The organism is Arthrobacter pascens (assembly GCF_017052465.1).
Classification (GTDB): Bacteria; Actinomycetota; Actinomycetes; order Actinomycetales; family Micrococcaceae; genus Arthrobacter; species Arthrobacter pascens.
Genome location: NZ_JAFHKT010000136.1, coordinates 57,672 through 113,298, shown reverse-complemented (window position 1 = coordinate 113,298; position 55,627 = coordinate 57,672). Strand labels below are relative to the sequence as shown.

At 65.8% G+C, this 55,627-nt stretch carries 52 protein-coding genes, 7 tRNA genes and 1 riboswitch (1 of these 60 running past the window's edge); of the genes, 26 read left to right on the top strand and 33 right to left on the bottom strand.

Going from position 1 to position 55,627, the window contains the following annotated elements:
- Nucleotides 1-394: 394 nt before the first annotated feature.
- Nucleotides 395-476 (bottom strand) — tRNA-Leu (locus tag JYA52_RS11145).
- A 207-nt stretch (nucleotides 477-683) separates the two neighbouring features.
- Here JYA52_RS11145 and JYA52_RS11140 point away from each other — a divergent pair.
- On the top strand, nucleotides 684-1,289 hold the full coding sequence (locus JYA52_RS11140; protein WP_205653241.1) for an ANTAR domain-containing response regulator: 606 nt from the start codon (nucleotides 684-686) through the stop codon (nucleotides 1,287-1,289).
- Nucleotides 1,290-1,444: 155 nt separating this feature from the next.
- Here the strand turns inward: JYA52_RS11140 and pyk are convergent, their stop codons facing one another.
- The 11 genes from pyk to hisI all read right to left on the bottom strand — a co-directional run bounded on the left by pyk (nucleotide 1,445) and on the right by hisI (nucleotide 16,821).
- Nucleotides 1,445-2,932 (bottom strand): pyruvate kinase, encoded by a 1,488-nt coding sequence (gene pyk, locus JYA52_RS11135; protein WP_205653240.1) that lies wholly within the window; start codon nucleotides 2,930-2,932, stop codon nucleotides 1,445-1,447.
- A gap of 70 nt (nucleotides 2,933-3,002) precedes the next feature.
- On the bottom strand, nucleotides 3,003-4,460 hold the full coding sequence (locus tag JYA52_RS11130; RefSeq protein ID WP_205653239.1) for a glutamate synthase subunit beta: 1,458 nt from the start codon (nucleotides 4,458-4,460) through the stop codon (nucleotides 3,003-3,005).
- On the bottom strand, nucleotides 4,453-9,069 hold the full coding sequence (gene gltB / locus JYA52_RS11125) for a glutamate synthase large subunit (protein WP_205653238.1): 4,617 nt from the start codon (nucleotides 9,067-9,069) through the stop codon (nucleotides 4,453-4,455). Before gltB ends, JYA52_RS11130 begins: the two co-directional genes overlap by 8 nt.
- A 265-nt stretch (nucleotides 9,070-9,334) precedes the next feature.
- Nucleotides 9,335-10,594 (bottom strand): prolipoprotein diacylglyceryl transferase, encoded by a 1,260-nt coding sequence (gene lgt / locus JYA52_RS11120; RefSeq protein WP_205653237.1) that lies wholly within the window; start codon nucleotides 10,592-10,594, stop codon nucleotides 9,335-9,337.
- A 6-nt stretch (nucleotides 10,595-10,600) separates the two neighbouring features.
- Nucleotides 10,601-11,389, bottom strand: a complete 789-nt coding sequence (gene trpA, locus JYA52_RS11115; protein WP_205653273.1) for a tryptophan synthase subunit alpha — start codon at nucleotides 11,387-11,389, stop codon at nucleotides 10,601-10,603.
- A gap of 11 nt (nucleotides 11,390-11,400) precedes the next feature.
- A complete protein-coding gene (trpB, locus tag JYA52_RS11110) occupies nucleotides 11,401-12,726 on the bottom strand; it encodes a tryptophan synthase subunit beta (protein WP_205653272.1) in 1,326 nt (441 codons plus the stop codon).
- Between the two features lie 111 nt (nucleotides 12,727-12,837).
- Entirely contained in the window at nucleotides 12,838-13,656 is an 819-nt protein-coding gene (trpC, locus tag JYA52_RS11105) for an indole-3-glycerol phosphate synthase TrpC (RefSeq protein WP_205653236.1), read from the bottom strand.
- Nucleotides 13,657-13,658: 2 nt separating this feature from the next.
- A complete protein-coding gene (locus JYA52_RS11100; protein ID WP_205653235.1) occupies nucleotides 13,659-13,952 on the bottom strand; it encodes an HGxxPAAW family protein in 294 nt (97 codons plus the stop codon).
- A gap of 97 nt (nucleotides 13,953-14,049) precedes the next feature.
- The gene (locus JYA52_RS11095) at nucleotides 14,050-14,685 is read right to left on the bottom strand and encodes a Trp biosynthesis-associated membrane protein (protein ID WP_205653234.1); all 636 of its coding nucleotides are present in this window, start codon (nucleotides 14,683-14,685) and stop codon (nucleotides 14,050-14,052) included.
- On the bottom strand, nucleotides 14,685-16,322 hold the full coding sequence (locus tag JYA52_RS11090) for an anthranilate synthase component I (protein WP_240460206.1): 1,638 nt from the start codon (nucleotides 16,320-16,322) through the stop codon (nucleotides 14,685-14,687). Before JYA52_RS11090 ends, JYA52_RS11095 begins: the two co-directional genes overlap by 1 nt.
- A 67-nt stretch (nucleotides 16,323-16,389) precedes the next feature.
- Entirely contained in the window at nucleotides 16,390-16,821 is a 432-nt protein-coding gene (gene hisI / locus JYA52_RS11085; RefSeq protein ID WP_205653233.1) for a phosphoribosyl-AMP cyclohydrolase, read from the bottom strand.
- Between the two features lie 111 nt (nucleotides 16,822-16,932).
- Between hisI and JYA52_RS11080 the strand changes: the two genes are divergently transcribed.
- Nucleotides 16,933-17,577, top strand: a complete 645-nt coding sequence (locus JYA52_RS11080; RefSeq protein ID WP_205653232.1) for a TIGR03085 family metal-binding protein — start codon at nucleotides 16,933-16,935, stop codon at nucleotides 17,575-17,577.
- 76 nt (nucleotides 17,578-17,653) lie between these two features.
- Here JYA52_RS11080 and hisF read toward each other — a convergent pair whose 3' ends face one another.
- The 14 genes from hisF to JYA52_RS11010 all read right to left on the bottom strand — a co-directional run bounded on the left by hisF (nucleotide 17,654) and on the right by JYA52_RS11010 (nucleotide 28,815).
- The gene (hisF, locus tag JYA52_RS11075) at nucleotides 17,654-18,430 is read right to left on the bottom strand and encodes an imidazole glycerol phosphate synthase subunit HisF (RefSeq protein WP_205653231.1); all 777 of its coding nucleotides are present in this window, start codon (nucleotides 18,428-18,430) and stop codon (nucleotides 17,654-17,656) included.
- Nucleotides 18,431-18,504: 74 nt separating this feature from the next.
- Nucleotides 18,505-19,365, bottom strand: a complete 861-nt coding sequence (hisG, locus tag JYA52_RS11070; protein ID WP_205653230.1) for an ATP phosphoribosyltransferase — start codon at nucleotides 19,363-19,365, stop codon at nucleotides 18,505-18,507.
- A gap of 59 nt (nucleotides 19,366-19,424) precedes the next feature.
- Nucleotides 19,425-19,688, bottom strand: coding sequence for a phosphoribosyl-ATP diphosphatase (locus JYA52_RS11065; RefSeq protein WP_003801526.1), 264 nt, complete (start codon nucleotides 19,686-19,688; stop codon nucleotides 19,425-19,427).
- 132 nt (nucleotides 19,689-19,820) lie between these two features.
- Nucleotides 19,821-20,303 (bottom strand): 6,7-dimethyl-8-ribityllumazine synthase, encoded by a 483-nt coding sequence (ribH, locus tag JYA52_RS11060; protein WP_205653229.1) that lies wholly within the window; start codon nucleotides 20,301-20,303, stop codon nucleotides 19,821-19,823.
- 19 nt (nucleotides 20,304-20,322) lie between these two features.
- Nucleotides 20,323-21,024: a GTP cyclohydrolase II gene (gene ribA / locus JYA52_RS11055; protein WP_205653228.1), complete on the bottom strand. Its 702-nt coding sequence runs from the start codon at nucleotides 21,022-21,024 to the stop codon at nucleotides 20,323-20,325.
- Nucleotides 21,025-21,026: 2 nt separating this feature from the next.
- Entirely contained in the window at nucleotides 21,027-21,734 is a 708-nt protein-coding gene (gene ribB / locus JYA52_RS11050) for a 3,4-dihydroxy-2-butanone-4-phosphate synthase (protein WP_205653227.1), read from the bottom strand.
- Nucleotides 21,731-22,369, bottom strand: coding sequence for a riboflavin synthase (locus tag JYA52_RS11045; protein WP_205653226.1), 639 nt, complete (start codon nucleotides 22,367-22,369; stop codon nucleotides 21,731-21,733). Before JYA52_RS11045 ends, ribB begins: the two co-directional genes overlap by 4 nt.
- Nucleotides 22,369-23,529, bottom strand: a complete 1,161-nt coding sequence (gene ribD, locus JYA52_RS11040; protein WP_205653225.1) for a bifunctional diaminohydroxyphosphoribosylaminopyrimidine deaminase/5-amino-6-(5-phosphoribosylamino)uracil reductase RibD — start codon at nucleotides 23,527-23,529, stop codon at nucleotides 22,369-22,371. The genes JYA52_RS11045 and ribD overlap by 1 nt, the downstream gene beginning before the upstream one ends.
- Nucleotides 23,530-23,665: 136 nt before the next feature.
- A riboswitch (FMN riboswitch) is annotated at nucleotides 23,666-23,813 on the bottom strand.
- Nucleotides 23,814-23,920: 107 nt separating this feature from the next.
- Entirely contained in the window at nucleotides 23,921-24,577 is a 657-nt protein-coding gene (rpe, locus tag JYA52_RS11035) for a ribulose-phosphate 3-epimerase (protein WP_205653224.1), read from the bottom strand.
- Nucleotides 24,578-24,617: 40 nt separating this feature from the next.
- Nucleotides 24,618-26,210 carry an RsmB/NOP family class I SAM-dependent RNA methyltransferase gene (locus JYA52_RS11030; RefSeq protein WP_205653223.1) on the bottom strand — a complete coding sequence of 531 codons (1,593 nt, stop codon included), beginning with the start codon at nucleotides 26,208-26,210 and terminating at the stop codon, nucleotides 24,618-24,620.
- Nucleotides 26,207-27,127, bottom strand: a complete 921-nt coding sequence (fmt, locus tag JYA52_RS11025) for a methionyl-tRNA formyltransferase (protein WP_205653222.1) — start codon at nucleotides 27,125-27,127, stop codon at nucleotides 26,207-26,209. The genes JYA52_RS11030 and fmt overlap by 4 nt, the downstream gene beginning before the upstream one ends.
- Entirely contained in the window at nucleotides 27,124-27,726 is a 603-nt protein-coding gene (def, locus tag JYA52_RS11020) for a peptide deformylase (RefSeq protein ID WP_205653221.1), read from the bottom strand. Before def ends, fmt begins: the two co-directional genes overlap by 4 nt.
- 72 nt (nucleotides 27,727-27,798) lie before the next feature.
- Nucleotides 27,799-28,644, bottom strand: coding sequence for a cytochrome (locus tag JYA52_RS11015; protein WP_205653220.1), 846 nt, complete (start codon nucleotides 28,642-28,644; stop codon nucleotides 27,799-27,801).
- Nucleotides 28,645-28,743: 99 nt separating this feature from the next.
- Nucleotides 28,744-28,815 (bottom strand) — tRNA-Val (locus tag JYA52_RS11010).
- Nucleotides 28,816-29,111: 296 nt separating this feature from the next.
- On the opposite strand from JYA52_RS11010, the gene JYA52_RS11005 reads away from it, so the two are divergent.
- From JYA52_RS11005 to JYA52_RS10980, 6 genes are all read left to right on the top strand, one after another.
- Nucleotides 29,112-29,184 (top strand) — tRNA-Gly (locus JYA52_RS11005).
- A 46-nt stretch (nucleotides 29,185-29,230) separates the two neighbouring features.
- Nucleotides 29,231-29,301: transfer RNA gene (locus tag JYA52_RS11000), tRNA-Cys, on the top strand.
- A 38-nt stretch (nucleotides 29,302-29,339) separates the two neighbouring features.
- Nucleotides 29,340-29,414: transfer RNA gene (locus JYA52_RS10995), tRNA-Val, on the top strand.
- A 57-nt stretch (nucleotides 29,415-29,471) separates the two neighbouring features.
- Nucleotides 29,472-29,544: transfer RNA gene (locus JYA52_RS10990), tRNA-Gly, on the top strand.
- 51 nt (nucleotides 29,545-29,595) lie between these two features.
- A tRNA-Val gene (locus JYA52_RS10985) sits at nucleotides 29,596-29,667 on the top strand.
- Nucleotides 29,668-29,814: 147 nt separating this feature from the next.
- Nucleotides 29,815-30,057 (top strand): antitoxin, encoded by a 243-nt coding sequence (locus tag JYA52_RS10980; protein ID WP_205653219.1) that lies wholly within the window; start codon nucleotides 29,815-29,817, stop codon nucleotides 30,055-30,057.
- Nucleotides 30,058-30,148: 91 nt separating this feature from the next.
- On the opposite strand, the gene zapE is transcribed toward JYA52_RS10980, so the two are convergent.
- A complete protein-coding gene (gene zapE / locus JYA52_RS10975) occupies nucleotides 30,149-31,189 on the bottom strand; it encodes a cell division protein ZapE (RefSeq protein ID WP_205653218.1) in 1,041 nt (346 codons plus the stop codon).
- Nucleotides 31,190-31,409: 220 nt separating this feature from the next.
- Between zapE and JYA52_RS10970 the strand changes: the two genes are divergently transcribed.
- The 3 genes from JYA52_RS10970 to ybaK are packed head-to-tail and all read left to right on the top strand — an operon-like array spanning nucleotide 31,410 to nucleotide 33,393.
- Nucleotides 31,410-32,339 carry a sulfurtransferase gene (locus JYA52_RS10970; RefSeq protein ID WP_205653217.1) on the top strand — a complete coding sequence of 310 codons (930 nt, stop codon included), beginning with the start codon at nucleotides 31,410-31,412 and terminating at the stop codon, nucleotides 32,337-32,339.
- Nucleotides 32,340-32,380: 41 nt separating this feature from the next.
- Nucleotides 32,381-32,839: a SufE family protein gene (locus tag JYA52_RS10965; protein WP_205653216.1), complete on the top strand. Its 459-nt coding sequence runs from the start codon at nucleotides 32,381-32,383 to the stop codon at nucleotides 32,837-32,839.
- A 35-nt stretch (nucleotides 32,840-32,874) separates the two neighbouring features.
- Nucleotides 32,875-33,393, top strand: coding sequence for a Cys-tRNA(Pro) deacylase (gene ybaK, locus JYA52_RS10960; RefSeq protein ID WP_205653215.1), 519 nt, complete (start codon nucleotides 32,875-32,877; stop codon nucleotides 33,391-33,393).
- Here ybaK and JYA52_RS10955 read toward each other — a convergent pair.
- A complete protein-coding gene (locus JYA52_RS10955) occupies nucleotides 33,390-34,649 on the bottom strand; it encodes an alpha/beta hydrolase family protein (RefSeq protein ID WP_205653271.1) in 1,260 nt (419 codons plus the stop codon). The genes ybaK and JYA52_RS10955 overlap by 4 nt on opposite strands.
- Before the next feature lie 197 nt (nucleotides 34,650-34,846).
- Here JYA52_RS10955 and JYA52_RS10950 point away from each other — a divergent pair, with 197 nt between their 5' ends.
- From JYA52_RS10950 to JYA52_RS10910, 9 genes are all read left to right on the top strand, one after another.
- Nucleotides 34,847-35,338 carry a hypothetical protein gene (locus JYA52_RS10950; protein WP_205653214.1) on the top strand — a complete coding sequence of 164 codons (492 nt, stop codon included), beginning with the start codon at nucleotides 34,847-34,849 and terminating at the stop codon, nucleotides 35,336-35,338.
- Nucleotides 35,339-35,352: 14 nt separating this feature from the next.
- Nucleotides 35,353-35,814: a peptide-methionine (R)-S-oxide reductase MsrB gene (msrB, locus tag JYA52_RS10945; RefSeq protein ID WP_205653213.1), complete on the top strand. Its 462-nt coding sequence runs from the start codon at nucleotides 35,353-35,355 to the stop codon at nucleotides 35,812-35,814.
- A gap of 145 nt (nucleotides 35,815-35,959) precedes the next feature.
- Entirely contained in the window at nucleotides 35,960-37,363 is a 1,404-nt protein-coding gene (locus JYA52_RS10940) for a DUF6421 family protein (protein WP_205653212.1), read from the top strand.
- Entirely contained in the window at nucleotides 37,363-38,139 is a 777-nt protein-coding gene (locus JYA52_RS10935) for an SDR family NAD(P)-dependent oxidoreductase (protein WP_205653211.1), read from the top strand. Before JYA52_RS10940 ends, JYA52_RS10935 begins: the two co-directional genes overlap by 1 nt.
- 51 nt (nucleotides 38,140-38,190) lie before the next feature.
- On the top strand, nucleotides 38,191-39,303 hold the full coding sequence (locus tag JYA52_RS10930; RefSeq protein ID WP_205653270.1) for a threonine aldolase family protein: 1,113 nt from the start codon (nucleotides 38,191-38,193) through the stop codon (nucleotides 39,301-39,303).
- Between the two features lie 96 nt (nucleotides 39,304-39,399).
- Nucleotides 39,400-40,062 (top strand): DUF3000 domain-containing protein, encoded by a 663-nt coding sequence (locus tag JYA52_RS10925; protein ID WP_205653269.1) that lies wholly within the window; start codon nucleotides 39,400-39,402, stop codon nucleotides 40,060-40,062.
- A 58-nt stretch (nucleotides 40,063-40,120) separates the two neighbouring features.
- On the top strand, nucleotides 40,121-41,443 hold the full coding sequence (locus JYA52_RS10920; RefSeq protein WP_205653210.1) for an HRDC domain-containing protein: 1,323 nt from the start codon (nucleotides 40,121-40,123) through the stop codon (nucleotides 41,441-41,443).
- A gap of 113 nt (nucleotides 41,444-41,556) precedes the next feature.
- Entirely contained in the window at nucleotides 41,557-42,816 is a 1,260-nt protein-coding gene (locus tag JYA52_RS10915) for a thiolase family protein (RefSeq protein WP_205653209.1), read from the top strand.
- On the top strand, nucleotides 42,813-44,969 hold the full coding sequence (locus JYA52_RS10910; protein WP_205653208.1) for a 3-hydroxyacyl-CoA dehydrogenase NAD-binding domain-containing protein: 2,157 nt from the start codon (nucleotides 42,813-42,815) through the stop codon (nucleotides 44,967-44,969). The genes JYA52_RS10915 and JYA52_RS10910 overlap by 4 nt, the downstream gene beginning before the upstream one ends.
- Nucleotides 44,970-45,100: 131 nt before the next feature.
- Here the strand turns inward: JYA52_RS10910 and JYA52_RS10905 are convergent, their stop codons facing one another.
- Nucleotides 45,101-45,742 (bottom strand): hypothetical protein, encoded by a 642-nt coding sequence (locus JYA52_RS10905; protein WP_205653207.1) that lies wholly within the window; start codon nucleotides 45,740-45,742, stop codon nucleotides 45,101-45,103.
- A gap of 413 nt (nucleotides 45,743-46,155) precedes the next feature.
- On the opposite strand from JYA52_RS10905, the gene JYA52_RS10900 reads away from it, so the two are divergent.
- The 5 genes from JYA52_RS10900 to JYA52_RS10880 all read left to right on the top strand — a co-directional run bounded on the left by JYA52_RS10900 (nucleotide 46,156) and on the right by JYA52_RS10880 (nucleotide 50,359).
- Nucleotides 46,156-46,422, top strand: a complete 267-nt coding sequence (locus JYA52_RS10900) for a GNAT family protein (RefSeq protein WP_205653206.1) — start codon at nucleotides 46,156-46,158, stop codon at nucleotides 46,420-46,422.
- Nucleotides 46,423-46,480: 58 nt separating this feature from the next.
- Entirely contained in the window at nucleotides 46,481-46,711 is a 231-nt protein-coding gene (locus tag JYA52_RS10895) for a cold-shock protein (RefSeq protein WP_205653205.1), read from the top strand.
- Nucleotides 46,712-47,127: 416 nt separating this feature from the next.
- Nucleotides 47,128-47,439 (top strand): lactococcin 972 family bacteriocin, encoded by a 312-nt coding sequence (locus tag JYA52_RS10890; RefSeq protein ID WP_205653204.1) that lies wholly within the window; start codon nucleotides 47,128-47,130, stop codon nucleotides 47,437-47,439.
- A gap of 150 nt (nucleotides 47,440-47,589) precedes the next feature.
- Entirely contained in the window at nucleotides 47,590-49,599 is a 2,010-nt protein-coding gene (locus JYA52_RS10885) for a DUF1430 domain-containing protein (RefSeq protein WP_205653203.1), read from the top strand.
- 52 nt (nucleotides 49,600-49,651) lie between these two features.
- Nucleotides 49,652-50,359 carry an ATP-binding cassette domain-containing protein gene (locus JYA52_RS10880; RefSeq protein ID WP_205653202.1) on the top strand — a complete coding sequence of 236 codons (708 nt, stop codon included), beginning with the start codon at nucleotides 49,652-49,654 and terminating at the stop codon, nucleotides 50,357-50,359.
- 42 nt (nucleotides 50,360-50,401) lie between these two features.
- Here JYA52_RS10880 and JYA52_RS10875 read toward each other — a convergent pair whose 3' ends face one another.
- Together JYA52_RS10875 and JYA52_RS10870 are read right to left on the bottom strand one after the other, a co-directional pair.
- Nucleotides 50,402-51,193 (bottom strand): TIM barrel protein, encoded by a 792-nt coding sequence (locus tag JYA52_RS10875; RefSeq protein WP_205653201.1) that lies wholly within the window; start codon nucleotides 51,191-51,193, stop codon nucleotides 50,402-50,404.
- Complete coding sequence (locus JYA52_RS10870; protein ID WP_205653200.1) at nucleotides 51,190-52,311, bottom strand: Gfo/Idh/MocA family oxidoreductase; 1,122 nt, start codon at nucleotides 52,309-52,311, stop codon at nucleotides 51,190-51,192. Before JYA52_RS10870 ends, JYA52_RS10875 begins: the two co-directional genes overlap by 4 nt.
- A 129-nt stretch (nucleotides 52,312-52,440) precedes the next feature.
- Between JYA52_RS10870 and JYA52_RS10865 the strand changes: the two genes are divergently transcribed.
- Nucleotides 52,441-53,436: a LacI family DNA-binding transcriptional regulator gene (locus JYA52_RS10865; RefSeq protein ID WP_205653199.1), complete on the top strand. Its 996-nt coding sequence runs from the start codon at nucleotides 52,441-52,443 to the stop codon at nucleotides 53,434-53,436.
- On the opposite strand, the gene JYA52_RS10860 is transcribed toward JYA52_RS10865, so the two are convergent.
- Entirely contained in the window at nucleotides 53,433-55,025 is a 1,593-nt protein-coding gene (locus JYA52_RS10860; RefSeq protein ID WP_240460205.1) for an ABC transporter ATP-binding protein, read from the bottom strand. The two genes, JYA52_RS10865 and JYA52_RS10860, sit on opposite strands and share 4 nt — an antisense overlap.
- Nucleotides 55,022-55,627 carry the 3' portion of an energy-coupling factor transporter transmembrane component T family protein gene (locus JYA52_RS10855; protein WP_205653198.1) on the bottom strand. The gene runs 153 nt beyond the window's last position, so only the last 606 of its 759 coding nucleotides appear in the window; the start codon falls outside the window, past its right edge; the stop codon is at nucleotides 55,022-55,024. The genes JYA52_RS10860 and JYA52_RS10855 overlap by 4 nt, the downstream gene beginning before the upstream one ends.

The following is a 55,627-nucleotide window of genomic DNA, read 5'->3' as shown; positions in this document are numbered from 1 at the left end:
GTCGGGCAACGCTGCCTCGCCGTCGGCAGCATCGGACAGCCTGCGGGCGTCCGGCGACACCGATTCCCTACCGGTTAGGCGCAAGTTATGTCACCCTCCCCCGCACCCACCATGAACAAGCAGAACAGCCACCAATAGCCGGTGAGGAGGAACCTGGTGAACAGCCGACGACGATGCAGCAAAGAAAGCCGCACCGAATTATTCCCCGGGTCATGTTGGCCGATCCATGAACGCCCATGAACTGGTATCGAACGACAAACCGTCGATCCAACTAGGCAAGGAGGCAACCGGCCACACCACCGGCCACCAATGAAAAAGGCCCCCGAAGGGGCCCATAAGTGAACAATTTGTGCACACTCAGAGGCTAAAAAGCCGCTGAGCAGGGAAAACACTGTGCCCGAGGTGGGACTCGAACCCACACACCTTTCGATACCGCATTTTGAGTGCGGCGCGTCTGCCAATTCCGCCACTCGGGCGCGGAGTACACGGAGTAACAATCGTAGGCCCACAGTGTGATTGTGAGCAACGCAGCCACTTCCAGTGCGCGGAATTACTCTACATGCAGATAGGCTGAAACCCAGAATCGCGCCAGTGCCGCCGCAACAAGCCATGCAGATCCAAGTACACCCGTGGGGCGCAACTAAGATAGTCCTGTTCCCGCCGTACCTTTTCAAGGAGATCCCGTGTCAGAACCGACGGAGTCAAACACCACGTCCCAGCCGGCGCGCCGCGTAATTGTCGCTGAAGACGAAACCCTCATCCGCCTGGACATCATCGAAATCCTGCGTGGCGAGGGCTACGACGTTGTCGGCGAAGCGGACAACGGCGAAAAGGCCGTGCAGCTGGCCGAGGAGCTCAAGCCGGACCTCGTCCTCATGGACGTCAAGATGCCCGTCATGGACGGCATCTCCGCAGCCGAGAAGATCGTCAAGGCACGCATCGCCCCCGTGGTGCTCCTGACCGCCTTCAGCCAGAAGGAACTCGTGGAGCGCGCCCGCGACGCCGGCGCCATGGCCTACGTGGTGAAGCCCTTCACCCCGGCAGACCTCATCCCGGCCCTGGAGATCGCGCTCTCCCGCCACGAGGAGATCAAGGCCCTCGAAAGCGAGGTCACCGACCTGCAGGAGCAGTTCGCCACCCGCAAGCTCGTGGAACGCGCCAAGAGCCTCCTGACCACCAAGATGGGCCTCACGGAGCCGGAAGCCTTCCGCTGGATCCAGAAGACATCCATGGACCGCCGCCTGAGCATGCGCGAAGTGGCTGAGACCATCATCAACCAGGTCAACTAGCTAAAGAAGAAAAGGAGGATCCCCGCCAACCGGCAGGGATCCTCCTTTTTGGTTCACACGAATTTGTTCACACAGGAAGCGGCAAAAAGAGAGGGTCCCCGCCAAACGACGGGGACCCTCCCTTTGCGGCTCAGCTACTCAGCAGCGGCTGAAGCCTAGTTCTTCTTCTTCTTTTCCGGCCACGGGCCAAGCTTCTCCCTGGTCGTACCCTCGCCCAGGAGCGGGGTGTCGGCGAGGTCGCCTACCTTGTGGACCTTCAGCGAGTTGGTCGAACCGGCTTTTCCGGGAGGGGAACCGGCAGCGATGACCACCAGGTCACCGTCTTCCACGAGCCCCATGTCCAGCAGGCTGCGGTCCACCTGGGCCGTCATTTCGTCCGTGTGGCCCACCATGGCAACGAGCTGCGGCTGGATACCCCAGGTCAGTGCCAGCTGGTTCCAGACCTGCTCCACCGGAGTGAACGCGAAGACCGGCTTGATCGGGCGGAGGCGGGACAGACGGCGGGCAGAGTCGCCGGACTGCGTGAACGTACAGATGTACTTGGCGTCCAGCTGGTCGGCGATTTCGACGGCGGCACGGGTGATGGCGCCACCGCGGGTCTTGGGCTTGGTGCCCAGCGGGGGGACGCGCTCCAGGCCGTGCTCTTCGGTGGACTCGATGATCCGGGCCATGACCTTAACCGTCTCGATCGGGTACTTGCCCACGCTGGTCTCGCCGGAGAGCATGACTGCATCGGCGCCGTCGAGCACTGCGTTGGCGCAGTCGGAAGCCTCCGCGCGGGTGGGGCGCGGGTTGTCGATCATCGACTCGAGGACCTGCGTGGCCACGATGACCGGCTTTGCCCAGCGGCGGGCCAGCTCAATGGCGCGCTTCTGAACGATCGGCACTTCCTCCAGCGGAAGCTCCACACCGAGGTCGCCACGGGCCACCATGATGGCATCGAATGCATCGATGATCTCGTGGAGCTGCTCCACGGCCTGCGGCTTTTCGATCTTGGCGATCACCGGAACGCGGCGGCCTTCTTCGTCCATGATCTCGTGGACGCGCTTGATGTCGGTGGCGTCGCGGACGAAGGAGAGCGCGACGAGGTCAACGCCGCGGCGGATCGCCCAGCGAAGGTCGTCCTCATCCTTCTCGCTCAGGGCGGGGACGTTCACGGCAACACCCGGCAGGTTGATGCCCTTGTTGTTGGACACCATGCCGCCGACAGTCACTTCGGCGACGACCTTGACGTCGTCCACCTCGATGGCGCGCAGTGCAACCTTGCCGTCGTCGATCAGTAGGGCGTCGCCCACGTTGACGTCCTCGGTGAGGCTCTTCAGCGTGGTGGAGCAGATCTCCTTGGTGCCGGGCACGTCTTCGGTGGTGATGGTGAAGATGTCACCGACGGCGAGCTCGTGCGGGCCGTCCACAAAACGGCCAAGACGGATCTTGGGGCCCTGGAGGTCGGCCATGATCGCCACGGCCTTGCCGAGGTCCGTCGCTGCCTTGCGGACGTTCTCATAGGTGTTGTCGTGCACGGAGTAGTCGCCGTGGCTCATGTTCATTCGGGCTACATCAACGCCGGCTTCCAGCACCGCGAGGGTGTTTTCATAGCTGGCAATGGCCGGTCCGAAGGTGGCCACAATTTTTGCGCGTCTCATATACCTACCCTATTGGTCTCTTGCATTGGTTAAGTTGTCGTGGAGGTGAATTTTCACCTCCGAGGCATAACTAGAGGACGGCGATGGCGCGGTCCGTCGGTGCAACGGGAGCGGGCAGAATCGTGCTCCCCATCAGGTACTTGTCCACGGCCGCGGCTGCGGCACGGCCTTCGGCGATGGCCCACACAATGAGGGACTGCCCGCGTCCGGCGTCACCGGCGACGAAAACGCCCTCGGTGTTGGTCATGTAGTAGCCGTCGCGGGACACGTTGCCGCGTCCGTCGAATTCGGCGTGGACCTGTTCGGTGATGCCGGCAGGCTCTGCACCGGTGAAGCCCAGGGACAGGAACACCAGGTCGGCGGGGATGATCCGCTCGGTGCCGGCCTTGGGGAGCCGCTTGCCGTCAACGAACTCGGTTTCGGCAACCTTGACGCCGGTGAGCTTGCCGTTTTCGCCGACGAACTCCACCGTGGAGGCGAGGTAGGTGCGCTCACCGCCTTCTTCGTGGGCGCTGGCCATCTCGAAGAGGGTGGGGAAGGTGGGCCACGGCTGGTGGCCGGCGCGCTCCGCCGGAGGCTGCTTGCCGATGGCCAGGGTGGTCACCGAGGCGGCGCCGTGGCGGTGTGCCGTGCCGAGGCAGTCAGCACCGGTGTCGCCGCCGCCGAGGATCACGACGTGCTTGCCCTTGGCGTGGATCTGGTTTTCGACCTGCTCGCCCGCCACTACACGGTTGGCCGGAACGAGGTAGTCCATCGCGAAGTGGACGCCTTCGAACTCGCGGCCGGGAATCTTCAGGTCGCGCGGAACGGTCGCGCCGGTGGCGATGACCACCGCGTCGTACCGGCGGCGCAGCTGCTCCCAGGTCACGTCCGTACCGACGGCGACGCCTGTGCGGAAGCGGGTGCCTTCGGCCTTCATCTGCTCGAGCCGGCGGTCCACCTGCTCTTTTTCCATCTTGAAATCGGGGATGCCGTAGCGCAGCAGGCCGCCGATCTTGTCATCGCGTTCATACACGGCCACGGTGTGGCCCACGCGGGTCAGCTGCTGGGCGACGGCAAGGCCGGCAGGCCCGGAACCCACGACGGCGACCGTCTTGCCGGTCAGGCGGTGCGGAGGCAGCGGGTTCACCCAGCCGTTGTCGAAGGCTTCGTCGATGATGGAGACCTCGACCTGCTTGATGGTGACGGCCGGCTGGTTGATGCCCAGCACACAGGACGCCTCGCAGGGCGCCGGGCACAGGCGCCCGGTCCACTCGGGGAAGTTGTTGGTGGCGTGCAGCCGCTCAATCGCTTCCTCGCCCTTGTCCCGCCACACGAGGTCGTTCCACTCGGGAATCAGGTTCCCCAGCGGGCAGCCCTGGTGGCAGAACGGCACGCCGCAGTCCATGCAGCGGCCGGCCTGGCTTTTGAGGACACCCTTTTCCTGGGCCTCATAGACTTCCTTCCAGTCCATGATGCGGACGGGAACGGGGCGGCGTGGCTGGGTTTCACGCTGGCGTACTTTCAGAAATCCGCGTGGGTCAGCCACCGGTCACCTCCAGGATTCGAGACCAAACTTCTTCGCCGTCGGGGTCCAGGCCCTCTTCAATGGCGTCAAGACGGGTTTGCAGCACGGCCGCGTAGTCGCGCGGCAGCACCTTGGTAATGCGGGCAGCGGTGTCGTCAAAGTTCTCGAGCAGGCGGGCGGCCAGCTGGGATTCGGTTTCCTCGACATGCTTGACGAGCAGTCCGTGCACGATGTCGCGGTCCTCTGCGTCCAGTTCACGGAGCTGCAGTTCGCCGGATTCCAGCGCCTGCTTGTTGACGCGTGCGCTGTCCAGGTCCAGGACGTAGGCCGTGCCGCCGGACATGCCGGCGCCGAAGTTGCGTCCGGTCCGGCCGATGATGAGCGTCTGTCCGCCGGTCATGTACTCGCAGCCGTGGTCGCCGATGCCTTCGACAACCGCCGTGGCACCGGAGTTGCGGACCAGGAAGCGTTCGCCCACCTGGCCGCGCAGGAACAGCTCGCCGCTGGTGGCACCGTAGCCGATCACGTTTCCGGCGATCACGTTGCTCTCTGCCTTGAACACGTTGGTGCGGTCCGGGCGGACGATGATCCGTCCGCCGGACAGGCCCTTGCCCACGTAGTCGTTGGAATCGCCGAACATGCGCAGCGTGATGCCGGCAGGCAGGAAGGCGCCCAGCGACTGGCCGGCGGTTCCGGTCAGCGTGATGTCGATCGTGTCCGTGGCGAGGATGTCCGTGCCGAACGTCTTCGTGACCACGTGGCCCAGCATGGTGCCCACCGAGCGGTCGGTGTTGATGACGTCCACGGAGATCTTCACCGGGGCGCGGTCGGTCAGCGCCTCGGCGGCCATGGTGATGAGCCGCTGGTCAAAGTGCTTGTCCAGCTCGTGGTTCTGGCCGGTCAGGTTGCGCAGCGGCGCGTCGTCGTCGAACTCCAGCCCGTGCAGGATGGGGTCGAGGTCCAGGCCTTCGGCCTTCCAGTGGTCGATCGCCTCGCGGGTGTCCAGCATTTCCGCGTGTCCGATCGCTTCCTCGATGCTCCGGAAGCCGAGTTCCGCAAGGATTTCGCGGACCTCCTCCGCCAGGAACTCGAAGAAGTTGACCACGAACTCGGGCTTGCCGCTGAAGCGGGCCCGCAGCTCGGGGTTCTGCGTGGCAACACCGACGGGGCAGGTATCCAGGTGGCAGACGCGCATCATGATGCAGCCTTCCACCACGAGCGGTGCCGTGGCGAACCCGAATTCCTCGCCGCCGAGCAGCGCGGCGATGACGACGTCGCGGCCAGTCTTGAGCTGGCCGTCCACCTGCACCACCACGCGGTCACGCAGGCCGTTGAGCATCAGCGTCTGCTGGGTCTCTGCGAGCCCCAGTTCCCACGGGACACCGGCATGCTTGAGCGAGTTCAGCGGCGAGGCGCCGGTTCCGCCGTCGTGACCGGAAACGAGCACGACGTCGGCCTTCGCCTTTGTCACACCGGCGGCAACTGTGCCGATGCCCACCTCGGAGACGAGCTTGACGTGCACCCGGGCTGAGGGATTGGCACGCTTGGCATCGTAGATGAGCTGCGCGAGGTCCTCGATCGAGTAGATGTCGTGGTGCGGCGGCGGGGAAATGAGTCCCACGCCGGGGGTCGAGTGGCGCGTGCGGGCAACCCAGGGGTACACCTTCTGGGCCATCAGCTGGCCGCCTTCGCCGGGCTTTGCACCCTGGGCCATCTTGATCTGGATGTCGTCCGCGTTGCTCAGGTACAGGCTGGTCACACCGAAGCGGCCGGACGCAATCTGCTTGACGGCAGAGCGGCGCTCGGGATCCAGCAGACGGTCAATGTCCTCGCCGCCTTCACCGGTATTGGACTTGCCGCCGAGCCGGTTCATCGCGATGGCGAGTGTCTCGTGGGCTTCCTTGGAGATGGAGCCGTAGCTCATGGCACCCGTGGAGAACCGCTTGACGATGCTGGAGACCGGCTCCACCTCCTCGAGCGGCACGGCGGGGCGCTGGCCGTCCTTGAACTTGAGGAGCCCGCGCAGGGTCATCAGGTTCTCGGACTGGTCGTCCACGCCCTTGGTGTAGGCCTTGAAAATGTCGTAGCGGCGCTCACGCGTGGCGTGCTGCAGCCGGAAGACGGTCTCCGGGTTGAAGAGGTGGGGCTCGCCGTCGCGGCGCCACTGGTACTCGCCGCCGCCCAGCAGGGGACGGTGGGGCTGCTCGATGCCGCTCTCGGGGTAGGCCATCTCGTGCCGGGCCGAGACCTCGGCCGCGATGACGTCCAGGCCAACGCCGCCCAGCTGGGAGTGCGTGCCGGCGAAGAATTCGTCGACGAGCTCCTGGCCGAGGCCCAGCGCTTCGAACGTCTGGGCGCCGGTGTAGGAGGCCACGGTGGAGATGCCCATCTTGGACATGATCTTCAGGACGCCCTTGCCCAGGCCCTTGATGAGGTTGTAGACGCCGTCCTGCGGGGTGACCCCCACGACGTCGCCGGCGGCGATGAGCTGCTCCACGGATTCCATGGCCAGGTACGGGTTGACGGCGGAGGCGCCGTAGCCCACCAGCACTGCCACGTGGTGCGTCTCGCGGACGTCGCCCGCTTCCACCACGAGTGCGGTCTTGGTGCGGTTGGCGCTGCGCAGCAGGTGGTGGTGCACGGCGCTGACCAGCAGCAGGGAAGGAATCGGTGCCCACTGGGCGTTGGAGTCACGGTCGGACAGCACCACATACTGCACGCCGCGGTTGATGGCGCCGGAAACCTGCTCGCAGATCTCGGTCAGGCGTGCCCGCAGCGCGTTCTCGCCGCCCTCGGGACGGTACAGTCCGCGGACCTTCATGGCCACGCGGTTGCCGTCGGCGTCCTCGATGTTGGCGATCTTCGCCAGCTGGTCGTTGTTGATGACCGGGAACGGAAGGGAGACCTGCGGCTGGCGGACCTGCTTGGTGTCGAGCAGGTTGCCGTTCGGACCGATGGCGCAGGTCAGCGACGTGACCAGCTCTTCACGGATGGCGTCCAGCGGCGGGTTGGTGACCTGCGCGAAAGACTGCACGAAGTAGTCGAACAGCAGGCGGGGGCGCTTGGACAGCACCGCAACAGGCGTATCGGAGCCCATGGCGCCCAGCGGCTCGGCGCCTGTGCGGGCCATGGGGCCCAGCAGGATCTTGAGCTCTTCGGTGGTGTAGCCGAACGTCCGCTGGCGGATGTTCACGGACGCCGCCGTGTGCACGACGTGCTCCCGCTCCGGGAGCTCGTTGAGGTCGATCAGGTTGTCCTTGACCCATTCGGCCCAGGGGTTCGCCGCGGCGACCTCGGCCTTGACCTCTTCGTCGTCGATGATCCGGCCGGCTTCGGTGTCCACGAGGAACATCTTGCCGGGGGAAACACGGCCCTTCTTGACCACCTTGGAGGCTTCGACGTCGATGACGCCGACCTCGGAGGCGAAGACCACGAGGCCCTCCTCGGTGATCCAGTACCGGCCCGGACGCAGGCCGTTGCGGTCCAGCGTGGCGCCGACCAGGTTGCCGTCCGTGAAGGAAACGGCGGCCGGCCCGTCCCACGGCTCCATCAGCAGGGAGTGGTACTCGTAGAACGCGCGGCGTGCCGGATCCATGGTGGCGTGGTTCTCCCACGCCTCCGGGATCATCATCATGATCGAGTGCGTGATGGGGCGGCCGGACAGCCAGAGCAACTCAGCCACTTCATCGAAGGACGCGGAATCCGATGCACCGGGGGTGCAGATCGGGAAGAGCTCTTCCGGTGAATCGCCCAGCAGCGGGTTGGCCAGCTGCGACTGGCGGGCGCGCATCCAGTTCCGGTTGCCCTTGACGGTGTTGATTTCACCGTTGTGGGCGATGGTGCGGAACGGCTGGGCCAGCGGCCAGGACGGGAAGGTGTTGGTGGAGAAGCGCGAGTGGACGATCGCCAGCTTGGTCTTGAAGCGCTTGTCGGAGAGGTCCGGGTAGAACGGCTCCAGCTGGGCCGTGGTCAGCATGCCCTTGTAGACGATGGTCCGCGAGGACAGCGACGGGAAGTACACGCCGAACTTGTTCTGGGCACGCTTGCGGATGCGCCAGGCCCGGGAGTCAAGCTCGTTGCGGTCCAGCTGCTCGCCGGTGGAGGATGCGAAGAACGGCTGGGAGAAATACGGCATGCAGGCGCGGGCCATGGCACCGACGAGGTCGGCCACTACGGGCACTTCACGCCAGCCGAGGACGGTAAGGCCCTCGTCGGCCGCGAGGCCTTCGATGCCGGCCTTGGCGGCGTTGGCTTCGCGCTGCTCCGCAGGGAGGAAGGCGGTGCCCACGACGTACTGCCCGGGGGCGGGGAGTTCGAATTCGGTGACGGCCCGGAAAAACTCGTCCGGCACCTGCATCAGCAGGCCGGCGCCGTCACCCGTTCCCTCATCAGCGCCCACGGCACCGCGGTGCTCAAGGTTGCGCAGGGCCGTCAGCGCGGCATCAACGATGTCGTAGCCGGGCTCCCCCCGGAGCGTGGCGATGATCGCAAGACCGCAGGCGTCCTTCTCCTGCTCCGGGTTGTAGAGCCCTGCTGCCTCCGGCAGCGCCGCAAACCGCTTGAACGGTGACATGGCGGCGCCAGCCTGGGTCGGTTCGGACCAACTGGGGCTGGAAAGAGTTTGGGTCATGGGAGACGTCCTTCCTCCTGATCGTGCGTATGGAAGGGACAACGTTGGCCCCACTCAGAGCGCCGGTGTGATGGGCACAACAAAGTGTTAGTTACTGGAAATTGTAGGGCAGGGACCCTTGCGGAACTAAGAGTTACGCAGGCTTCCCGCCCGGGCTTGACCGGCCAGCAGCTCTATGCTGCCCGGGGTTGGGCCCTTATGCCACGACGCTGTGGTGTTGGGCGCTGCGAGCGGTGGCTCTGGCTGCCCTGTTGCCGGTGCTGAACTAGCGGGTGCTGTCAGGTTCCGACGCGGATCCGGTGGCTGAGGCACCGGATTTTCCGGTGTCCGGCGATCCCTTGGTGGACGTGGTGCCGCCAGTGGAAGCCGGCACTGCTTCCGTTGGGGCAGAAGAGTGGCCTGGACCGTTTTGGTTATCAGGGAGATTATCACGCGATTCACTATCTGAGACAATGGCGTCCGGATCACGGACCGGATCCGCGGCGGCCCGACGTCCGCTTGCCTGCTCCCCCGCATGCTCCTCTGACTGCTCCCGCGCATGCTCTGGCGAGCTGCCGCCGTCGTCCATTTTGTCGGTTACGGCAGGCTCGCTGGCCGTTTCAACGGCAGGTTCGCGGCCCGGGAGGAAGACGTTCTCCGCATCGGCGTTCTTCCGCCGCCCCAGCACGATGAACACCGCCAGCGCCGCGGCGAAGACGAAAATGCTGGTCCAGACATTGAGCCGGGTGGTGATGCCGAAGAGGCTGATCTGTTCTGCGTCGTCGATCCGCATGGCTTCGATCCATACCCGGCCCAGCGTGTAGTACATCGCGTACAGCCAGAAGAGCCGGCCGCGGCGGAAGTGGAACCGCCGGTCCAGGGCCAGGAGAATCAGGACGCCGGCGATGTTCCACAGCGACTCATACAGGAACGTGGGGTGGAAAAGGGTGTCCGCCGGGTAGCCAGACGGGAAGTTCGCGTTGTCCGCGTCAACCTGGAGGCCCCACGGCAGCGTGGTGGGGCCGCCGAAAAGCTCCTGGTTGAAGTAGTTGCCCCAGCGGCCCACCGCCTGCGCGAGCAGCAGTCCCGGCGCGGCAGCGTCCAGGAAGGCGGTCAGCTTCACGCCGGCCCGCCGGCAGCCGATCCAGGCACCGAAAGCGCCCAGCACAACGGCACCCCAGATCCCCAGGCCGCCGCGCTGGATCTGCGGGATCAGGGACAGGTCACCCGTGCCGTCAAAGCCCGGACCGAAGTAGGCATCCGGGGACGAAAACACGTGGTACAGCCGGCCGCCGATGATTCCGAACGGGATGGCCCAAATGACGATGTCCCACACGCTGCCCTCGGGAGCCCCGCGCTTCGCCCAGCGCACGGACGTCAGCCAGAGACCGACAATGATGCCCGCGAGGATGCACAGGGCGTAGGCGTGGATCCGCAGCGAGCCCCACGGCAGCGGAATGTCGAAGCCGGACCAGTCCGGGCTCGGAATGCTCGCCGGGACCATACTCGCCGGAACCAAGGCTGCCGCTGAGTGGAACATCTGCATGGAGGGCTACTTCCTGGTCAGTCCGGCGCTGAGGTCCCGGGTGAGGCTGGCCACGGCATCTGCGCCGCCGTCGCGGATGGCGGCGACAAGCGCCGTCCCCACGATCACGCCGTCGGCGTAGGCGGCGATTTCCGCCACGTGCTCGGCGTTCGATACCCCGAGGCCCACGCACACCCGCTCCGCGCCGGCGGCCTTGGCGGCGGCCACCACTCCCTCGGCCGCGGCGCTGACCGAAGACCGGGCGCCGGTGACGCCCATGATGGAGACAGCGTAGACGAACCCACGGCTGGCCTCCACCGTGCGCCGCATGCGCTCTGTCGAGGACGACGGCGCCACGAGGAACACGCGGTCCAGCCCGTACTTGTCGGAGGCTGCCATCCATTCGGCGGCTTCATCCGGAATAAGGTCGGGCGTGATGAGGCCCGCTCCCCCGGCTTCGGCCAGGCGACGGGAGAATTCGTCCACGCCCATCCGGACCACGGGGTTCCAGTAGGTCATGACCAGGACGGCCGCATCCGTTTCGGCGGTGATGCCCGCGACCACGTCAAAGACCTGGCGGACGGCAAAGCCCTTGGCCAGCGCCTCGGTGGTGGCGGCCTGGATCACCGGGCCGTCCATCACGGGGTCAGAGTAGGGAATGCCGATCTCGATGAGGTCCGCGCCGTTGCGCGCCAGGGCGATGCCCGCCGCGATGGTCTCTTCGACGGTGGGAAAGCCGGCAGGCAGGTAGCCGATGAGGGCCGCCCGTCCTTCTGCGCGGGCCTTGTCAATGGCGATTGCCGATTTGCTGGTCATCTGCGCCGTGCTCACAGCTGTTCCCCTTCCTTGCCGATGGTTGCCTCTGCGGAATCCTTGTCCAGGAGATCGAACCATTCGGCTGCTGTTGCCACGTCCTTGTCACCGCGGCCGGACAGGTTCACGATCACGATCTTGTCTGACGCTTCACCTGCAGCGCCCTCCGCCGCAAGCCGCTGGCCAACCTTGATGGCGCCGGCGAGGGCGTGCGAGGACTCGATGGCGGGAATGATGCCCTCGGTGCGGCACAGCAGCCGGAAGGCGTCCATGGCTTCGCTGTCGGTGATGGGCTCGTAGCTGACCCGTCCGATGTCGGCGAGGTAGGAGTGCTCCGGGCCGACGCCGGGGTAGTCCAGCCCCGCGGAGATGGAGTGGGATTCGATGGTCTGCCCGTCGTCGTCCTGCATGAGGTACGACCGGGCGCCATGAAGTACGCCCGGCTTGCCGAGCGTGATGGTGGCAGCGTGCCGGCCGGTGTCCACGCCGTCGCCGCCTGCCTCGAAGCCGTAGATCTTGACGGAGGGGTCATCGAGGAAGCCGTGGAAGATGCCGATGGCGTTGGAGCCGCCGCCGATGCATGCGCACACGGCATCCGGCAGTCGGCCGGTCTGCTCGAGGATCTGGGCGCGGGCCTCCTCGCCGATGACCTCGTGGAAGTAGCGGACCATGGCCGGGAAGGGGTGCGCACCGGCAGCCGTGCCCAGCAGGTAGTGGGTGTGTCCGACGTTCGCCACCCAGTCGCGGAGGGCCTCGTTGATGGCGTCCTTGAGGGTCTGCGAGCCGTTGGTCACCGGGATGACGGTGGCGCCCAGGAGCTCCATCCGGGCCACGTTCAGGGCCTGGCGGCGGCAGTCCTCGGCGCCCATGTAGACGACGCATTCGAGGCCGAGCAGGGCGGCGGCGGTGGCACTGGCCACGCCGTGCTGGCCGGCGCCGGTCTCGGCGATGACGCGGGACTTGCCCATGCGCTTGGCCAGGAGCGCCTGGCCCAGCACGTTGTTGATCTTGTGCGAGCCGGTGTGGTTCAGGTCTTCGCGCTTCAGGAAGATCCGGACTCCCCCGGCGTGCTCGGCGAACCGCTTGGCCTCGGTCAGCAGCGAGGGCCGGCCGGAGTAGTTCTTGTTCAGGTCGGCGATCTGCGCCGTGAATTCGGGGTCGGCCTTGGCCTTCTCGAAGGTGTCTTCAAGCTCGTCCAGGGCCGCGATCAGTGATTCGGGCATCCATCGGCCGCCGTAAGAGCCGAAGTAGGGTCCCGGGGCGTGACGCAGCGACGTGCCTCCCTGCAGGAACGCATCCACCGAGCCTTCGTCAGAGCCGGCTGTCGGCGCTTCGGCCATCAGTCTCACCATCCTGTTCACTTTTCACTGATTGATGTCAGGCGGCATCCCGTCCGGGGGCTGCCTGTGGCAGCTGGTCCGGACGGGATGGCGCCGCGGTTTGGGCGGGGTTCAGACGCGGGCAGCGATCGCCGCTGCCCCGGCTGCCGTGAACTCCGCAATTCGTTCACGCGGTGTGGCGTCGCTGACCAGCGCCTCTCCGACGAGGATGGCGTTGGCGCCGTGCGCCGCGAAGTGCGTGACGTCGTCGGCGTTCCGGACACCCGACTCCGCCACCACGACCGCCCCGGCCGGAATGCTGCCGGCCAGTGTGGCGAAAAGGGACCGGTCGACGTCGAGCGTCTTGAGGTTGCGGACGTTGACGCCGATGATGCGGGCGTCCGCCGCAACGGCCCGTTCGACTTCCTCCGGTGTGTGCGTCTCCACCAGGACGTTCATGCCGAGTTCACTGCTGAGGGCGCTGAACTCGCGCAGCTGCTGGTCGGACAGGGCCGCCACGATCAGCAGGATGAGGTCGGCGCCGTGGGCACGGGCCTCCCAGATCTGGTACTCGTCCAGCGTGAAGTCTTTGCGGAGCAGCGGGACGTCCACCCGGGCGCGGACGGCGTCCAGGTCCGCCAACGAGCCGTTGAAGCGGCGCTGTTCGGTGAGCACGCTGATCACGGCGGCGCCGCCGTCGGCATACTGTTCCGCCAGCGAGGCCGGGTCCGCGATGTTCGCGAGGTCGCCTTTGGAGGGGCTGCGGCGTTTGATTTCCGCGATGACCTTGAGCTGGCCACGGGTTGCGGACGGACCGCCGAGGGCTGCCCAGGCGTCACGCGCCGGGGCGGCCGCCAGGGCGCGGTCCTTCAGTTCCGCGAGGGACACAAGGCGCTTGCGGGCCTCCATGTCCTCCCTGACACCGGCATTGATGTCATCGAGAACCGTCACGGTCAGTGGCCGGTGTTCTTAATCTTGCTGCCGCCCACACCGTAGCCGGCCTTGCGCATGATGTAGCCGGCCAGCAGGCCGACGAACATGACGCCGATGCCCGCCCAGAAGATCGGGGAGTTGGCGATGACGAACGCGATGGAGGCGATGAGGGCGCCGACCAGCATGACGATGACGCAGGTCCACGCGGCCGGGCTGTTGCCGTGGCCCAGGTCAATGCTGTGATCGATGCCGTGGTGGGTCTTTGCGGTCTTTCCGGGCGCTGGCTGGGTGCCGGAAACAGTGGCTTTGCTCATGTGAATCTCCTCAGGATCAATACTGCTTACATTCTGCCATTTTTTGGCGCGGCCTTAGGCATCGGCAGCTCCGCCGCGTGCCTCCGGGCCTAACCGCTCAGGTGGGATCGTCGCCGCGGGAGAGCCGGTCCCAGCTGTCGATCTCATCCACCGGGCCTGCCTGCGCGGCCGGAGTTCCGGGCGCCGTGGTGTCGTATTTGGTGCGGGCCTTCCAGTGCTTTCCCGCGGGGATGACCAGTAGTCCGCCCAGTGCGAGGAGGGAACCGGCGACGACGGCGAGGACCGGGAACGCCGTGACGCTCACGTCCGCTGTGCTCCCGGAGACGCCGGTAGCGGCGGCAATGGATCCCTGGGCGGCCGCCAGCGGGTCGGCGAGCACTGTCGCGGCCGCCGCGACGATGCCCACTGCCGCCAGCACGATGATGGCGGTGATCACCCAGCGGGCGATCCTGCCGGCGATGGACGCGGCAAGCCCTCCGGCCAGCGCGACGAGTGCAAGCGCCGTCACCGTCGTGGCCGCCTTGCTTCCCTGGACTTCGAGTCCATCCTGGACGGCGGCGGCCTGTCCCAGCTGCTGCGGGTCCACGTGGACCGTCAGCCAGGTCTGCGTGGTGGCGCCGAACACCGCCAGTGCCAGCACGGCGATGAGCAGGACCACCGTGGATTTCCTGGCCCACGCCGGAGCGCTGCCACGGGCTTTGGCCGGGGTGGCCGAACCTGCCGGAACCGCCATCAGGATTCTGGTCCGGTTTCTGTTCCGGCATTCGGTCCGGCTTCAGCCGCGGCCTTGGGAACAGCGGCGTTGGGCGCGGCGGCCTCTGCGGTGGGGACCGATTCGGGCGTGATGTTGTGGAGCGACCCCGCCGTATGGACCGCACGGAGCGGGGCAGCCGCTTTGTTCACCGTTTCCAGCGCTTCGGTGGGATTGACCGAGTCCGCCACGATGCCCCCGCCGGCCTGCACGTAGGCGCGGCCCTCGCGCAGCAATGCCGAGCGGATGGCGATGGCCATGTCCATGTCCCCGGCGAAGTCCAGATAGCCCACCACGCCGCCGTAAATTCCGCGGCGGTGGGGCTCCAGCTCGTCGAGGAGGCGCAGGGCACGCGGTTTCGGGGCGCCCGAGAGCGTTCCTGCCGGGAAGGTGGCCTTCAGGACATCGTAGGCTTTGGCCGTGGGCGCAAGCTGTCCGACGACGGTGGAGACCAGGTGCATGATGTGGCTGAACCGCTCCACTTCCATGAACTGCGTGACGTCCACCGATCCCGCGACGCAGACCTTGGACAGGTCGTTGCGGGACAGATCCACCAGCATCAGGTGCTCGGCGCGTTCCTTCTGGTCCGCGAGGAGTTCCTCGGCGAGGGCCTTATCCGCCTCCACGGTCTTGCCGCGCGGGCGGGAACCCGCGATGGGGTGGGTGATGACGTCGTCTCCGGTGACGGTGACCAGCGCCTCGGGTGAGGACCCGACAATCGAGTACTCCCGGCCGTCCGCATCCTCGAGGCTGAAGATGTACATGTAGGGGCTGGGGTTGGTGTTGCGGAGCACCCGGTAGACGTCCAGCGGGGACGCCCCGCACTCCATTTCGAAGCGGCGGGAAATCACCACCTGGAAGACTTCGCCGTCCACGATCGCCTCCTTGCCGCGGTCAAGCGCGGCAAGGTACTCGGGCTCGTCCCAGCGTTCCTGGACACTGGATGCGAAGTCCAGCGCTGCCGGTTCCAGCACCGACACCGGCTGGGTCACCGGTGTGCTGATGCGGGCCAGGAGTCCCTTCACGCGGTCCACGGCGTCCTGCCAGGCCTCGTCCACCCGGTCCGGGCTGTTGTCGAAGTTGATGGCGTTGGCGATGAGCAGCACCGTGCCGTCCATGTTGTCGTGGACGGCCATGTCCGTGACGAGGTTCAGGGCCATTTCGGGAAGCTGGAGATCGTCCTCGGGCGGGCTGGTAAGCCTCTCCCAGTGGCGGACGGTCTCCCAGCCGAGGAACCCAACGAGTCCCGACGTGAACGGAGGCAGCCCGTCGAATCGGTCGGTGCGCAGGGCGGCGACGGTGTCCCGGATGGCATCCACGGGGTTGCCGTCCACGGGAACGCCAGCCGGCGGCTGGCCAAGCCAGTGCGCCTGGCCGTCCTTGGTGGTCAGGGTGGCACGGGACCGTGCGCCGATGAACGAATAGCGGGACCAGGCGCCGCCGACGGCCGCCGACTCCATCAGGAAGGTGCCGGGGTGGCCCTGCGCGAGTTTCCGGTAGAGGCCGATGGGGGTTTCGGCGTCTGCCAGCACCTTGAGCCGGACGGGGATGACCCGGCTGTGGCCGGCGAGTTCCCGGAATTCTTCGAGGCTCGGGCTGATGATTCCGAGGTCCTGCATGGCTATTGGTTCTCCGTCTGTTCTGGGGTGGTGCCTAATTCGATAGACCTGTTCAGCGGAACGCTGGCTATCCGGCGGTTCCGGTCACGACCTCGAGGGTGCGGCCGTCGAAACACGTGCGCGTTCCGGTGTGGCAGGCGGCGCCAACCTGGTCGACGCGCACCAGAAGGGCGTCGCCGTCGCAGTCCATGGCCACCGACTTGACCCACTGCACGTGGCCCGAGGTGTCCCCCTTGCGCCAGTACTCCTGGCGGGACCGGGAGTAAAAGGTCACCCGGCCGGTGGTCATGGTGCGTTGGAGGGCTTCGTCGTCCATCCAGCCGAGCATGAGCACCTCGTTGGTGTCGTGCTGCTGCACGATTGCGGCCACCAGGCCGGCGCTGTCCCGTTTTAGGGCGGAGGCGATTTCGGCAGGAAGAGGACTTCCGGAAACGGCATCGGCACCGGCAGTGCCGGGGGTTGGACCGGGAGTGGGGCTGGGGGCGGGCTGCTCAGACATCAGGTCAAGTCTAGTGCCTCGCCACAGCCCCCTGATCAGTGTGAAGAACGGCACGAAATCCGGGGCGATACACTGCGCAACTGCACCGGCGACGTGCTAGTTTCACAAGTGATGCATTTCGTCGATCCGTCCCGAGAAGTCCTGGCCGAAACCCTGCTGGCGGCCGGTCCTGATTCCCCCACGCTCTGCCGCGGCTGGAAGACCAGAGACCTGGCAGCGCACTTGTACCTGCGCGAAAGGAAGGCCGCCGTCGGCCTCGGGCTGATCATCAAACGCCTGTCGAAGGCCTCGGACAACGCAACAGCCAAGCTCGCATCAAAGCTCAAAACGGCCGACGACTACACCGAACTCGTGAAGGCTTTCCGCGCCGGCCCTCCGGCGCTGTCTCCCATGAAGATCAAGGCGCTGGACGAAAGCTCCAACCTGATCGAATACTTCGTCCACACGGAGGACATCCGGCGGGCCGTTGACCGTTGGGCGCCCCGTGCGCTCGACGAGGAATACTCCGAAGCGCTGTGGGACGAACTGATCAAACGCGCTGCCATCCTGTACCGCGGGGTTGACCTCGGCATCGTGCTGGTCCGGCCTTCCGGCCCGAGGCACGTCGCAAGGCGCGCACCCGTATCCGTCGCCATCGTCGGCGAGCCGGGCGAGCTGCTGATGCACGCCCACGGCCGCACGCGCCACGCCCTGGTGACTTTCGAAGGCCAGGCCGACGCCGTAGCGCTCCTGCAGTCCGCCGAGGTCGGCCTCTAACCCGGTGATTGAGCCTATCGACAGAAACCGGTGATTGAGCCTGTCGAAATCAGGTTTCGACAAGCTCATCCAGCGGTCAGCGGACCTCGAAACCGGCTTCGCGGATGGCGGTCTTGACCTGGGACATCATGTCGTCCGGGCCCCAGTGGAAGATCGAGGCGGCCAGCACTGCGTCCGCTCCGGCCTCGACGGCGGGCGGGAAGTGGGCGGGTTCGCCGGCGCCGCCGGACGCGATGATGGGAACCTTGACGGCCGCGCGGACCAGCCTGATCAGCTCAAGGTCGAAACCGTCCTTGGTGCCGTCGGCGTCGATCGAGTTGAGCAGGATTTCCCCGACTCCCCTCTCGGCGGCCTCTTTCGCCCAGGCAACGGCGTCGATTCCTGTGCCCTGCCGGCCGCCGTGTGTGGTGACCTCAAAGCCGGACGCCGTGGGCTCGGATCCGGGGCGGGTACGGCGCGCGTCGACCGACAGCACGAGCACCTGGGAACCGAAGTGCCGGGTGATTTCGTCGATGACGTCGGGCCGCGCCACCGCGGCCGTGTTGATGGACGCCTTGTCAGCGCCGTAGCGGAGCAGCTTGTCCACTTCGGCAACGCCCCGGACGCCGCCGCCGACGGTGAGCGGGATGAAGACTTCCTCGGCGGTGCGGCGGACGACGTCGAACGTCGTCTCGCGGTTGCCCGACGACGCCGTCACATCCAGAAACGTGAGTTCGTCCGCGCCCGCGTTGTCGTAGCGGTGCGCCAGCTCGACCGGATCCCCGGCGTCGCGGAGCCCTTCGAAGTTGATGCCCTTGACCACACGGCCGGCATCGACGTCCAGGCACGGAATGACGCGTACGGCTACAGCCATGATTCTCCTGTTGTCCTGCAGAATGGTGCTAGATGAAGGGGCCCGCGTGTGAGGAGGGCGTTGGAAGTCGCGGCTCAGATGCGGCAGGCGTGAATGCTGCTGACCAGGATGGCGCGGGCGCCGAGGTCGTACAGCTCATCCATGATCCGGTTGGTTTCCTTCTTCGGCACCATGGAGCGGACGGCAACCCATTCGGAGTCGCGCAGTGGTGAGACGGTGGGCGATTCGAGGCCCGGCGTGAGGGCCGCGGCCTGTTCGACGAGTTCCTTGCGGATGTCGTAGTCCATGAGCACGTACTGGCGCGCCACGAGGACGCCCTGCAGCCGGCGGATGAGAACTTCGATTTCCTTGGCGGTGCCGTTCGCGGCGCCGCCCTGCCCGGTCCGACGGATCAGAACGGCTTCGGACTTGAGAATGGGGTCGCCGAAGATTTCCATGCCGGCGGCTTTGAGGGTGCTGCCGGTTTCGACGACGTCCGCGATGGCGTCAGCCACGCCCAGCCGCACCGACGATTCCACGGCGCCGTCGAGGCGGACCACTTTCGCCTGGATGCCGCGCTCGGCGAGGTAACCGCGGAGCAGGCCGTCGTAGCTGGTGGCGAGGCGCTTGCCCTCGAGTTCTTCGACCTTGCTGAAATCCCCCACGGGACCGGCAAAGCGGAAGGTGGAGGCTGCAAAGCCGAGCGGCAGCAGTTCCTCTGCCTCTACCTCGGCGTCCAGCAGGAGGTCGCGGCCGGTGATGCCGACGTCGAGCGTTCCCTGCCCCACGTAAACGGCGATGTCGCGGGGGCGGAGGAAGAAGAACTCGATCTCGTTGTCCGGGTCCACCATGACCAGTTCGCGGGTGTCGCGGCGCTGGCGGTAGCCGGCCTCGGCGAGCATCGCGGAGGCGGCTTCGGACAGGGATCCCTTATTGGGTACAGCTACTCGCAGCATTGGTGGTCTTTCTGGGTGTGGAAGTCTTCAGTTTAGGCAAGCGGGCCGCGCGGACGCGGCTAGAGATGCTTGTAAACGTCTTCCAGGCTGAGTCCCTTGGCAAGCATCAGGACCTGCAGGTGGTACAGGAGCTGGGAGATTTCTTCGGCCGCCGCTTCGTCGGATTCGTACTCTGCCGCCATCCAGACTTCGGCGGCTTCCTCAACGACTTTTTTCCCGATGCCGTGGATTCCGGACTCCAATTCGGCGACCGTGCGGGAGCCCTCCGGACGGGTGGCCGCCTTCTCACTCAGTTCTGCGAACAGCGTCTCGAAATTCTTCACGCCCTACAGCCTACTTGCTCCGGCCCGAACCCCGCCTGTCGCGCCGTTCCGTGACGGCGGGGATGTGAGCGAACGCACAGAATCTGTGCGTCCGCCCATCCCCGCCCTCACCGGGATCAGCAGTTGCCGGGATCAGTACCGCGAGAGCAGCACCGCTGTTGCCAGCGCGGCCGTAACAGCCTCGTGGCCCTTGTCCTCGGAGGAACCCGGCAGGCCCGCCCGGTCCAGGCCCTGCTGCTCGGTGTCGCAGGTCAGCACGCCAAAACCGACCGGCACGCCGGTGTTGACACTGACGTCCGTGAGGCCGGAGGTTGCAGCCTGGCAGACGTAGTCAAAGTGCGGCGTGCCGCCGCGGATGACGACGCCGAGCGCCACGACGGCGTCAAAGTGCGGCGCCAGCCGCGCGGCCGCAACCGGAAGCTCAAAGCTGCCGGGCACGCGCAGCACCGTGGGTTCGCTGATGCCGGCGTCCTTCGCGGCGCGCAACGCACCGTCCAGGAGTCCGTCCATGATCTGGGTATGCCAGCTCGCCGCCACGATGGCCAGCCGCAGCTTTGAGGTCTCTGCGGGGTTGAGTGTGGTGAGGTCGATCTGGGGTGCGCCGTGTCCGCTCATTAATTAGTTCCTGGTCCGTTCAGTCTTGTTCGTGGTCAAAGGTGTCTGCGCCGCTTCCCGGTACGCCTGCGCCCTGGGCATCCAGGGTAAGCAGGTGGTCCATGCGGTCTTTCTTGGTCTGCAGGTAGCGGATGTTCTGTTCCCGGGAGGGCACCTCGGTGGGAACCATCTCCACGACCTTGACGCCGGCCCTGGCCAGGCGGTTCTGCTTGTCCGGGTTGTTGCTCAGCAGCCGGATCTCGTGCAGTCCCATTTCAGCAAGGATCTGGGCGGCCGCGTTGTAGCACCGGGCGTCCACGGGCAGGCCGAGCTGCTCGTTGGCCTCCACGGTGTCGAATCCGGCTTCCTGCAGGGCGTAGGCCTTGATCTTGTTGGCCAGGCCAATGCCCCGGCCTTCCTGGCCGCGGAGGTACAGCAGCGTTCCCCCGTTTGCTTCGATCATTTCCAGGGCGTAGGCCAGCTGCTCGCCGCAGTCGCAGCGGTAGGATCCGAAGACGTCGCCGGTAAGGCACTCGGAGTGGAGCCGGACGAGCGGCGCCTGGCCGTCCCGTGGAGGGTTGGGCGAGCTGACAGCGAGGTGCTCGGCACCCGTGATCAGATCGGTCCACGCCTGCGTCACGAGGTTCCCGAACGCGCCGGGCAGCTGGACCACGGGGCCGCCGCTTACCGGGTGCGGCACCCGGCCGTTGCTGCTTGTCTCGGCAGCTTGAGATGCGCTCATCGTCATTTCCCTTCTCCAGCCGGGCTGGGCTCCGGCCTGTTCTCCTGTGAAGATACACTGTCGCCCGCGTCAAGATAGGCCACGAGATCCTCGATCGAAACCAAGGGGCAACCGTGCTCTGCAGCGAACACCCGCAGGCCGTCCAGCCGCATCATTTCACCGTCGTCGTACACAACTTCGGCGATCACGCCCACCGGCTCCAGGCCGGCGAGCCGGCACAGCTCCACGGCCGCTTCGGTGTGGCCGGGACGTTCACGCACTCCCCCCTTAACCGCACGCAGCGGGAAAATATGCCCGGGGCGGGTCAGCGCAGCCGGCTCGCTGCGGGGGTCCGCGAGGATCCTGGCCGTCAGGGCACGGTCCGTGGCGGAGATGCCCGTGCTGACGCCGCTCGAGGCGTCGCAGGAGACGGTGTAGGCGGTGCCCTTCGCATCCTGGTTGACCTCCACCATCGGCGGCAGGTCCAGGGCGTCGGCGCGGCCGCCGTCGAGCGGAACGCAGATCACGCCCGAACTGTAGCGGATGGTCCATCCCATCAGCGCGGGGGTGGCGTGCTGGGCCGCGAAGATGATGTCGCCTTCGTTCTCGCGGTCCTCATTGTCGACCACCAGCACGGGGCGCCCGGCCGCCATTGCCCGGATAGCTTCCTCGATCGGGTCGAGGGCCAGGGTGGTGCCGGCTGCTGCCGGCTCAAGCTTCGCGGCGCTCATGCCTGGGCCTCCGTCCCGGCAGCGGAGCCGCTGAACGAGAGCAGCCGCTCGGTGTATTTGGCCAGCACGTCCACTTCGAGGTTCACTTTTCCGCCCGCCGGCTTCGCACCAAGTCCGGTGTCCGCCAGGGTGGTCGGGATCAGTCCCACTTCGAACCAGGGCGCCGTTTCCTGTGCCGGGCTGACGGCGGTGACCGTGAGGGAGACGCCGTCGATGGCGATGGATCCCTTCTCGGCGATGTAGCGTGCCAGGCGCTGCGGCACTCCGAAACGGAGCCGTTCCCAGTTTCCCTGGGCCTCGCGTTCCAACAGCTCGCCAACGCCGTCCACGTGGCCCTGGACAACATGGCCGTCCAGCCGGCCGCCCGCCGGAACGCAGCGTTCCAGGTTGACGGCGTCGCCCGCGGCGAGGTCGCCGATGGTGCTGCGGATGAGGGTCTCACCCATGACGTCGACGCTGAAGTCTTTGCCGTCAATGGCGGTCGCCGTGAGGCACACGCCGTTGACGGCGATTGAGCCGCCCAGGGGAAGGCCCTCGGCCGTGCCGGGGGCATGCAGGCGCAACGTTGCGCTGGTGTCCCCGTTCCGGTCCACGGAAAGGACCTTCCCTTGCTCGGCGATAATTCCGGTGAACATCAGTAGCCTCCCGTGGCTTCGCCCGCTGCTGCGCGGGCGGGTAGTGAATCAGTTGACGTTGAATGTGCCGCTGCGGGCACGGGGTCTTCATTTCCGGGCGGCCCGGACGGCCGTTCCGGAAGAAGGTGCAGCCGCAAGTCCCTGCCCAGGGTCTGGACGGCGCCGCCGGAGGCCGCATCCCATTCCCACCGCTGGGCATCGGCGAGGGTGGCGATGCCCAGGCCGTTGAGGGCTGGGGTTCCGGATCCGAGCAGCGTGGGCGCCAGGTACATGACCAATTCGTCCACCAGGCCTTCAGACAGGAAGGCGCTCAATATCCTGGACCCGCCCTCCACCATGACGTGCCGTGCGCCCGCTGAAAACAGCAGGGACAGCGCTTCACGCGGGTCACGGGTGGGAAGGTGGAGAACCCTGCCGTCGTCCCCGCGGACGGCGGCGTCCTCCGGGATTTCGCGACGCCCCATGACCGCCCGGAGCGGCTGCTCGCCGAAGGCGTCACCGTTAGCGTCCCTGGCTGTGAGCCGCGGATTGTCCACCAGGACCGTCTGCGTGCCGACGAGGATGGCGTCAATCCGGCGTCGGATGGCGTGGTTGTCCGCCAGCGATTCCGGGCATGAAATCCACTGGCTCGTGCCGTCCTCGGCGGCGATGCGGCTGTCCAGGGTCTGGGCGATGTGAAGCGTCACGAAGGGACGCTTGTCCTCGACGGCCTCGAACCAGCGGCGGTTGAGTTCCAGCGCCCGCCGTGCCGCAAGGCCGCTACGCACGCTGACTCCTGCGGCGCGCAGGGTAGCTGCCCCGCCGGCCGCAGGATCGTGGGGGTCGTCAACGGCATACACCACATGCGCTAGGCCGGCGTCGATGATCGCCTGTGCGCACGGTCCGGTGCGTCCCACGTGGTTGCAGGGTTCCAGCGTGACCACCATGGTGGCGCCCCTGAGGTCTATTCCGGCAGCGGCAGCGGCCGCTATGGCATCTGCTTCGGCGTGCGCCGTTCCGGCGCCGCGGTGGTAGCCGGTCGCCAGATGACTGCCGTCAGGGCCGACGACGACGGCGCCCACCAGTGGATTGGCGCCTCGGGGCCCCTGCAGGGCGGCTTCCAGTGCAGCGTCCATTGCCCGGGTTTCGGAGGCGCTGAAGGCGTGGATCGGCTGGGTCATGCGACAGCCACCGGATCCGGCCACACGGTACGAGCGTCCATGCGTGTGTGTCGTTCCTTCCCTCTAGAACCGCTAAGGCTCCGGGGGTAGACGACAGTGCAATGCTGCGACGCCGGCAGGCGCCACAGATACAGCCGTACGTGCTTCTCTCATCCAGACTTTAACTGTCGGTACCGGAATTTCACCGGTTCAACCGTCCGCCGGGTTCTCCTGGGAGAACACCGGCTCGCGGGTCGCGGACTATCACCGCCGGTTCGGACTTACACCGACCCCGGAGCACGTATTGTGTGTTGCTATTCTGACACAACCCGGAGCATGCTCCGGGTATTCCCTGACACGGTCCGTCACGGAACCGCACGGCGGCGGCCGGCCGCCGCCGTCGTACGCCCGGCTACAGTGAGCCGGCCTTGCGCAGGCGGTCGATGGCGCCGGCCGGATCGGCGGCGCCGTAGACGGCCGAGCCCGCGACAAACACGTTGGCGCCGGCCTCCGCGGCGCGCAGGATCGTCTCCTCGGTGATGCCGCCGTCCACCTGCAGCGCAACCCCGACGCCGGATCCGTCGATCGCCGCGCGGGCACGCCGGATCTTCGGAAGCGTGAGGTCCAGGAAGGACTGCCCGCCGAACCCGGGCTCCACGGTCATGATCAGCAGCATGTCCAGCTCAGGGAGCATGTCCAGGTACGGTTCCACTGGCGTTGCGGGCCGCAGCGCCATGCCGGCCTTCGATCCGCGGGCCCGCAGCTCGCGGGCCAGTTTCACCGGCGCGATGGACGCCTCCGCGTGGAAGGTGACCGAGGCGATGCCGGCGTCCGCATACTCCGGGGCCCAGCGGTCGGCGTCGGAGATCATCAGGTGGGCATCCAGGGGAACCGGACTGACGGCCTGGATACGCTGCACGACCGGCAGCCCGATGGTCAGGTTGGGGACGAAATGGTTGTCCATCACGTCCACGTGCACCGAGTCGGCGTTGCTGATTCGCTGCAGCTCGGCTTCGAGATTCACGAAATCTGCGGAGAGGATGCTCGGGTTGATGCAGCACTGCGGCATGCGGGTCCTTTCGCGGGAGGGATTGAACGCTTCTAGTGGTTCAGGGCTTCTTATGGATCAGGGCCAGGAACATGGCGTCGGTGCGGTGGATGTGGGGCCACAGCTGGGCCGTCATCTCGTGGCCGGCGTTAAGGTGCCCGGTCAGGCTGACTACATCCAGGGCGCTGCCGGCGTCCAGGAGCTCGAGGTCGTCACGCTTGCGCAACGCATCGCTGACCACCGCTGTGGTCTCCGCGGGGTGCGGCGAGCAGGTCACGTAGGCGACCACACCGCCGGGCTTCACCGCGTCCAAGGCCGACTTGAGCAATTCCCGCTGCAGCGGTCCGAGGTCGGTCAGGTCCTTGGGTGTGCGGCGCCAGCGGGATTCGGGCCGGCGGCGCAAGGCACCGAGGCCTGTGCAAGGGACGTCGACCAGCACGCGGTCAAAGCTTTCCGCCTGCTCCGTGCCGACCTCCCTGCCGTCGCCGGTCCGCACTTGCCAGGCGTCCTTGGGAACGGCGCCCAGGGCCTGCCGGACAAGCTTGGCGCGGTGGGGGGCGGGCTCGTTGGCCAGAAGCGTGGCGCCCCGCTGGTGGGCCAGCGCGCCGAGGAGTGCAGCCTTGCCGCCCGGCCCGGCACACAGGTCAAGCCAGGATTCGCCCTTCCCCGCAGCGGTGCCGAGATTTTCGGTGCCAGCATTTTCGTTGCCGAGGTCGACGGCGGCGAGGGCACGGGCCACGAGCTGCGAACCAACGTCCTGGACGCGTGTGGTTCCCTCACGGACCGAGGACAGCCGGCCAAGGTCACCGCCGCTGGAAAGCGCGGAGCCTTCGACAAGCTCACCGGCCGACGCGCCGTTCTCGAGGGCCTCGTCGAGGCTTCCGAGCCCAGGCAGCGCCACCAGGTTGACCACCGGCGCAGCGTTGTCGGCCTCGAGAAGATCGTCGATTTCGGTGACCGGCCTGCCGTGCGCCACCAGGGACTGCCTGAACGCGCGCACGATCCACTCGGGATGGGCGTAACGGACGGAGGCCACTTTGGTGGCATCCGTCTCATTGCTGAGCAGCAGCTCCAGCCAGTCCTCCAGTGTGTGGGCAGAGACTTTGCGCAGGACGGCGTTGATAAGCGTGGAGGGCCCTGCCCCGATCACGGCGCGGGCCAGTCCCACGGTCTGGTCCAGTGCCGCATGGGCGGGAACGCGCATGGCGAGCAACTGGTGCGCACCGATGCGCAGCGCGTCAAGGACTGCGGGGTCGAGCCGGTCCAGCGGCCGGTCCACGCAGCGTGCCAGGACGGCGTCGTATGTTCCCTGGCCGCGCAGCGCGCCGTAGCTCAGCTCCGTGGCGAACCCGGCGTCGCGCTTGTCCAGCCCGTGGTGCCGGATCCTCGCCGGCAGGACCAGGTTGGCGTAGGCGTCCTCGGACGCTACGGCCCGCAGCACTTCGAAGGCCACGAGCCGGGCGGGGTCGGCACGCCGCGTGCGCTGGGAGGGTGCGTTTTCGGTGTAGTTGCGCTGCGGGCCGCGGTTCCGCTCCCGGCCCTGCGCGTTGCGCCTACTGGCTCCGCCGCCCCGCTGGTCCCCGCGCTGGCTGCCCTGTCCGGCGCGTTGGGGGCCTCTTCCACGGCCGCTGCCGCTTGTCCCGGACTCGCTCATTCGAACACCACGCTTTCAAGGGAGGCCTGTCCGCGGGCCCAGTCGGCCGCAGACATCATTTTCTTGCCCGAAGGCTGGACGCGGGTGAGCTGCACGGGGTGCGACCCTGTTCCCACCAGCACATTTCTTCCGTCAAGCGCCACCGCACCGGGCACCAGCGCAGGACCTTCGGGACGCGGCACCACGGGTTCAAGTTTCAGCCGTTGGCCGTCGAGTGTGGTCCACGCTCCGGGTTCCGGAGTGACGCCGCGGGCCCGCCGGCCGATGGCCAGGGCCGGCTCCGACCAGTCGATCCGGCCGTCCTCGATGGTCAGCTTGGGCGCCAGCGACACCTCACCCTGCTGTGGCCGCGGTGACGCAGCGCCCGAGCCGACGGCGGACAGCGTCTGGGCGAGCAGCACGGCGCCGCTGTGGGAGAGCCGTTCCAGCAGCGTTCCGGAGGTGTCGTCGGGCCGGACCGGTTCGGTCAGTGTTCCGATGACGGGGCCTGTGTCGAGCCCCTCCTCCAACTGGAAGGTCACGGCGCCGGTGATGTCGTCCCCGGCAATGACGGAGCGCTGTACCGGTGCAGCACCGCGCCAGGCAGGCAGCAGCGAGAAATGCAGGTTGATCCAGCCGTGCGGCGGGATATCCAGCGCAACACGCGGCACCAGTCCGCCGTAGGCGACGATGGCCGCGACGTCGGGACGGACTGCCGCAATCCTGGCAGTGACGTCGGCGTCTACGCGGGCGGCGTGGATGATCTCGATCCCCAGCTCCGCCGCGCGGGCGGCGACGGGCGACGGCGTGAGCACGCGTTTGCGGCCAATCGGCGCATCCGGCCGGGTCAGCACGGCAACGACGTCGAATCCGGCATCGATCAGCGCGTTCAGTGACGGCACGGCGACCGCCGGTGTTCCCGCGAAGAGGACCCTCATCCGGCGGCGCCGAAGCTGCCCGCACCGGATGTTCCGGTTCCAAAGCTGCCGCCTCCGAAACTGGAGCCGACAGTCTTGGCGCGCTTCGCCGTCGTCCGCTCAGTTATGGCGTCATAGTTCGCGTTGCGGATGGAGCGCAGCGCACTCTTCCGGTCCTCCCCTTCGAGCCGGTCGGTGAAGAGAATGCCGTCAAGGTGGTCGGTCTCGTGCTGGAAGCAGCGGGCCAGCATGCCCTCGCCTTCCAGCGAGACGGGGCTTCCGTTGACGTCGACGCCGGTCACACGGGTGGTCCGATAGCGCCGGACCGGGAAGCCGAGTCCGGGGATGGAGAGGCAGCCTTCCATTTCGTCGGGCTGGAAGTCATCACTGTTCTCCAGCACGGGGTTGATGACGTGGCCTTCGACGCCGCCGATGCGGTAGGTAAAGACGCGGAGGCTGACGCCGATCTGCGGCGCGGCGAGGCCGGCGCCTTCCACGTCCTCCATGGTTTCGGTCATATCGGCAACGAGCCTGGCCAGCTCCGGCCCGAATTCCGTGACAGGCTCAGCAACCGTGCGCAGCACGGGGTCGCCGATGATACGGATATTCAGAATTGCCATCTGCAGTCATTTCCTCACGGTGAACGGTAACGGATCCAGACCAGTTTAGTTGTGCAGCCGGTGAACGTCCGCTCAGGCAAACACCGGCGGCGCCACCGGGAGCAGGGCCGGCCCGGCGCTCAGTGTGTCAGCTGACATCTCCCAGACGCGGCGCAGCGCACAGAACTTCCACCAGTGATGCCGCAGCACCTCGGGATTCGCCCGCACCGGACGAACTTCGGTTTCGCCGATGGCGACCGCGAGCAGCACCGGAGCATCACCGTGCCGCCACGGTTCCCACTCCCCCGCCACGGCGTCCACGAGGCTCTCCTCCGCTTTCATTCCGGCAACGAGCTGCATGACCACCTTGTCATCCAGCGGCTTCACCTGGCCGTCCCTGGTGGTCCCCTTGGTCTTGTAGTCAATGAGGCAGGTCCGCCCATTGATCTTGGCGACTAGGTCCAATGTTCCGGCGTAGCCCACGCTGGCGTTCCATACCGTGATCTCCGGAGCCAGCGGCTCCACGCGGAACAGCTCCCACCACTCATCGAAGCGGGCCGCGAAGGCCTCTTCGCCGTTGGCCGCCAGTGCCTCCCGGGTCTCCTGCATCTGGTGCGGGCGGCCCAGTGCACGCAGGGCAACCTGTTCGCAGTAGTTGTGGACGCGGTCGCCGCGCTGGGCGGCCTCGTCACGGTAGGCCTCCGCCGCCTTGGCCGCGCGGTTCACTGCCTGCCGGACCTTGGCCGGGCTGCCAAGGATCTCGGGCAGCGAGGGATCCTTGGCCAAGCTGCTCGCCCCCATGTACCCAAACCAGCCGTCCAGGCCGTGGGGCTGCTGACCGATCACCGTGGTGATAGAGGGGACCGAGAATGCCTCTGTGGTGGAGCGAGCGTACATCCGGCCGTATTCCGTGGCGTGGGCGAGGAGTGGATCAGTCATGGCAAGACTCTTTCACAGGGGGCTGACAGTAAGGTCCGGAAACAGAAAAGTCCGCCCCGCGCAGGGTGATTTCCCTGTGCGGAACGGACCATTCATCGGTGGGCGATACTGGGTTCGAACCAGTGACCTCTTCGGTGTGAACGAAGCGCGCTACCACTGCGCCAATCGCCCCGATGCATTTGAATGCTAGCCGACGATGTGGCGTTTACGGAAATCGGCCCTCCTCCCGAGGAAAAGTGGAGAACAGCCGGAGGAATCCGGACCGAAAACCGGGCACAAGCACGGCGGATCACAAGGAGGAACTACACGCCTGTAATTCAAAAATTTCCCTAGAATTCAAGGAAGTAGGCCGGTTAGCGACGCCGCAGCGAAGGCCGATTTGGAGATTCCCTGAACCTCCTATAGAGTTTTTACTCGTTGGAACGCGAGGAAATGCCGCTCAAGGCAAGGAATCACCGCTCCAAAATGCGGACGTAGCTCAGCTGGTAGAGCACCACCTTGCCAAGGTGGATGTCGCGAGTTCGAATCTCGTCGTCCGCTCGCAGGACACTGTCACGGCTAGGTTCCCTGGAATCTATGCTTACACGGTGGGTTGGCCGAGAGGCGAGGCAGCGGCCTGCAAAGCCGTATACACGGGTTCGAATCCCGTACCCACCTCGGTGAAAACCATGGTTTCCGGTGTAGCCGGATTCAATGGGCGATTGGCGCAGCGGTAGCGCGCTTCCCTGACACGGAAGAGGTCACTGGTTCGATCCCAGTATCGCCCACCAGAGCAAGGCAACTTGCTTGTTGTTGAACGTCCGGCCTGCCCGGATCGTACTTCATGCGCGGACGTAGCTCAGCTGGTAGAGCACCACCTTGCCAAGGTGGATGTCGCGAGTTCGAATCTCGTCGTCCGCTCTCTTGATCCTTCGGGATCCGAACCCAGGATTCAACCGGTCTTCCGGTTCCGGGCGATTGGCGCAGCGGTAGCGCGCTTCCCTGACACGGAAGAGGTCACTGGTTCGATCCCAGTATCGCCCACGATTCAAGCAGCTCCCCCGGAGCTGCTTTTTTCTTGCCCGCATGGCATTTGACAGAATTTGTCAACTAACCTTGGCAGGCCTTGCCTTGGCAGCTAGGATCGAATGCGGAGGAGCGAACTGGCTCCGGAATTGAAGGGAGGTGCTCGTGGGACTAATTGACGATCTAAAGGGCAAAGCTCAGGGTCTGATCCGTGGCAACGAGCAGGCCATCAAGGACGGCATCAACAAAGCGGGCGACTTCGTCGACTCGAAGACCGGCGGCAAGTACGCCGGACACGTAGATAAGGTCCAGGATGGCGCTTCCACCTTCGTTGACAAGAACGCAGACGGAACGCCCAAGCAGGCACCGGCGGACCAGGTAGTGCCGCCGGTCGACAAGGCTCCGTAGCAAAAGGATTTGCCCGGGCATTGCCCCGACACGTCAACCTGGGCGCCGGTCCCGCCGAGAGGCGGCACCGGCGCCCTTGGCGTTTAACGCCTTAGAGAGCCGGCTCGTGGTTCTGGCCTTCGCGGGCCAGCGCGGTGAGGCGGGAGACCGCGCGGAAGTACTTCTTCATGTAGCCGCCGGTCATCATTTCCTCGGTGAACAGCTTGTCGAACGGAACCCCGCTGGCCAGGATCGGAACATCCTTGTCGTACAGCCGGTCGGCCAGAACCACGAAGCGCAGCGCGACGGCCTGTTCCGTGATGGTTTCCACGTCCCGCCACACGACGCCGTCCACGCCGTCGATCAGTTTCCTATAGCGGCTCGGGTGGACACCGGCCAGGTGCGCGATGAGTGACTTGAAGTCATCCTCGGCCACGGTCTGGCCGTCGAACTCCGCCTTCATGTGGGCGTGGAGCTCGCTGTTCCGCAAAGGGGAAGGCGCTGCAGGCAGGCCGCGGTGCCGGAAATCCTCCCCGTCGATCCTGATCACGTCGAACTGGTCCGCCAGGACCTGGATCTCCCGCTGGAAGTCGACGGCGGCGAACCGGCCGTCGCCCAAGGACCCGGGCAGGGTGTTGGAGGTGGCGGCCAGCTTGACGCCGGCGTCCGCGAGTTCGCGCATGAGCCGTGACATCAGAACGGTGTCCCCCGGATCGTCCAGCTCAAACTCGTCGATGCACACCAGTTTGTAGGAACTCAGAGCTTCAACCGTTTTCCGGAAGGACAGGGCGCCCACCAGGTTGGTGTATTCCACGAACGTGCCGAAGGCCTTGGGCCCGGGGGAAGCGTGCCACAGAGATGCCAAGAGGTGGGTCTTGCCCACGCCGAAACCGCCGTCGAGGTAGATTCCGGCCCTGGACGCATCCTTTTTGGCGAAGAGCCTCTTGAAGAGACCCGCCCCGTCGCCGGAGCCGACGCCGCCGGCGAATGCTTCGAGCGCGTGCACTGCTGCCGCCTGGCTGGGCTGGGCAGGATCGGGCCGGTAGCTCGAGAACGACACCTGCCCGAACCGGGGCGACGGGTAGAAACCCTTGAGGAGTTCATCCACCGAGACTGCCGGCGTCCGGGTGGCAAGCTTTTCGATCTGTACCAAGGTGGTCCGTTCTGCTGGTGACTTGTCCCCAGAAAGAATACCGGCATCGGCGCCGCCGCCGGGATGCGCGGGCCACCCCCGCCCGCCGCGGGTGACCAAGCGCACATTTCGTCCTGTTAACGCAGGGAAGCTTTCGCCACGGCCCGTGACTAGTGTTGAAGCAGTGACCGGCCGGTTCCCCGTCGGTCTGATGCGACCGTTTCAGTGAAAGGCCATACGAATGTCCTACCCAGTTGAACAGAACGATAAGTTTGCCGCCTACGCCCACCCCGAGCGGCTGGTTTCCACCGAGTGGCTCGCCGCGGCCATCGAAGGCGGTGCCGTCGGCAACGGAAAGCTCGTGGTCGTCGAGTCCGACGAAGATGTCCTGCTGTACGAGACCGGGCACATCCCCGGCGCGGTCAAGGTCGACTGGCACACGGACCTGAACGACGAAGTGGCCCGGGACTACGTCGACGGCCAGGCCTTCGCGGCCCTGGCGGCCGCAAAAGGCATCTCGCGTGACAGCACCGTCGTCATTTACGGCGACAAGTCGAACTGGTGGGCCGCCTACGCCCTGTGGGTCTTCACCCTCTTCGGCCACGAAGACGTCCGCCTGCTCGACGGCGGCCGCGACAAATGGATCGCCGAGGGCCGCGAGCTCACCACGGACGTCCCGTCCCCCGCCATCGGCGACTACCCCGTCGTCGAACGCAACGACGCGCCGATCCGCGCCTTCAAGGACGACGTCCTGGCCCACCTCGGCAAGCCGCTGATCGACGTCCGCTCCCCCGAGGAATACACCGGACAGCGCACCCACATGCCCGCCTACCCCGAGGAAGGCGCACTCCGGGGCGGTCACATCCCCACCGCAGCATCCATCCCCTGGGCGCGGGCGGCAGCCGAAGACGGCACGTACCGCAGCCGGCCGGAACTCGAGGCACTGTACCTCGGCGAAGCCGGGCTGACCGAAGGCGACGATGTGGTGGCCTACTGCCGCATCGGTGAGCGCTCCAGCCACACCTGGTTCGCCCTCAAATACCTCCTGGGTTTCGAGACCGTGCGGAACTACGACGGGTCCTGGACGGAATGGGGCAACGCCGTCCGCGTGCCGATCGTCAAGGGTGCCGAGCGCGGTTCGGTTCCCGCCGGCGCCCGGCAAACGGCGTAAGAAACGGGCCGGGCGGGGGCAAACTGCGTAAGCTTGAACTGATGAGTACTTATGCACTGCCCACCGCACTGGCGGAAATTGTCGATGACTTCCAGGCACTGAGCGAGCCGGAGAGGCTCCAGCTGCTGCTGGAGTTCTCCCGCGGCCTGCCCGAACTGCCGGAACGGCTCAAGGACCACCCGGAGCTGCTGGAGCAGGTTGTCGAGTGCCAGTCACCGCTGTTTCTCACCATTGAGACCGAGAAGAACGACGGCGGGTCATCCGCCTACCGGCTGTTCTTCAAAGCGCCTCCCGAAGCCCCCACAACGCGTGGGTTCGCGGGTGTGCTCCATGAGGGCCTGGACGGACTCACGGCAGAAGAAATCCTCGCCGTGCCCGATGACATGCCCGAGCTGCTCGGCCTGACCCGGGCCATCACGCCGTTGCGGATGCGCGGGATGACAGCGATGCTGGGGCGTATCAAGCGCAAGGTTGCCGCCTCCGCCAGGCTTCAAAACTAGCCGGTCCAGATTCGCGGATTCAGGTCCAGGATCACATGGCGCGGAAGAACACGTCACAGGCAACGCCTGCCACAGCCGCCCTGGCTGCGGCAGGCGTTCCCTTTACGTTGCACCCCTACAGCCACGACCCTTCTGCTGCAAGCTACGGGCTGGAAGCCGCCGAGGTTCTGGGGATTGATCCGGCACGGGTCTTCAAGACGCTCATGGTGGAAGTGGACGGCAGGCTCGCGGTGGGCATCGTTCCCGTGAGCGGAAACCTGGACCTCAAGGCCATGGCGGCGGCCTTGGGAAGCAAGAAGGCCGCCATGGCGGACCCGGGGGCCGCCGAGCGGCGGACCGGCTACGTCCTGGGCGGGATCTCTCCGCTGGGCCAGCGGCAGTCCTCCCCCACCGTGCTTGATGACAGCGCTCTGGCGCTGGCCAGTATCCTGGTCTCCGGCGGCCGGCGGGGACTCGACATCGAACTCGATCCCCAGGACCTGGTCCGCATCACGAAGGCCGTCACCGCTCCGATCGGCACAGTCGCGGCCAGGAACGGCAGCGGTCCGCGCTAATCTTGCGGGGCGTTGTCCGCTTCCGCGCCGGGATTTTCATCCGGATCATCATCACTGGAAGCCTGCCCCGGGTTACGCCGGGGCGCCAGCTGCTGCTGCAGCCAGGCCTTGACCAGGCTCTCCCACCGGACCGGATCCGCATTCCATTCCTTGGCATGCCGCGCCTTTTCGAACGCCTCGAAGGTGACCATTTCCGGATTCTTCTCCGCGAGCAGGGCGGACGGACCGTAGGGAACATATTCGTCGTCGACGCTGTGGACAATAAGTGTGGGGGTCCGGAGTTCCACGGCCCTGGACACCCAGTCCATGGACTTCAGGTCAACGGGCGCTGCCAGCCCGGTGAGCCGGCGCCCGAGGCGGTGGCCCATCATCAGCTGGCCGTAACGGCCGACGGCGGACGGAATCCTGTTGAGTTCGGCGTGGTGCGCCAGCACGTTGACCCAGTCGATGACGGGAGCGTCCAGGACCATGGCGCGGATGACATGCCGGTGCTTCGAGAGATCCGCGGTCTGCAGGCAGATGGCTCCGCCCATGGACCAGCCCAACAGCACGACTTCCTTGGCGCCGCGGGCCAGTGCGAAGGCGATCGCGGCGTCGACGTCCCGCCATTCGGTGGATCCCAGGCCGTACCTTCCGTCTGGTGCAGAAGGCGCGAGCCCGTCGTTGCGGTAGGAAACGAGAAGGCTGGGCAGTCCCAGTTCGTGTACAGCCCTGGCCGCCCGCAGGCTTTCCTGCCGTGTTGCACCGCGGCCATGGACCATGACGGCCCAGACGTCGGCGGCTGGATCGGCGGGGATGAGCCACGCGGGGGCCGTACCGCCCTCAACCTCAATGGCCACCTCCTCGGAGGCAAGCCCGACGGCGGAGGGATCAGGATAGGCCGCGCCGCCCCACCAGCCCCGGCGGGCGGTTTTCAGGTTGCCCTGATAGACGGCCTCCACCTCGCGCAGGACGGTGCGCTCGGACGGCGAATAGGACAGGATCCGGCCGATGCGGGCGTGGCCGTTGCCGCCGTCGAAAAAGAGGCTGTAGACGCCGTCCTGGATGGTCTCGGGCGTCGCCGCAAGGATGACCTGCTGTCCCCTGCCGTCCCTGATCACCGCCAGCACTTCCTGGTCGGCCACCCGTGCCCGGGCGGGAGTGAGCACGCGCCGGGCAAAGTACAGCGCGAGGGCTGACGATCCGGCGCCCAGGAGGGCCGCCGCGGCACTGCCCGCGATAATTCCGCCAAGTGTCCACTTGGCACGCAGGCTCATCGAGGTGTCCTGCTGGCCTGTGCTGTTCAGGAGGTCCGGAGCCTGGTGCTCGGGGGCACCGGGAACCAGGTGGCGCAGCAGCTCTGTGCCGGGCCGGAAGGAGGAGTCCATTGCACCATTCTTACCGGAGTCGGCTTCCAAGGCACATCCGGCCACAAAAGCATGCAGCCGCGGTTCCGCCGGGCTAGGCTGATGGCATGAGCGATCCAATCGTCATTCTCACAGAAGAGCCGCTGGGTGCGGACGACCGCGTCAACATCGAACGCCTGGTGAACGGAGGTGACATGCCCCTGGTCGTGCTGGTCCCTGCCAACACGGAGCGGCATCTGATCGTGGACTTCCTCGAGAACCTCTCGATGCTTGACATCGCCAAGGCCTTCCGGGAGCTGACCTCCCATGCGCCGGACCCGGAGAAGCAACGCGCCGCGGCGTCCGAGACCCTGTCCGTCTCCCTGCGCGCGCTCGAGGGCATCGGCGGCGGAGTTTCGGGCGAGATGGTGGATGGCGAGGCCGTCAACGGCCTCGTGGCCAAGGTGAAGGAGCTCGGCGCCGTGCAGGCCGTCGTCGTCACCCGCCCGCACGCCGTGGCTGACACCTTCCACACGGACTGGGCCAACAAGGCACAGGACCGCCTGGGCCTTCCCGTGCTGCACCTGTATGCAGGCTCGGGATTTATCGGGGACTCCTGAGCGTTGATGAGGCTATGAGCACTCCAGAAAAAGCTGAGAATACGGTAGGCCCGGTCGTCCGGAGCGAAGACGAGTGGCGCCGGGAACTTACACCCGAGGAATACCATGTGCTCCGGCAGGCGGGCACGGAGCGCCCTTATACGGGCGAGTACTGGGACACCCACACAGCAGGCGTCTATCAGTGCAGGGCGTGCGGTGCCGAACTCTTCACGAGCCAGGAGAAGTTCGATTCGCACTGCGGCTGGCCGTCCTTCTGGGCCCCCTTGGCGGAAGGCACAGTCCGCTATATCCACGACCGCACCCTCGGCATGGAACGTATCGAAGTGCGCTGCTCCGCTTGCGATTCCCACTTGGGACACGTCTTTGAAGGTGAAGGCTATGGGACGCCCACGGACCAGCGGTACTGCATCAATTCAGTCTCCCTGCGGCTGGTCCCGGCGGAGAGCACGGAGGACGGCCAGGCTGCCGGTTCCTGAGGCTGTGCACCGCTATATCTGGGCTGCCCGAAGCGGCCTCCGAGCCTCACAGTTTCTTACGCTAAGGCCTAAAATGGATTAGCACATCTGGTTGCTTGTTAGGCTCGGCGTAGAAGCTCAGGCAACCAGAAAGGCGACGCCGAACATGACGATTACCGTGACCACCGCCCCCACCAGGATCTCCGCGGACAACCCCGAATGGCAGCGTCTCAAGACCGCCGCCACGGCACTGCGCGGCCTTCAAATCCAGGACGGTTCCGTACCGGAAACTGCGCACCACGGTGCTGCGGTCAGCCATGTTCTTGCCATCGTCGAGGCCGTGGAAGCCCTGGCACCGTGCTTCCCGCACGATGCCCGCTACCTCGAGCTCGTGTGCGTCGACTTCATGCGCTGGATGGACGCCGGGTTCGGTGTCCCGGACTTCCTGGACTCGCTGCTGGCCTTCCGGCCCCAGGAGCACCGCGAAAACGGACTCCAGCACCTCGTCGTCTTTCCCATGTACACGCAGAACGGCAGCACGAGCCGGCTGGTTGAAGCTGTGCTGATCGAAGTGATCTGGCCTGAATTCATCGCCGGGCTCGAAGCGGGAGACTACTCCAACAAGCTGTTTGTCCCCATCCGCTTCGTTGATTTCACGCCGGGCTACGACACCAACTCCGCCGTGCTGTTCCCGGAAACCGTGTCCGTCCGCGAAACGCCCAAGTTCACGTGGGGCGCCATCTTCGCGGACCGCGAGGCCGCCCGTTTCCGTCGGGTCCTCGGGGCTGCGGCGGAGATCACGTCCCTCGAGCTGCCTGCCGGGGCGGCCGCGCTCCTGGAGGACCAGGAACTCACGGAGGAAACCTTCGTGATGTGGGACCTGATCCACGACCGGACCCACATGCGCGGCGACCTGCCCTTTGATCCCTTCATGATCAAACAGCGCATGCCGTACTTCCTGTACTCACTCGAGGAACTTCGCTGCGACCTGACCGCTTTCCGGGAGTCCGTGCGGATAGAAAAAGACGAAGCGTTCGATCCGGAGGCCCGCCGGCAGGCGAAGCTGGTCCAGTACGCCGTCATCTTCGACCGGATTTTCCGGTTCGCCATCACCGGCAGCCGGATCCGGAACTACGACGGGCTGGGGGGCCAGCTGCTCTTTGCCTGGCTGCACCAGCACCGGGTGCTGCACTGGACCGACAGCCGCCTCAGCTTCGACTGGGACAACGTTGCCGGAGCGGTCATGGAACTCGGTGCCCGCATCGAAGAGCTGTACTGGCGCTCGATCGACAGGCCGAAGACCGCGCACTGGCTCGCGGCCTACGAGCTCGTGGCGGGCACGCTCACGCCGAACCCGGCCTCGGTATGGGCCAAGGGTCCCGGCGCCCTCCCGCTCGACGGAGCCCCGCGCGGGCTCACCGACCAGGTGCTGGACGACGAATTCCCGCTGTCCATGTTCTACGAGGCACTGGAAAAGAAGATGCGTCCCGTGATCGAGTCGACGGCCGGCATCACCGGCGCACAGGATCCGTCCCGCCCCGGGCCGACGGCAAAGGCGATGACGGCTTGATGACGGAGCGCCCCCTCACAGTGCTGGTCGCCGGCGGCAGCGCGCCATCGGGCATCGCCGTGGCGCGCGCCCTGGCCCAGGCCGGCGTGACCGTCTACACCGTCGGATCGGACAGCACAAGGATTGCGGCCGCTGCGGAAGCCGCCGGCAGCGGGGTCACGCCGCTCACCTGCGACCTCGCCTCCCTGCCCGCAGTCCGGGAACTCCACAGAGAGCTCACCAGGACAGCGGGCATGATCGACGGCGTCATCCACCTCGTGGGCGGCTGGCGGGGCGCCCGGGACATCACCGACCAGAGCGACGAAGACTGGGACTTCCTTGAAAGCAGTTCCGTGACGACGCTCCGGAACATCACCCGGGTGTTCTACGGCGACCTCGTGGCGTCCGAAACGGGCCGGTTCGCGATGGTCTCATCGACGTTCGTCACCGCACCTTCAGCGGCGGCCGCCAGCTACGCGGCAGTCAAGGCGGCGGCCGAGGCCTGGACCATGGCCATGGCGGAAGGGTTCCGCCGGGACCAGCTCCAGGGCGCAAAGCAAGGGCAGGGTGAACCTGAACTGCCGGGCCAACCTGAACTGCACGGTGAACCTGAGCTGCACAGCGCCGCCGTCGTCCTTGTTGTAAAGGCGCTGGTGGACCCCGCCATGCGCAGCCGCCAGCCCGAACGAAGGTTCCCCGGCTACACGGACGTCGACGACCTGGCCGCCGCCGTCGTCGGGCTGTTCGAAAAGCCCGCCGCCCAACTGAACGGGCAGCGGATCCTGCTGACCCGGTGACCGCGGGCGGGCCCCGCGGTAACTCCCTAGACTGAAAGCGTGACCAAAGCAATGACGACCACAGTTGAAACGGCCGCCAGCGGCACCATGTCCCGGCTGCATGACGCCTCCGTCCGGGGCTTCGCCTCGGACAATTATTCGGGCGTGCACCCCGAGGTGCTGGCCGCACTGGCGGCCGCCAATGAAGGACACCAGGTGTCCTATGGCGAGGACGACTACACCGCCCGGCTGCAGCAAATCATGGAACAGCACTTCGGGGAAGGCATCGAGTGCTTTCCGGTCTTCAACGGCACCGGCGCCAACGTGCTGTCACTGCAGTCCCTGCTCCCCCGCTGGGGCGCCGTCGTCTGCGCGTCAACAGCCCACATCAACATGGACGAAAACGGCGCTCCGGAGCGGATCGGCGGCATCAAGCTGCTGCAAGTGCCGACACCGGACGGCAAACTGACCCCGGAACTCATCGACCGCGAGGCCTGGGGCTGGGGTGACGAGCACCGCGCCCAGCCGCTTGCCGTCTCCATCACCCAGACCACGGAACTGGGCACGTGCTACACCCCGGAAGAGGTGCGCGCGATCGCCACGCACGTCCATAGCAAGGGCATGAAGCTGCACATGGATGGAGCACGGCTGGCCAATGCCGCGGCGCACCTTGGCGTTCCCCTGCGGGCTTTCACGCGCGATGCCGGCGTGGACATCCTCTCCTTCGGCGGGACCAAGAACGGGCTCCTGTTTGGCGAGCTGGTGGTGGCGCTCAATCCGGAAGCCGCCCACGGCCTCCTCTTCCTGCGGAAAATGAACATGCAGCTGGCCTCCAAGATGCGCTTCATGTCCGCCCAGTTCATCGCGCTTCTGGAGGGTGACCTGTGGCTGCGGTCGGCCAGCCATGCGAACGCCATGGCGGCCCGGCTGCGCGCCGGCGTCGAGTCCGTTCCCGGCGTCGAACTGAGCCAGAAGACCGAATCCAACGGCGTCTTCGCCATCCTGCCCGAAGGCGTGGCGGACAAGCTGCGAAAATCCTTCCGCTTCTACGACTGGAACGAAGCTGCCCGCGAGGTCCGCTGGATGTGCTCCTTCGACACGACCGAGGAGGACGTGGACGCGTTCGTCGGGGCCATCCGGAACGAACTGGCCGGGAACGGGAACGCGGCGCACACCGCGGAGTAGGAGACTCAGAATGCCCTGCGGCGGCCTAGCACACCCCGATTCACCGGGCCTGCGGCGAGCCTGCGTACCTTGGCGGACTCCATTGCGTACCCTGCGATTGTGAACGCACTTGCCCAGGTTCCCGCGGAGTTTCTGTACGCCTTGGGGACACTCCGGAAAGCACGCTGCCGCAGTGAGTTGCGCCTCGACGAGATCCCGGCGCCTTCGCGGCTGGCGCCGTTCGCCGTTGCGCTCGGCGCGGAGGTCATCGGGGCCAGCAGCCGCGGCAGCCAGTCTGACGCAGTGCACGGCCCGGCAGCCGTGGCCTTGGCCCGCTCGGCTGCCAGCAACGGCTCCGACTCCGACGACGATGAACTCGCCACCGGGCGGTTCATCCTGCTGCACGACCCTGACGGCTCGGCGGTCTGGGATGGAGAATTCCGCATCGTAACCTATATCCGGGCCCAGCTTGAGCCGGAGATGGGCAACGACGAAATGCTCGGTTCCGTGGCGTGGACCTGGCTCGTCGAAGCCCTCGAGACGCACCAGGCGCCGTACAGGGCCGCGGGCGGAACGGCCACGCGCGTCCTTTCGGAAAGCTTCGGCACACTGTCAGACAGGCCAGAGTCGATAGACATCGAACTCCGCGCTTCCTGGACCCCGGCAAGTGCCGACGTCCAGGCGCACCTGGAGGCCTGGTCCGACATGGTGTGCACTTTCGCGGGCCTGCCGCCGCTCCCCGATGGCGTGTCCGCATTGCCCCGCAGGCGCCGGAACTAGTGCCCTCCGGCGCCAGGGACTCCGCCCGGCGGCGCACTGCCGGTAAACTAGGGCCATCATGACCCCTGAAAATCTGGAAAACACCACAGCTGGCGCTCCGGCTGCTGAAACCACACCCCACATCTCGGTGGAGGGCTTTGACAGCCGCGTCCCCGTTGTCATCGATCTCGACTCACCCCGCGACGGCGTGCCGCTGGTCATCGAGACCCAGTCGGGACTGGAGCGCTGTGCGGCCGCCATAGCGGCCGGCACCGGTCCCGCCGGAGTTGACGCTGAGCGGGCCTCGGGCTTCCGGTACGGCCAGCGGGCTTTCCTGGTCCAGATCCGCCGCGAGGGCTCGGGCACCTGGCTCATCGATCCCGAGCCCTTTGACAACCTGAGCATCATCAACGACGCACTTCATGGCGTCGAATGGATCCTGCACGCTGCCAGCCAGGACCTCCCCTGCCTTTCCGAGCTTGGCATGTGGCCGGACAAACTGTTCGACACCGAGCTCGCCGCCCGCCTGGCCGGGCTTCCCCGCGTAGGACTTGCCGCTGTCATCGAACAGCTGCTGGGCTTCGGCCTGGCAAAGGAACACTCGGCGGCCGACTGGTCCACCCGCCCGTTGCCGGAACCCTGGCTCCGCTACGCCGCCCTCGACGTCGAAGTCCTGACGGAGCTCCGCGAGGAACTCATTGAACTGCTCGAAGCGGACGGCAAACTTGAGTTCGCTGAGCAGGAATTCGCTGCCATCCTCGCGGCCGGGTTGGCGCCGCCAAGGATTGACCCCTGGCGCAAAACCTCCGGGCTGCATCAGATCCGGGACCGGCGCCAGCTCGCCGCAGTCCGCGAGATGTGGCTTGAGCGCGACGCCCTCGCCCAGAAGCGGGACGTGGCACCAGGCCGGCTCATTCCCGATTCGTCCCTCGTGGCGGCCGCCAAGGCCATGCCTGCAACCGTGCCGCAGCTGCTGGGCACCAAGGGCTTCCACGGCCGGGCAGCCCAGCGCGAGGCCCCCCGCTGGCTCCGCTGCATCGCCGCCGCGCGGGCCCTGGAGGACCTTCCGCCCCTGCACCTTCCCACAAACGCCCCGCCGCCGCCCAGGGTCTGGGCAGACCGCGACCCCGCTGCCGCGGAACGGCTCACCACCGCCCGTCCGCTTCTGCAGAAGAAGGCCGACGAGCTGCATCTGCCGCTGGAGAACCTCTTGACGCCTGACTACCTGCGCCGGGTCGCCTGGCGCCCCCCGGCGGAAATTAGTGAAGCGTCCGTGGCTGAAGAACTGCGCGGCCTGGGAGCCAGGCCGTGGCAGGTGGGGATCGTGGCACCGCTGATCACCGAGGCGTTCCTGAATCCGCTGCCGCTTCCGCCGAAGGAATCCAGGGAGCAAAACACCTAGGCCACGCTCCTTGCACGCTAAGTTACTGGCGAGTAACATTGGGCTCACTGACGCTCGGATTTCTTGGACCCCTGGGCAGGATCCGGCACCAACGTCTCAATGAGGAGCAGCACGTGAGCCAACACCGAAGCAGCGGAAACCAGCGCGTTGTCCGCGACGTCGTCTTCGTGGACGGCGTGCGCACACCGTTCGGCCGGGCCGGCGACAAAGGCATTTACGCCGGCATGCGCGCAGACGACCTGGTGGTTAAATGCATCCGCGAACTGATGCGCCGCAACCCGGGGCTGCCCGCCGGTCGCGTCGACGAGGTGGCAGTAGCGGCCACCACCCAGACCGGCGACCAGGGCCTCACCATCGGCCGGACTGCCGCCTTGCTGGCGGGACTCCCCCGCACAGTCCCCGGCTTTGCCATCGACCGCATGTGCGCAGGCGCCATGACCGCAGTGACCACCACCGCCGGCGGCATCGCCTTCGGCGCCTACGACGTCGTTATCGCCGGCGGCGTGGAACATATGGGCAACCACCCGATGGGCGCCGGCGCCGACCCCAACCCGCGCTTCATGTCCGAGCGGCTCGTGGACCCTGCGGCCCTCAACATGGGCAACACGGCCGAGAACCTGCACGACCGCTTTCCGGCCATCACCAAGGACCGCACGGACGCGTACGCAGTTGCCTCGCAGGACAAGCTGCAGGCGGCCTACGGCGCAGGAATGATCCAGCCGGACCTGGTCCCCGTGGCCACCATGAAGCCCGGCGAAGGCTGGACCGTCAACACCGTGGACGAGCCGCCGCGCCCGGGCACAACGCTGGAAGACCTTGCCGCACTGCGGACGCCCTTCCGTCCCCACGGCCGCGTCACGGCTGGCAATGCCGCCGGACTGAACGACGGCGCCACCGCGGCGCTGTTGGCATCCTCCGACGCCGCCGCGGAACTGGGACTGGGCGTCAAGATGCGGCTGGTCAGTTATGCCTACGCGGGCGTTGAACCGGAAGTCATGGGCATCGGACCTGTTCCGTCCACCGAAAAGGCCCTGGCAAAGGCCGGCCTGGACATCGGGGACATTGGCCTGTTCGAAATCAACGAAGCGTTCGCTGTCCAGGTGCTGAGCTTCCTCGACCATTTCGGGATCTCCGACGACGACCCCCGCGTCAACCGCTACGGCGGCGCCATTGCGGTGGGCCATCCCCTCGCATCCTCGGGCGTCCGGCTCATGAACCAGCTGGCCCGGCAGTTCGAGGAAGATCCCTCCGTCCGCTTCGGCATCACGGCCATGTGTGTCGGCCTCGGCATGGGAGCCACTGTCATCTGGGAAAACCCCCACCATGCCGACTACAGCGGCACCGCCATCGAAACCGCAGGAGCCCTCGCATGAGCGCCGCAGAATTCAACAAGCTTGCCGACCTGTTCCCCGACGAGACCGTCACCCACTCGTACGTCCAGGACATCGGACTGCCGGGCACCCTGGGCGGGTCCGGCGGCGGCACATTCGCGCTCATCACGCTCGACAACGGCCTGGACCATTCCAAGCCCACCACGCTGGGCCCCAACACGCTCGTTGAACTCGGTACGGTGCTTGAAGGACTGCGGGACCGGGCAGCAAAGGGCGAGATCGTGGGCGTCGGCGTCACGGGCAAGCCCCACTTCCTCGTGGCCGGCGCGGACCTGTCCGCCGTGAAGTCGCTCGACAGCCGCGAGCATGGCTTGTGGATGGCGCAGCTGGGGCACGAGGTCTACGCCACGCTCGCCAATCTCGGCGTTCCCAGCTTCGCCTTCATCAACGGCGTGGCCCTCGGCGGCGGGCTGGAAATCGCCCTGCAGTCCACCTACCGCACGGTGTCCTCCGGCGCTGGCGCGCTGGCCCTCCCCGAGGCCTTCATCGGGCTGGTCCCGGGCTGGGGCGGTGTCTATCTGCTGCCCCGGCTCATCGGCCCCGAAAACGCCGTCAGGGTCATGATCGAGAACCCGCTCAGCAACAACCGCACGCTGTCCGGGCCAGAGGCCTACAGCCTGGGCATCGCCGACGCCATGTTCGAACCTGCCGACTTCGTCGAACAATCCCTGGCATGGGCCGCCAAAGTCATCTCAGGTGACGTCGCCCCGGAGCGGCCGAACGCCGTCGACCCTTCCGCCCCTGAAGTGGCCGCCCGCTGGGCGGATGCCGTCGCCGCCGGACGCGCCTTCGTGGAGTCCAAGACGTCGAATGCGTCGCCTGCACCGGCCAAGGTCCTGGACATCATGGAGGCCAACCGGACCATGTCACAGAGGGAATCGGCGGCCCTGGAATGCGAAACCCTGGCCGGCCTCATGCAGACGGACGAATTCCGCTCAACGGTGTACGCCTTCCTGGACCTCGTGCAGAAACGGTCCAAGCGCCCGGCCGGGGCACCGGACCGGAAGCTCGCCCGCCCGGTGACGAAGGTCGGCGTCGTCGGTGCCGGACTGATGGCCAGCCAGCTGGCCCTGCTGTTCGCGCGCCAGCTCAAGGTCCCCGTGGTCATGACCGACATCGACCAGGCCAGGGTGGACAAGGGCGTGGGCTACGTGCACGCCGAAGCCGACAAGCTGCTCGGCAAGAAACGGATCAGCCAGGACGCGGCGAACCGGATCAAGGCGCTTGTCACGGGATCCGTTTCCAAGGAACAGTTTGCGGACGCCGACTTTGTCATCGAGGCCGTGTTCGAGGAACTGAACGTCAAGAAGCAGGTGTTCGCGGAGCTGGAGGCCGTGGTCTCCCCCGACTGCATCCTCGCCACCAACACGTCGTCGCTGTCCGTGACGGCCATGGCTGAGGGCCTGAAGAACCCTGAACGACTGGTGGGCTTCCACTTCTTCAATCCGGTGGCCGTCATGCCGTTGCTGGAAGTTGTCCGCGCGCCCAGGACCGACGACGCGGTGCTGGCCACCGCCCTGGAGCTCGCTAAGGGACTGAAGAAGACCGCCGTCCTGGTCAAGGACGCCCCGGCCTTCGTGGTCAACCGCATCCTCCTGCGGCTTATGGGCGAGGTCACCGCCGCCTTCGACGAAGGCACGCCGGCGGACGTCGCGGACAACGCCCTGCGGCCGATGGGCCTGCCCATGACACCGTTCGCCCTGGGCGCGATGGTGGGACTGCCCGTGGCACAGCATGTGCAGGAGTCACTCCATGCCGCTTTTGGCGACCGGTTTAGGGTTTCGCAGAACCTGCAGAAGCTGATCGACAACGGCGTGAAATCGCTCTGGGCCCCTACCGCCGACGGCGGGCAGGAGATTCCCCCGTCCACACTGGCGCTGATGTCGTTCGGGACGTCCCCGTCGACCGGGGAGGAAGTCCTGCGCCGGACGCAGGATGCCCTTGCCGGGGAAATCGGCCTGATGCTGGACGAGGGCGTGGTGGCCGGGCCCGAGGACATCGACCTCTGCATGATCCTGGGCGCGGGCTGGCCCATGTTCCTGGGCGGCATCACGCCGTACCTGGACCGGGTGGGCGCATCAGAGCGGGTAAACGGCAGGCGTTTCCTTCCCGCGGGTGTGGCCTCCCGGCCGTAGCTTCCACCGGGCCGCACCACCCGGACGGCGCCGGTCCCGTCACTCGTAGCGTGACGGGACCGCGCCGCCCATCAGCGCTGTCACGGTTCCGGCAAGGTCCGTAAGGGTGTCCAACCCATCGGTAGCGGCCCTTAGGCGTACGTCAGGCTAACCAGCAGCGCTTTGAGTTGGGCGTATTGGTCGGTTGCCATCCAGGCTCTGGCTGCGCCCCTGTTCGGGAACCCGGGGTCGTTGAAAAGAACACGGGTGCTCAGGCCGCCATTGCCTGTTGACACGAGACTGCACCATGATGGGACCCTCTCGCCTTGTTCCAGGGACCGGGGATCGCTCAGCCCCATGAAGTAGGCATCGCCGTCGCCATAGGATTCCACGGCGAACCCGAAAACGGGCTCCGTGCCGTCCGGTGCAGTCATGCCCGGAACCGCCACTTGATCGAACACTCGACGCGACACGGGACCGCCGGCACAACCGGCGGTGAAGCCATTGCCCAACGAGAGCAGGTCGTTGCCGGCACCGTCCGCGACGATCGCTTCAACGCCGGGAACGCCGGCGGGTGGGAGTACGGTTCGCACCGTCCACGTTGCCGGATAGGCGAAGGAGATGTGCCCATCCGGGAATGTGAAGGTCTTCAGCGCCCGAGCTGCGGGCTTCGCCGATGTTGCGGACACCACCAATGCTGGCAGCGCAGTGGTGGCGCGTGCCACCGTCGCTGCCATGGAAACCGGTGCAAAAGCTGGCATCCGCGTGGATTCGGCTGTGTCGCTGATGGTCATGTTCGGGACACTGGCGGCAGGACCGGCCCCTGTCTGTGGCGCACATCCGGCAAGGACGAGGCTGACGGCAAAACCCGCCATTGTGACGGCCGTGCAATATCCTGCGCGATTGGCATTCATTTGTGTATCTCCCCCAAATCTTCTTGACGGCGGGCTGAACGTCCCGCTCGATAGCTAAGTTTCCGGGACACGGCCAGGAGTTACAGTCAGAGCAAAGAATTCTTCATACCCGCGCCGGAGCCGGCTTCAACTTCTGGGGCTAAATGATGGATACGTCGCCACTCGTCAAGCTCCGCCGAAGGCAACCGGCAATACGCTCCGCATCTGCTTTTTCGCCGTTTCGCGAAGTTTGATGGTCAGGTGCGTGGACGGCAATCTCACTCCAATCTCCGCATGGCGTGATGGATCAGGGTATGGAGATCCGTCCCCACGCCGAAGCCGATGCCCAGGCGACTCTGAGCGTGTTCCTGGCAGCGGTGACGGAAACTGCTTCGGCGCACTACTCAGCGGAGCAGATCGCCGCTTGGGCACGGCCAGATGAACGCGACATCAACCAATGGAACTCCGCAAGGAAGTTGCTCAATACCTTCGTAGCCACCATCGGGGACGAGGTCGCCGGCTTCTCCGACGTCGGAGACGATGGCTACATCGAGACGACGCTCCCGCTCTGGAACTGGTAGCAGAACTACCTGTACGAACGCCGCGTCCAGTTCCTGCCAAGTGGATATGGTCGGTGACATGGATGAGCCCCTGAGCAAGGGAACGGTGAAGACCTGGCACCGCGAAGAAGGGTGGGGGTCGATCACAATCGAGGGCGTGGCAGCAGAGTGCTTCGCCCATTTTTCTTGCGTCGTTCCGAGGGCGAATGAGTTTCTTGAACTTGTTCCAGGCGAGCACGTGATGCTCACTTGGCACGAGGCGCAGCAGGACGAATTCTCCCTCGTTGCCGACCGCGTCGAGCGCTACTAGCGAACCTATAGCGGAACAAAGGCGGCCGGCGCACCTGCAAGACTTCGTGCACCTAGGCATCGATCTGCGCAGCGCCTTTTGACTTGACAAAGTATGCGCATCACATTAATAAGCGTGCGATTAAGATCCGGATTAAGGAGCGGACGGTAACTAATCAGAACCAGTGAGACCTCTTAGTAAAGTTGCTGGATTAAGAAGCATTGTATTTTGCCAATCGTCTGCTACGATCACGATATCTGGAACAAATTGGGGGGATTTGAATGTTCGAGATCGATGGTTTGTCGGCCAGCACTTGGTGCGCTCTCTTGAATTCGGCCGGTTCTGCTGCACGCGACCAGAGCACCGCTTAATCATTGCAAGTTATAGATAAGTAGTCCTCCCTTGTCCAAAGTAAGCAGAACAAAGAAAGGCTTGACATGAAAGTTGGACGAAAAATCGCGCTTTCGCTGGCCACAGCTGGCGTTGCGGCCGGGCTGGCTCTTGGCGGAGGCGCGGTGGCCAACGCCACCATCGTCTACCCGTCGCAGGGCGGAACCTGGGATTACGGAGTGGACTACTGGGTCATGAATACCTGGTCGAACTATCACCACCCTTCGCGAGTGCACCACAGCACAGCGTGCAGCGCATCTGCTTGCACTCAGTCCGGATGGGTGCCGGCGGGGTATTGGTCAAAGGCCGGTCGTCAGGCGACCTGGGGCGGCAACACTGCTTACTACAACGTCTCCTAGCCACAGGCGAAGCTTCTAAACGATAGGCAATCGTTCTGTGCCGGCATTTCTCCGTCGGCACAGAACGACCGCTTTGCAAAATGAAATGCCAGAACGGAACGTGGACCTTTGGGATTTAGAGCGTTGAAGACCAGTGTCGGGACTGGCATCTTGATCTTCGCAATTGTTGCGTATGCGTTCGTGAGCGCAGCTATTGCTTTCGCATACCAGGAAACAGCGGACAATCAGTTTCCGGTCGGAACCAATACCGTTTTCCGAGTAAATGAAATAGCAGCTAATGCGTCGAAAGCTTCAGTCATCGACGCTATTCAGACGCTCGCCGTGGATCATAAACAGAATATCTACAAGATCTCGCCTGATCCCGCACGCGTCGACAGCGGCCGCATCCTCTTCGCCTTCGTGGGTGACGAATCGGCCTTCATCGGGGACTCGGAGACGTGGAAGTATCCGTCTTTCAGCAAGTCCTTCTCGACGGTTCTCCTCCCCCACTCCGAAATCACGACTCAAGATATGCGTGGGCTGTACGCCTCCGACGTCGATGTTGCGACTTTCGCGCCACTGCTCAAAGACCTCCAAAAGGCTGGCATCGGGGCATCCCTTGAACGAGTGCCGAACTCGATGATCTTCGGCAATGTTTTGTTCGGTGAGACGTCCTCAGGGCCGGTGCTGATCGCTACCCTGGTGGCGTTGTTGCTGGCATCGGCCTTCTACGCGAGCCGTCGCTACGCGGTGTGCTCGATCAGGTACATCCACGGCTGGAACCGGCTGACTGCCATATTGGATGAGTACTTTACGACGGCGAAACTCTACATGTCGGTCATCCTGGCCTGTGGCGCTGCCCTGCTTACGGGCCTCTACTTCTACAACCAGCTGACCCAGGGCGCCGAGTATTTCTACACCGTAGGGCTTCTGCTGCTCGGTGGCGTAGTTGCAATCCTTGTTGGCCAAACAGCCACCTTTCTTATCATGGCTCGCTGGCCCACGTCCGAAATCATCAAGGGCAGAAAGCCACTCCTCTATTTGACTGTGGTCTCCGTAGCAGCCCAGGTAATGACGCTTGCCGTCTGTTATCCAACGATCTCGGCCGGTGTCCAAACGGCTGCTTCCATCACGCGTGACGCCCGGTTCGATGCCCAATGGCTTGAAGCGCAGGGCTTCGTTACGGTGAGATTTTCCGGAACAAATACGCCTGAAGATCTTCAAGCGATCACGTCCCGATTTGGTGAGGTTGCACGAACCGAGGAACAAAATGACAGATTGGTTGTTGCCAAGCCTGCGAGTCTTTCCTCTGAAGGACCTGCAGGTCATGGACCGTACACGGGAAACAGCCTCGTTGTGAACAACCGCTTCCTGCGCGAGCAGCACGTCGAGTCCAGCCAAGGTGGACGGATCGAGCACCTTCCAGAGACCTCTGGACGGATTTATCTGTTGATTCCCCAGCAACTAAAGGGGCAGATTCCGGCCATCGTTGGCGAGTATACGGACTGGGCCGAATTCCAACGTTCCTTGGAGGGAACCAAGGAAGAATCCCGGGCGCCACAGATATCAGTCATCGAAACGGCGCCGGGCCAGGAAATTTTCAATTACGGATCGAATTTCTCCCAGACTCAGATTTCGCAGGTAGATCCCGTGATAGCTGTGGTCCCGGCGAGTTCCGGCATCCTCTCCAACGACTTTTACCTTTCAGCCGCTTCAAGTGGTGCCATATTGTTCAGGGATACATCGATCCTGCAAAAAGCACTGGCTGGTGCGGCGATTGAAAGGCACGTAACATCCATCGATTCTGTGAGCGACAGGGCCATGGCAGAACGCAACGACAGGCTGCTCAAGGCCAGGATCCTTGCGGTGAGCCTTCTGCTGTTCGTAACAATGCTTCTGATCGTAGGTGTGGTTTTGACCCGGGTCTACTTCGAAAGAAATCGTCAAAGGTTGTTCATTGAGGCAGTCCACGGCAAGAGATTTGCATCCATGCACGCCGAATACTTCCTCCTTACAGGGCTCATTGCGGGTGGCGTGCTCGCTGCTGAGATTCTCCTACGCGCCGTGACGTCGCTGCCAAGCTTTTACATGTGCCTTTGCGCCATTGCATTGTTCATGCTGGCAACTGTCGCACTCACCGGACGACAGCAGAAGGCGCTCTACGAACGCTTTGCCCGCTGAGCCTCAGATCACCAACGGCAAAAGAACCGCCCATGCACCATATGGAGATGAGATGAATTTCAAGCCAGAAAGCGCACCACCGATTGTTGAGGCAACGGAGATTGCGAAGAACTTCAAGGAACGGAACCTCTGGTCGGGGTTGACATTTGGCGTCCGCAGCGGCGAGATGATGGCGGTCCGAGGCCAAAGCGGCTCGGGCAAGACCACACTGCTTAACTGCGTGGGTGCCCTCGAATCCATTGACAGCGGAGACCTCATCGTTGCCGGCACCAACCTGGGACATATGAAGGGCGGCCAGCGCCGGAGGTTCTTCCGTGAATCCGTCGGATTTCTTTTTCAGAACTACGCGCTGATTGAGTCCTGGACCGTGGACAGAAACCTTCAGGTGCCCTTGGAGCACTCTCACCAGAACAAGGAGACAAAGCGCAGGAAAATGCTCCAGGTGCTCGATCGAGTGGGTTTGGGCGACATCCTGGGCAAAGCCGTCTATTCGCTAAGCGGTGGCGAACAACAAAGGGTTGCCCTTGCGCGCCTACTGCTGAAGGACGCGCAGGTCATTCTCGCCGACGAACCGACCTCGGCTTTAGACGACCACAACGCAGGCCTGCTGATCGAGCTCCTGCTCGAAAAGTGCGAAACGGGGGCCGCGGTCATGATCTCGACGCACGACCCCCGTCTCCTTGTCGCCTGTCATACTGAGCTGCGCCTTACCGACAGCAGCCTCGAAGATACAACCGCACGCCCGGTTCACGCGTTGTAAAGCAGCGCACGGTTTGCAAGATCAAGACTCGCCGCCGGCCGGTCAGACGTCGAAAGCAGACCGGAACGCAGCGAGGGCGATGTCCCCTGCTTCCACGCCTTGGCCGCCGGAGGCACCGGCTTCCAGGCCAATGACGCCCGAATACCCGGCATCCTTCAGCGCCAAGGCGACTGCACGGTAGTTGATCTCCCCTGTGCCGGGTTCGAACCGGCCGGGAACGTCCGCCACCTGCACCTCTCCGATCCAGGGCAGGGCAGCCCGCACGAGTTCGATCAGATTCCCCTCCCCGATCTGGGCGTGATAGAGGTCAAGCATCATCTTCACGTTCGGATGGTCCACGGCCGAGACGAGCGCCAGGGTGTCCTTGGCGCGCGCCAGCGGTATGCCCGGATGGTCCAGGACGGTGTTCAGGTTCTCCAAGGCAAACGTCACACCATGCTTCCCGCCCAACTCACCGAGGCGCTCAAGCGTGCGCAGTCCGGTCAGCCACATCTCGCCCGTGGAGCGGTGAAGCGGCCGGACCGCCCTGCCTCCCTCTCCCAGCTCGGCCGGGTGAACCACCATCCGCTCAGCGCCGAGTTCCACGGCCGTCGGGATGAGCTTCTCGGCGGAGGCCAGCACCTCATGGGCGCCATCCGGATCTATGAGGCTGCCGCCGAAGTAGCCGCTCATCGAGGAGAACCGGGCACCGGTGGCGGCAAGTGCACCGATATCGCGGCCGCGGGTATCCCAGAGCTCCACCTCGAAGCCCTGCCCATGGATCCGGTGAACCCGTTCAGCCAGGGGAAGTTCGCCGTAAACCATCTCGGCGCAGACAGCCAGCCGGAAGCTCATACGGCGTCCCCCACAAAGTGCAGTTCCGGCTCGGCTGCCCGCAGCTCCGCAACCGATGACACCTCGACAGGCTGCCCGGTCTCGGCCGACCGGGCCGCGGCCAGGGCAAGCGCCAGGGCATTCCGGGCATCTGCCCATCCCGGGCCTGCCTTGGCTGGCGCATTGGCCCCGTCGCGGCGGGCTTTCACCGCTTCGGCGAAGTCAGCTACTTCCGACGTGTAGGCATCGTGGAAGAGGTCCACATTCAGACGGACCGTGGCGGAACCGGTGCCGGCCGCGGTGTAGCTCGTTGCACTGGTGGCCTGTGGGCCGCCGGCCGTCACCATGCCGGCGGAGCCGAACACTTCACCGCGCACGTCGTAGCCGTAGAGTGCGTTGAAGTTCGCTTCCGCCACCGCAATCGCCCCGTTGCTGTAGGTCACGGTGACGACGGCCGTGTCCAGCAGCCCTCTGTCTTTGGCCTCGGGAGCCACCAGGGCGTCTGCCACGGCGTGCACGCGGACGGGAACGGCGCCGGGGTTCAGCCAGTTCAGCGTGTCGAAGTCATGGATCAGGGTCTCCAGGAAGATCGTTCCGGGCGGGATGCGCTCCGGATTGGCTATGCCGGCTGACGTGCCCGGATCGCGCGTCAGTGACCGCAGGAGCTGTGGGGTTCCCACGGCGCCGTCGTCAATCAGCTTCCGTGCCGCGGCAAAGTCCGTGGCGTAGCGCCGGTTGAAGCCAAACTGAACGATGATCCCGGCGGCCTCCGCTGCCTCCATCGCCGCGTCCAGTTCTCCGATGGTGCGCCCGCCCGGCTTTTCGCAGAACACGTCCTTCCCGGCCCGGGCCGCGGCCGCGATCAGGGTCGAGTGGAACCGTGCCGGGGCCGCGATCAATACGGCATCCACGTCCGGATCATTGAACACATCGGCGGAATCGCCGCTGATTTTGGCAACTCCAAGCCTGCCGGCAAGCGCTTCCACGGCGGGCAGCGAGGGATCTGCAATGGCTTCCAGTCGGGCGCCAGGAACTCGCTGGGCCACAGACTCGGCGTGGAAACTTCCAATCCAGCCTGCACCAAGGAGGGCGATGCGGGCCGGCCGGTCTGCGCTGACCGGATGCTGAAGGTAACTCATGGATACTCCCGGGGTTGATGCGGAATTGGTGTCAGTGGGTGTCTAGATCGTTCTAGTGAAACTATGTTTGCATGGCACCGCAGCGCTGTCTAGATCGTTCTATAGAATGATTTGGACAGTAGGAGGAAGATGGCGGAACAGCAGCGGCGCCCGACGCTCATGGACGTTGCCCGGGCAGCCGGTGTCTCGCGGGCACTGGTGTCCATCGTCATGCGCGGTGCGCCGGGTGCCGCGGAATCAACGCGGCAAAAGGTCCTGGAGGCGGCACGGGAACTCGGCTACCGGCCCGACAGCCGGGCACGCCTGCTGCGCAGTAGCCGCACCAGGCTCCTGGGCCTGAGTTTCTTCAGCGCCCATCCCTTTCATGCCGAAATCGTGGACGCCGCCTATGCTGAGGCCACGGCGCGCGGGTATGAAATCGCGCTGAGCGCGGTCGCCCACGGCCGCCCCGAGACCCGCGCCATTGAGTCCCTGCTCGACGTCGGCTCGGAGGCACTCATCATGATTTCCCCGACACTCAGCAGCCAGGAGCTGGAGCGATATGCCCGCCAGGTGCCCGTGGTGAGCCTCCTCCGGAACGACGTGGGCGACCTGGTGGACTCCGTCAGCAGCGACGACCATGCCGGTATCCGCATTGCGGTGGACCATCTGGCCGGCCTCGGCCACCGGAGCATCGTCCATGTCGACGGCGGCACCGCCGTTTCCGCCGACCAGCGCCGGGCCGCCTTCCGCACTGAGATGGAGCGGCACGGCCTGGAGGCCAAGATCATCCCGGGCGGACCCACCGAAGAGGACGGCCTAACGGCCTCCCGGTCCCTGCGCGCGGATCTCCCGTCAGCCGTCGTCGCCTTCAACGACAGGTCTGCCCTCGGCTTGATCGAAGGCTTTCGTGCCGACGGGCTGAAAATACCCGACGACGTCTCCGTGCTCGGATACGACGACAGCCAGTTTGCCCGGCTCAGCTACATGCAGCTGTCCTCCATCAGCCAGGACGCGCCGTTGCTCGCTGCAACAGCGGTCAAGCAGGCTGTGGACCGCGTCGAAGGAGCGAAGGAGCCCGCCCACGTCGTCAGAACGCCGCATCTCGTTGTCCGCAAAACCACGGCCCCTCCCCGGACCACCTAGCAGCCCACCAAGGCTCCGTCCTTAAGCTCCACCGTCCTATGGGCGTGCGCCCGCGCGAAGGCCAGGTCATGGGTCACCAGGACGACGGCGGCGCCGCGGCCGGCTGCCGCTGTGATAGCAGCGGTCAGCCGGTCCAGGCCATGGGCGTCCAGCGCGACCGTGGGTTCATCCAGGGCAAGCACTGCCGGCTCGCGGGCCAGGACAGTGGCCAGCGCCAGCAGGCGCTGGCCTGAACCGGACAGTTCGTGCGGATGGACGCCGCCCGACGCGTCGAGCCCCACCTCGGCCAGCGCCGCAGCGGCCTTCGCCGATGCGTGCTGCCCGAACAGCCGCTCCAGCCCGAAGATCACCTCCCGCTGCACTGTCCGTTCGAACAATTGGTCGTGGGGATGCTGGAACAGCAGGCCGAGCCGCTCGGCGACGACGCCCGTCGGAACGCCCGCGATCCCCTTGCCGGCCACCCGGACATTGCCGCGCAGCGGCCTGAGCAGACCATTGAACAGTCGCAGCAGGGTCGATTTGCCGGCGCCGTTCGGACCGGTCACCGCCACAATTTCGCCGGGGCGCACGTCCAGGTTGATGTTCTTCAGCAGGAGCGGAGAGCCGGGATCGTTGGCATCGAAGCCGAACGACACGCCTTCCAGCTGCAGGGCAGGCGGTAAGCCCGGGGCAGGGGCCGGGCCGGACGCAGCAGCCGGCGCGGCCGCCGCGACCGGCCGGGAGCCAGCCCCGGCTGCGGGCAGGACAGGCGGCCCACCCACAACAACGCCGGAACTGGCCAGCGAGCCGCCGGCCAGCAGCCGGTCCGGAGGCCCGGCCGCCGTGGCCGCACCGTCTTCCAGGACCAGCCAGTGCGTGGCCTGCCGCGTGAGCCCATCGGCGTGCTGGCTTAAGACCACCACGGCCGCACCTCGGCCCCGCACGTCCCTGACGAGCTCCATCACGGTCCGCTCCCCTGCAGGGTCCAGGGACGCCAGCGGTTCGTCGAGGATCAGGACGCCCGGCCCCGTAACTATGGCACAGCCGATGGCGAGGCGCCGCAGCTCTCCCCCGGAGAGCGTTGCCGGGTCACGTTCCAGGAGCGCGGTAAGGCCGGTCCGGCGGGCGGTCTCAGCCACGATCCTGGTCATCTCGGACCGCGCCGTGCCGCGGTTCTCGAGCCCGAAGGCCAACTCCTCCTCCACCGTGCCGCGGACCGCAGAAAGCATGGCCGCAGCATCCTGCGGCACGTACCCCACGTGGTCTGCCCAGGCAGCGGAGTCAATCCGGGGGTCATCGCCTGTACCCGAAAACACCAGCGGGCAGCCCTCGCCCTGGCGCCCTCCGGCCGCCAGCTGCAGAGTCCCCCTGAGCACGCCATCGCGCCCTCCCGCCAGCCAGGCGGCGAGCAGTCGTCCCAGCGTCGACTTGCCGCTCCCGGAACCCCCAAGCACCGCAGTCAGCGATCCCGGGGTGATCTCGATCTCAACCCCCCGCAGCGCAGGCCCGGAGCCGCCGTGGAAAGTGAACCCTTCGATGGCCGCGCACAGAGTTGTCCGGGCTGCGTTCTGTCCACTCGTGTTCCGTCCGCTCATCTCCTGCCTGCTCATGCAGGGCCTCCGCCGGACGCGGATGCCACGATCCGGAGGACCACCGCTGCCCCGGCGAGCAGGAGGATAGCCCATCGGAAAAACCGCTGGGCAGCTGAATCGTGAACCTCACGGTAACTGGTCCTGGGGCCGGCGCGCCGGAAGCCCCTAGCGTCAAGCGCCTGCGCGCGGGTTCCGGCATCGTGGACCAGGCCCAGCACCAGCGGCACCATTTGCAGCCGCACTGCCTTCAGGCGGCTTCCCAGCCCCTTCTCCACCACGAGCCCGCGCGATTCCTGGGCCTGGCGCACCGTATGGAGGCGTACGGCAATGATGGGAGCCAGCATCAGGGTCGAGGCCAGGACGTAGCCGAACTGTGGCGGCAGACGGAGGGTGGCCAGCGCCGCCACCAGGTCCGGCACCCTGACGCTGAAAGAGAACAGCATCAGCACGAGGACGAAGGCGGAGGTGCGCAGCCCCATGTCGAACGCAAAGCCAATGCCCTCGGCGGTAACCCTGGCCGGACCCCACCCCGCGAGCACGGTGCGGCCCTCGGGGTAAAAGAGGCCATGCATCACCAGCAGTGAGAGCCAGAACGGCGCCAGGATGGCGCCGCCGGCGAG

Excerpts from the sequence above, each read along its gene's own strand:
- pyk (WP_205653240.1), bottom strand. The coding sequence starts at position 2,932 with ATGAGACGCGCAAAAATTGTGGCCACCTTCGGACCGGCCATTGCCAGC.
- gltB (WP_205653238.1), bottom strand. The coding sequence starts at position 9,069 with ATGACCCAAACTCTTTCCAGCCCCAGTTGGTCCGAACCGACCCAGGCT.
- lgt (WP_205653237.1), bottom strand. The coding sequence starts at position 10,594 with ATGCAGATGTTCCACTCAGCGGCAGCCTTGGTTCCGGCGAGTATGGTC.
- trpA (WP_205653273.1), bottom strand. The coding sequence starts at position 11,389 with ATGACCAGCAAATCGGCAATCGCCATTGACAAGGCCCGCGCAGAAGGA.
- trpB (WP_205653272.1), bottom strand. The coding sequence starts at position 12,726 with ATGGCCGAAGCGCCGACAGCCGGCTCTGACGAAGGCTCGGTGGATGCG.
- JYA52_RS11100 (WP_205653235.1), bottom strand. The coding sequence starts at position 13,952 with ATGAGCAAAGCCACTGTTTCCGGCACCCAGCCAGCGCCCGGAAAGACC.
- JYA52_RS11095 (WP_205653234.1), bottom strand. The coding sequence starts at position 14,685 with ATGGCGGTTCCGGCAGGTTCGGCCACCCCGGCCAAAGCCCGTGGCAGC.
- JYA52_RS11090 (WP_240460206.1), bottom strand. The coding sequence starts at position 16,322 with ATGCAGGACCTCGGAATCATCAGCCCGAGCCTCGAAGAATTCCGGGAA.
- hisI (WP_205653233.1), bottom strand. The coding sequence starts at position 16,821 with ATGTCTGAGCAGCCCGCCCCCAGCCCCACTCCCGGTCCAACCCCCGGC.
- JYA52_RS11080 (WP_205653232.1), top strand. The coding sequence starts at position 16,933 with ATGCATTTCGTCGATCCGTCCCGAGAAGTCCTGGCCGAAACCCTGCTG.
- hisF (WP_205653231.1), bottom strand. The coding sequence starts at position 18,430 with ATGGCTGTAGCCGTACGCGTCATTCCGTGCCTGGACGTCGATGCCGGC.
- hisG (WP_205653230.1), bottom strand. The coding sequence starts at position 19,365 with ATGCTGCGAGTAGCTGTACCCAATAAGGGATCCCTGTCCGAAGCCGCC.
- ribH (WP_205653229.1), bottom strand. The coding sequence starts at position 20,303 with ATGAGCGGACACGGCGCACCCCAGATCGACCTCACCACACTCAACCCC.
- ribA (WP_205653228.1), bottom strand. The coding sequence starts at position 21,024 with ATGAGCGCATCTCAAGCTGCCGAGACAAGCAGCAACGGCCGGGTGCCG.
- ribB (WP_205653227.1), bottom strand. The coding sequence starts at position 21,734 with ATGAGCGCCGCGAAGCTTGAGCCGGCAGCAGCCGGCACCACCCTGGCC.
- JYA52_RS11045 (WP_205653226.1), bottom strand. The coding sequence starts at position 22,369 with ATGTTCACCGGAATTATCGCCGAGCAAGGGAAGGTCCTTTCCGTGGAC.
- ribD (WP_205653225.1), bottom strand. The coding sequence starts at position 23,529 with ATGACCCAGCCGATCCACGCCTTCAGCGCCTCCGAAACCCGGGCAATG.
- rpe (WP_205653224.1), bottom strand. The coding sequence starts at position 24,577 with ATGCCGCAGTGCTGCATCAACCCGAGCATCCTCTCCGCAGATTTCGTG.
- JYA52_RS11030 (WP_205653223.1), bottom strand. The coding sequence starts at position 26,210 with ATGAGCGAGTCCGGGACAAGCGGCAGCGGCCGTGGAAGAGGCCCCCAA.
- fmt (WP_205653222.1), bottom strand. The coding sequence starts at position 27,127 with ATGAGGGTCCTCTTCGCGGGAACACCGGCGGTCGCCGTGCCGTCACTG.
- def (WP_205653221.1), bottom strand. The coding sequence starts at position 27,726 with ATGGCAATTCTGAATATCCGTATCATCGGCGACCCCGTGCTGCGCACG.
- JYA52_RS11015 (WP_205653220.1), bottom strand. The coding sequence starts at position 28,644 with ATGACTGATCCACTCCTCGCCCACGCCACGGAATACGGCCGGATGTAC.
- JYA52_RS10970 (WP_205653217.1), top strand. The coding sequence starts at position 31,410 with ATGTCCTACCCAGTTGAACAGAACGATAAGTTTGCCGCCTACGCCCAC.
- JYA52_RS10965 (WP_205653216.1), top strand. The coding sequence starts at position 32,381 with ATGAGTACTTATGCACTGCCCACCGCACTGGCGGAAATTGTCGATGAC.
- ybaK (WP_205653215.1), top strand. The coding sequence starts at position 32,875 with ATGGCGCGGAAGAACACGTCACAGGCAACGCCTGCCACAGCCGCCCTG.
- JYA52_RS10955 (WP_205653271.1), bottom strand. The coding sequence starts at position 34,649 with ATGAGCCTGCGTGCCAAGTGGACACTTGGCGGAATTATCGCGGGCAGT.
- JYA52_RS10950 (WP_205653214.1), top strand. The coding sequence starts at position 34,847 with ATGAGCGATCCAATCGTCATTCTCACAGAAGAGCCGCTGGGTGCGGAC.
- msrB (WP_205653213.1), top strand. The coding sequence starts at position 35,353 with ATGAGCACTCCAGAAAAAGCTGAGAATACGGTAGGCCCGGTCGTCCGG.
- JYA52_RS10940 (WP_205653212.1), top strand. The coding sequence starts at position 35,960 with ATGACGATTACCGTGACCACCGCCCCCACCAGGATCTCCGCGGACAAC.
- JYA52_RS10935 (WP_205653211.1), top strand. The coding sequence starts at position 37,363 with ATGACGGAGCGCCCCCTCACAGTGCTGGTCGCCGGCGGCAGCGCGCCA.
- JYA52_RS10930 (WP_205653270.1), top strand. The coding sequence starts at position 38,191 with ATGACGACCACAGTTGAAACGGCCGCCAGCGGCACCATGTCCCGGCTG.
- JYA52_RS10920 (WP_205653210.1), top strand. The coding sequence starts at position 40,121 with ATGACCCCTGAAAATCTGGAAAACACCACAGCTGGCGCTCCGGCTGCT.
- JYA52_RS10910 (WP_205653208.1), top strand. The coding sequence starts at position 42,813 with ATGAGCGCCGCAGAATTCAACAAGCTTGCCGACCTGTTCCCCGACGAG.
- JYA52_RS10905 (WP_205653207.1), bottom strand. The coding sequence starts at position 45,742 with ATGACCATCAGCGACACAGCCGAATCCACGCGGATGCCAGCTTTTGCA.
- JYA52_RS10900 (WP_205653206.1), top strand. The coding sequence starts at position 46,156 with ATGGAGATCCGTCCCCACGCCGAAGCCGATGCCCAGGCGACTCTGAGC.
- JYA52_RS10895 (WP_205653205.1), top strand. The coding sequence starts at position 46,481 with ATGGATGAGCCCCTGAGCAAGGGAACGGTGAAGACCTGGCACCGCGAA.
- JYA52_RS10890 (WP_205653204.1), top strand. The coding sequence starts at position 47,128 with ATGAAAGTTGGACGAAAAATCGCGCTTTCGCTGGCCACAGCTGGCGTT.
- JYA52_RS10880 (WP_205653202.1), top strand. The coding sequence starts at position 49,652 with ATGAATTTCAAGCCAGAAAGCGCACCACCGATTGTTGAGGCAACGGAG.
- JYA52_RS10875 (WP_205653201.1), bottom strand. The coding sequence starts at position 51,193 with ATGAGCTTCCGGCTGGCTGTCTGCGCCGAGATGGTTTACGGCGAACTT.
- JYA52_RS10870 (WP_205653200.1), bottom strand. The coding sequence starts at position 52,311 with ATGAGTTACCTTCAGCATCCGGTCAGCGCAGACCGGCCGGCCCGCATC.
- JYA52_RS10865 (WP_205653199.1), top strand. The coding sequence starts at position 52,441 with ATGGCGGAACAGCAGCGGCGCCCGACGCTCATGGACGTTGCCCGGGCA.
- JYA52_RS10860 (WP_240460205.1), bottom strand. The coding sequence starts at position 55,025 with ATGAGCAGGCAGGAGATGAGCGGACGGAACACGAGTGGACAGAACGCA.